This window comes from Terriglobus sp. ADX1, assembly GCF_036877645.1.
GTDB lineage: Bacteria > Acidobacteriota > Terriglobia > Terriglobales > Acidobacteriaceae > Terriglobus.
On sequence record NZ_JAEDXV010000009.1, the window covers coordinates 1 to 57,341 of the forward strand.

58 protein-coding genes (1 of these 58 running past the window's edge) are annotated in these 57,341 nt (G+C 57.6%); 36 read left to right on the forward strand and 22 right to left on the reverse strand.

Annotation, left to right across the window (positions count from 1 at the left end; translation table 11 throughout):
• Positions 1-1,157, forward strand: a 1,157-nt coding sequence (locus tag JAO32_RS07655; RefSeq protein ID WP_334239121.1) for a fibronectin type III domain-containing protein, incomplete at its 5' end; no start/stop codon positions are given.
• A 282-nt stretch (positions 1,158-1,439) separates the two neighbouring features.
• Here the strand turns inward: JAO32_RS07655 and JAO32_RS07660 are convergent.
• Both JAO32_RS07660 and JAO32_RS07665 read right to left on the reverse strand, forming a co-directional pair.
• Positions 1,440-2,672 (reverse strand): ABC transporter permease, encoded by a 1,233-nt coding sequence (locus tag JAO32_RS07660; RefSeq protein ID WP_334239123.1) that lies wholly within the window; start codon positions 2,670-2,672, stop codon positions 1,440-1,442.
• 272 nt (positions 2,673-2,944) lie between these two features.
• On the reverse strand, positions 2,945-3,910 hold the full coding sequence (locus JAO32_RS07665; protein ID WP_334239125.1) for an alpha/beta hydrolase: 966 nt from the start codon (positions 3,908-3,910) through the stop codon (positions 2,945-2,947).
• Positions 3,911-3,998: 88 nt separating this feature from the next.
• On the opposite strand from JAO32_RS07665, the gene JAO32_RS07670 reads away from it, so the two are divergent.
• The 4 genes from JAO32_RS07670 to JAO32_RS07685 all read left to right on the forward strand — a co-directional run bounded on the left by JAO32_RS07670 (position 3,999) and on the right by JAO32_RS07685 (position 10,749).
• A complete protein-coding gene (locus tag JAO32_RS07670) occupies positions 3,999-6,212 on the forward strand; it encodes a RecQ family ATP-dependent DNA helicase (protein WP_334239127.1) in 2,214 nt (737 codons plus the stop codon).
• 207 nt (positions 6,213-6,419) lie between these two features.
• Complete coding sequence (gene pdxS / locus JAO32_RS07675; protein WP_334239129.1) at positions 6,420-7,376, forward strand: pyridoxal 5'-phosphate synthase lyase subunit PdxS; 957 nt, start codon at positions 6,420-6,422, stop codon at positions 7,374-7,376.
• A gap of 572 nt (positions 7,377-7,948) precedes the next feature.
• Entirely contained in the window at positions 7,949-9,130 is a 1,182-nt protein-coding gene (locus JAO32_RS07680) for a TIGR03435 family protein (RefSeq protein WP_334239130.1), read from the forward strand.
• 26 nt (positions 9,131-9,156) lie between these two features.
• Positions 9,157-10,749: a glycoside hydrolase family 27 protein gene (locus tag JAO32_RS07685; protein WP_334239132.1), complete on the forward strand. Its 1,593-nt coding sequence runs from the start codon at positions 9,157-9,159 to the stop codon at positions 10,747-10,749.
• Between the two features lie 409 nt (positions 10,750-11,158).
• On the opposite strand, the gene JAO32_RS07690 is transcribed toward JAO32_RS07685, so the two are convergent.
• From JAO32_RS07690 to lnt, 6 genes are all read right to left on the reverse strand, one after another.
• Positions 11,159-13,279 carry a protein-disulfide reductase DsbD family protein gene (locus JAO32_RS07690; RefSeq protein ID WP_334239134.1) on the reverse strand — a complete coding sequence of 707 codons (2,121 nt, stop codon included), beginning with the start codon at positions 13,277-13,279 and terminating at the stop codon, positions 11,159-11,161.
• 28 nt (positions 13,280-13,307) lie between these two features.
• Positions 13,308-13,709, reverse strand: coding sequence for a CoA-binding protein (locus JAO32_RS07695; RefSeq protein ID WP_334239135.1), 402 nt, complete (start codon positions 13,707-13,709; stop codon positions 13,308-13,310).
• Complete coding sequence (locus JAO32_RS07700; protein WP_334239137.1) at positions 13,706-14,248, reverse strand: DinB family protein; 543 nt, start codon at positions 14,246-14,248, stop codon at positions 13,706-13,708. The genes JAO32_RS07695 and JAO32_RS07700 overlap by 4 nt, the downstream gene beginning before the upstream one ends.
• Before the next feature lie 34 nt (positions 14,249-14,282).
• The gene (locus JAO32_RS07705; RefSeq protein WP_334239139.1) at positions 14,283-14,738 is read right to left on the reverse strand and encodes an acetyltransferase; all 456 of its coding nucleotides are present in this window, start codon (positions 14,736-14,738) and stop codon (positions 14,283-14,285) included.
• Between the two features lie 4 nt (positions 14,739-14,742).
• A protein-coding gene (gene prfB / locus JAO32_RS07710) for a peptide chain release factor 2 (RefSeq protein ID WP_334239141.1) occupies positions 14,743-15,871 on the reverse strand; the annotation gives its coding sequence in 2 pieces (ribosomal slippage) (positions 14,743-15,801 and positions 15,803-15,871; 1,128 coding nt in all).
• A gap of 7 nt (positions 15,872-15,878) precedes the next feature.
• On the reverse strand, positions 15,879-17,420 hold the full coding sequence (gene lnt, locus JAO32_RS07715) for an apolipoprotein N-acyltransferase (RefSeq protein ID WP_334239142.1): 1,542 nt from the start codon (positions 17,418-17,420) through the stop codon (positions 15,879-15,881).
• Between the two features lie 71 nt (positions 17,421-17,491).
• On the opposite strand from lnt, the gene JAO32_RS07720 reads away from it, so the two are divergent.
• The 3 genes from JAO32_RS07720 to JAO32_RS07730 all read left to right on the forward strand — a co-directional run bounded on the left by JAO32_RS07720 (position 17,492) and on the right by JAO32_RS07730 (position 20,506).
• Positions 17,492-17,656, forward strand: coding sequence for a hypothetical protein (locus tag JAO32_RS07720; protein WP_334239144.1), 165 nt, complete (start codon positions 17,492-17,494; stop codon positions 17,654-17,656).
• Positions 17,657-17,767: 111 nt separating this feature from the next.
• Positions 17,768-20,131, forward strand: a complete 2,364-nt coding sequence (locus JAO32_RS07725) for an APC family permease (RefSeq protein ID WP_334239146.1) — start codon at positions 17,768-17,770, stop codon at positions 20,129-20,131.
• A 120-nt stretch (positions 20,132-20,251) separates the two neighbouring features.
• Positions 20,252-20,506: a hypothetical protein gene (locus JAO32_RS07730; protein WP_334239148.1), complete on the forward strand. Its 255-nt coding sequence runs from the start codon at positions 20,252-20,254 to the stop codon at positions 20,504-20,506.
• A gap of 57 nt (positions 20,507-20,563) precedes the next feature.
• Here JAO32_RS07730 and JAO32_RS07735 read toward each other — a convergent pair whose 3' ends face one another.
• Positions 20,564-21,082: a class I SAM-dependent methyltransferase gene (locus JAO32_RS07735; RefSeq protein WP_334239150.1), complete on the reverse strand. Its 519-nt coding sequence runs from the start codon at positions 21,080-21,082 to the stop codon at positions 20,564-20,566.
• A 164-nt stretch (positions 21,083-21,246) separates the two neighbouring features.
• On the reverse strand, positions 21,247-21,582 hold the full coding sequence (locus JAO32_RS07740; protein ID WP_334239152.1) for a bactofilin family protein: 336 nt from the start codon (positions 21,580-21,582) through the stop codon (positions 21,247-21,249).
• Positions 21,583-21,716: 134 nt separating this feature from the next.
• Here JAO32_RS07740 and JAO32_RS07745 point away from each other — a divergent pair, with 134 nt between their 5' ends.
• Positions 21,717-22,577, forward strand: coding sequence for a hypothetical protein (locus JAO32_RS07745; protein WP_334239154.1), 861 nt, complete (start codon positions 21,717-21,719; stop codon positions 22,575-22,577).
• Here the strand turns inward: JAO32_RS07745 and menC are convergent.
• From menC to mazG, 3 genes are read right to left on the reverse strand one after another with little or no spacing between them, the layout of a single operon-like run.
• A complete protein-coding gene (gene menC / locus JAO32_RS07750) occupies positions 22,567-23,676 on the reverse strand; it encodes an o-succinylbenzoate synthase (protein ID WP_334239364.1) in 1,110 nt (369 codons plus the stop codon). The genes JAO32_RS07745 and menC overlap by 11 nt on opposite strands.
• Positions 23,677-23,685: 9 nt before the next feature.
• Positions 23,686-24,435 (reverse strand): GNAT family N-acetyltransferase, encoded by a 750-nt coding sequence (locus tag JAO32_RS07755; RefSeq protein WP_334239156.1) that lies wholly within the window; start codon positions 24,433-24,435, stop codon positions 23,686-23,688.
• Complete coding sequence (mazG, locus tag JAO32_RS07760; RefSeq protein ID WP_334239159.1) at positions 24,432-25,241, reverse strand: nucleoside triphosphate pyrophosphohydrolase; 810 nt, start codon at positions 25,239-25,241, stop codon at positions 24,432-24,434. The genes JAO32_RS07755 and mazG overlap by 4 nt, the downstream gene beginning before the upstream one ends.
• A 38-nt stretch (positions 25,242-25,279) precedes the next feature.
• Between mazG and JAO32_RS07765 the strand changes: the two genes are divergently transcribed.
• A complete protein-coding gene (locus JAO32_RS07765) occupies positions 25,280-25,486 on the forward strand; it encodes a DUF3311 domain-containing protein (protein ID WP_334239161.1) in 207 nt (68 codons plus the stop codon).
• Positions 25,487-25,498: 12 nt separating this feature from the next.
• Here JAO32_RS07765 and JAO32_RS07770 read toward each other — a convergent pair whose 3' ends face one another.
• Entirely contained in the window at positions 25,499-26,383 is an 885-nt protein-coding gene (locus JAO32_RS07770) for a TIGR03435 family protein (protein WP_334239163.1), read from the reverse strand.
• A gap of 51 nt (positions 26,384-26,434) precedes the next feature.
• On the reverse strand, positions 26,435-26,884 hold the full coding sequence (locus JAO32_RS07775) for a DinB family protein (protein ID WP_334239166.1): 450 nt from the start codon (positions 26,882-26,884) through the stop codon (positions 26,435-26,437).
• Between the two features lie 99 nt (positions 26,885-26,983).
• On the opposite strand from JAO32_RS07775, the gene ffh reads away from it, so the two are divergent.
• From ffh to JAO32_RS07795, 4 genes are all read left to right on the forward strand, one after another.
• On the forward strand, positions 26,984-28,378 hold the full coding sequence (ffh, locus tag JAO32_RS07780) for a signal recognition particle protein (RefSeq protein WP_334239168.1): 1,395 nt from the start codon (positions 26,984-26,986) through the stop codon (positions 28,376-28,378).
• 115 nt (positions 28,379-28,493) lie between these two features.
• The gene (locus JAO32_RS07785) at positions 28,494-29,009 is read left to right on the forward strand and encodes a VIT1/CCC1 transporter family protein (protein ID WP_334239170.1); all 516 of its coding nucleotides are present in this window, start codon (positions 28,494-28,496) and stop codon (positions 29,007-29,009) included.
• A 55-nt stretch (positions 29,010-29,064) separates the two neighbouring features.
• The gene (locus JAO32_RS07790; RefSeq protein ID WP_334239172.1) at positions 29,065-29,985 is read left to right on the forward strand and encodes a dienelactone hydrolase family protein; all 921 of its coding nucleotides are present in this window, start codon (positions 29,065-29,067) and stop codon (positions 29,983-29,985) included.
• 106 nt (positions 29,986-30,091) lie between these two features.
• On the forward strand, positions 30,092-30,544 hold the full coding sequence (locus tag JAO32_RS07795) for a VOC family protein (RefSeq protein ID WP_334239174.1): 453 nt from the start codon (positions 30,092-30,094) through the stop codon (positions 30,542-30,544).
• On the opposite strand, the gene JAO32_RS07800 is transcribed toward JAO32_RS07795, so the two are convergent.
• The gene (locus tag JAO32_RS07800; RefSeq protein ID WP_334239176.1) at positions 30,545-31,123 is read right to left on the reverse strand and encodes an HD domain-containing protein; all 579 of its coding nucleotides are present in this window, start codon (positions 31,121-31,123) and stop codon (positions 30,545-30,547) included.
• A 49-nt stretch (positions 31,124-31,172) separates the two neighbouring features.
• Here JAO32_RS07800 and JAO32_RS07805 point away from each other — a divergent pair, with 49 nt between their 5' ends.
• Positions 31,173-31,841 (forward strand): peroxiredoxin family protein, encoded by a 669-nt coding sequence (locus JAO32_RS07805; protein ID WP_334239177.1) that lies wholly within the window; start codon positions 31,173-31,175, stop codon positions 31,839-31,841.
• Between the two features lie 109 nt (positions 31,842-31,950).
• Here the strand turns inward: JAO32_RS07805 and JAO32_RS07810 are convergent, their stop codons facing one another.
• The gene (locus JAO32_RS07810; RefSeq protein ID WP_334239179.1) at positions 31,951-33,684 is read right to left on the reverse strand and encodes a bifunctional transaldolase/phosoglucose isomerase; all 1,734 of its coding nucleotides are present in this window, start codon (positions 33,682-33,684) and stop codon (positions 31,951-31,953) included.
• Positions 33,685-33,845: 161 nt separating this feature from the next.
• Here JAO32_RS07810 and JAO32_RS07815 point away from each other — a divergent pair, with 161 nt between their 5' ends.
• The 3 genes from JAO32_RS07815 (at position 33,846) to JAO32_RS07825 (ending at position 37,281) form a co-directional block, all read left to right on the forward strand.
• Positions 33,846-34,709, forward strand: coding sequence for an IclR family transcriptional regulator domain-containing protein (locus JAO32_RS07815; protein ID WP_334239181.1), 864 nt, complete (start codon positions 33,846-33,848; stop codon positions 34,707-34,709).
• Positions 34,710-34,846: 137 nt separating this feature from the next.
• Positions 34,847-36,010: a glycosyltransferase family 2 protein gene (locus JAO32_RS07820; protein ID WP_334239183.1), complete on the forward strand. Its 1,164-nt coding sequence runs from the start codon at positions 34,847-34,849 to the stop codon at positions 36,008-36,010.
• Entirely contained in the window at positions 36,007-37,281 is a 1,275-nt protein-coding gene (locus JAO32_RS07825; RefSeq protein ID WP_334239185.1) for a hypothetical protein, read from the forward strand. Before JAO32_RS07820 ends, JAO32_RS07825 begins: the two co-directional genes overlap by 4 nt.
• A 13-nt stretch (positions 37,282-37,294) precedes the next feature.
• Here the strand turns inward: JAO32_RS07825 and JAO32_RS07830 are convergent, their stop codons facing one another.
• The 3 genes from JAO32_RS07830 to JAO32_RS07840 all read right to left on the reverse strand — a co-directional run bounded on the left by JAO32_RS07830 (position 37,295) and on the right by JAO32_RS07840 (position 39,109).
• Entirely contained in the window at positions 37,295-38,065 is a 771-nt protein-coding gene (locus tag JAO32_RS07830) for a thiazole synthase (protein WP_334239187.1), read from the reverse strand.
• Between the two features lie 79 nt (positions 38,066-38,144).
• Positions 38,145-38,630, reverse strand: a complete 486-nt coding sequence (locus JAO32_RS07835; RefSeq protein WP_334239189.1) for an RrF2 family transcriptional regulator — start codon at positions 38,628-38,630, stop codon at positions 38,145-38,147.
• A complete protein-coding gene (locus tag JAO32_RS07840) occupies positions 38,630-39,109 on the reverse strand; it encodes a carboxymuconolactone decarboxylase family protein (protein WP_334239191.1) in 480 nt (159 codons plus the stop codon). Before JAO32_RS07840 ends, JAO32_RS07835 begins: the two co-directional genes overlap by 1 nt.
• Before the next feature lie 484 nt (positions 39,110-39,593).
• Here JAO32_RS07840 and JAO32_RS07845 point away from each other — a divergent pair, with 484 nt between their 5' ends.
• The 4 genes from JAO32_RS07845 to JAO32_RS07860 all read left to right on the forward strand — a co-directional run bounded on the left by JAO32_RS07845 (position 39,594) and on the right by JAO32_RS07860 (position 41,804).
• On the forward strand, positions 39,594-39,815 hold the full coding sequence (locus JAO32_RS07845; RefSeq protein ID WP_334239193.1) for a DUF3185 domain-containing protein: 222 nt from the start codon (positions 39,594-39,596) through the stop codon (positions 39,813-39,815).
• 222 nt (positions 39,816-40,037) lie between these two features.
• A complete protein-coding gene (locus tag JAO32_RS07850; RefSeq protein ID WP_334239195.1) occupies positions 40,038-41,063 on the forward strand; it encodes a prepilin peptidase in 1,026 nt (341 codons plus the stop codon).
• A gap of 91 nt (positions 41,064-41,154) precedes the next feature.
• Positions 41,155-41,577: a hypothetical protein gene (locus JAO32_RS07855; RefSeq protein WP_334239197.1), complete on the forward strand. Its 423-nt coding sequence runs from the start codon at positions 41,155-41,157 to the stop codon at positions 41,575-41,577.
• Positions 41,577-41,804 (forward strand): helix-turn-helix transcriptional regulator, encoded by a 228-nt coding sequence (locus JAO32_RS07860; protein WP_334239199.1) that lies wholly within the window; start codon positions 41,577-41,579, stop codon positions 41,802-41,804. The genes JAO32_RS07855 and JAO32_RS07860 overlap by 1 nt, the downstream gene beginning before the upstream one ends.
• Here the strand turns inward: JAO32_RS07860 and JAO32_RS07865 are convergent.
• Positions 41,801-42,154: a glyoxalase gene (locus JAO32_RS07865; protein WP_334239200.1), complete on the reverse strand. Its 354-nt coding sequence runs from the start codon at positions 42,152-42,154 to the stop codon at positions 41,801-41,803. The genes JAO32_RS07860 and JAO32_RS07865 overlap by 4 nt on opposite strands.
• A 107-nt stretch (positions 42,155-42,261) precedes the next feature.
• On the opposite strand from JAO32_RS07865, the gene JAO32_RS07870 reads away from it, so the two are divergent.
• From JAO32_RS07870 to JAO32_RS07885, 4 genes are all read left to right on the forward strand, one after another.
• Positions 42,262-42,672, forward strand: coding sequence for an NADH-quinone oxidoreductase subunit A (locus tag JAO32_RS07870; protein ID WP_334239202.1), 411 nt, complete (start codon positions 42,262-42,264; stop codon positions 42,670-42,672).
• Positions 42,673-43,155, forward strand: a complete 483-nt coding sequence (locus JAO32_RS07875; RefSeq protein ID WP_334239204.1) for an NADH-quinone oxidoreductase subunit C — start codon at positions 42,673-42,675, stop codon at positions 43,153-43,155. It begins immediately after the preceding gene.
• 70 nt (positions 43,156-43,225) lie between these two features.
• Complete coding sequence (gene nuoD / locus JAO32_RS07880; RefSeq protein WP_334239206.1) at positions 43,226-44,479, forward strand: NADH dehydrogenase (quinone) subunit D; 1,254 nt, start codon at positions 43,226-43,228, stop codon at positions 44,477-44,479.
• Between the two features lie 165 nt (positions 44,480-44,644).
• Positions 44,645-45,070: a ribonuclease E inhibitor RraB gene (locus JAO32_RS07885; protein WP_334239208.1), complete on the forward strand. Its 426-nt coding sequence runs from the start codon at positions 44,645-44,647 to the stop codon at positions 45,068-45,070.
• A gap of 4 nt (positions 45,071-45,074) precedes the next feature.
• Here JAO32_RS07885 and JAO32_RS07890 read toward each other — a convergent pair whose 3' ends face one another.
• Positions 45,075-45,428 (reverse strand): VOC family protein, encoded by a 354-nt coding sequence (locus JAO32_RS07890; protein WP_334239210.1) that lies wholly within the window; start codon positions 45,426-45,428, stop codon positions 45,075-45,077.
• A gap of 154 nt (positions 45,429-45,582) precedes the next feature.
• On the opposite strand from JAO32_RS07890, the gene JAO32_RS07895 reads away from it, so the two are divergent.
• The 10 genes from JAO32_RS07895 to JAO32_RS07940 all read left to right on the forward strand — a co-directional run.
• Entirely contained in the window at positions 45,583-45,900 is a 318-nt protein-coding gene (locus tag JAO32_RS07895) for a transcriptional regulator (RefSeq protein ID WP_334239211.1), read from the forward strand.
• Positions 45,897-46,406, forward strand: coding sequence for an NADH-quinone oxidoreductase subunit NuoE family protein (locus JAO32_RS07900; protein ID WP_047487812.1), 510 nt, complete (start codon positions 45,897-45,899; stop codon positions 46,404-46,406). Before JAO32_RS07895 ends, JAO32_RS07900 begins: the two co-directional genes overlap by 4 nt.
• A 1-nt stretch (position 46,407) precedes the next feature.
• Positions 46,408-47,730, forward strand: coding sequence for an NADH-quinone oxidoreductase subunit NuoF (gene nuoF, locus JAO32_RS07905; RefSeq protein ID WP_334239215.1), 1,323 nt, complete (start codon positions 46,408-46,410; stop codon positions 47,728-47,730).
• A 13-nt stretch (positions 47,731-47,743) separates the two neighbouring features.
• Positions 47,744-50,110 carry a molybdopterin-dependent oxidoreductase gene (locus JAO32_RS07910; protein ID WP_334239217.1) on the forward strand — a complete coding sequence of 789 codons (2,367 nt, stop codon included), beginning with the start codon at positions 47,744-47,746 and terminating at the stop codon, positions 50,108-50,110.
• A 21-nt stretch (positions 50,111-50,131) separates the two neighbouring features.
• Entirely contained in the window at positions 50,132-51,184 is a 1,053-nt protein-coding gene (nuoH, locus tag JAO32_RS07915) for an NADH-quinone oxidoreductase subunit NuoH (protein WP_334239218.1), read from the forward strand.
• 100 nt (positions 51,185-51,284) lie between these two features.
• The gene (locus tag JAO32_RS07920; protein ID WP_334239219.1) at positions 51,285-51,791 is read left to right on the forward strand and encodes an NADH-quinone oxidoreductase subunit J family protein; all 507 of its coding nucleotides are present in this window, start codon (positions 51,285-51,287) and stop codon (positions 51,789-51,791) included.
• 4 nt (positions 51,792-51,795) lie between these two features.
• Positions 51,796-52,098: an NADH-quinone oxidoreductase subunit NuoK gene (gene nuoK, locus JAO32_RS07925; RefSeq protein WP_047487821.1), complete on the forward strand. Its 303-nt coding sequence runs from the start codon at positions 51,796-51,798 to the stop codon at positions 52,096-52,098.
• Positions 52,099-52,119: 21 nt separating this feature from the next.
• A complete protein-coding gene (nuoL, locus tag JAO32_RS07930) occupies positions 52,120-54,168 on the forward strand; it encodes an NADH-quinone oxidoreductase subunit L (RefSeq protein ID WP_334239223.1) in 2,049 nt (682 codons plus the stop codon).
• Between the two features lie 18 nt (positions 54,169-54,186).
• Positions 54,187-55,812 carry a complex I subunit 4 family protein gene (locus tag JAO32_RS07935; RefSeq protein ID WP_334239225.1) on the forward strand — a complete coding sequence of 542 codons (1,626 nt, stop codon included), beginning with the start codon at positions 54,187-54,189 and terminating at the stop codon, positions 55,810-55,812.
• Between the two features lies 1 nt (position 55,813).
• Positions 55,814-57,341: the 5' portion of an NADH-quinone oxidoreductase subunit N gene (locus tag JAO32_RS07940; protein WP_334239227.1), read on the forward strand. Its footprint extends 23 nt past the window's final position; only the first 1,528 of its 1,551 coding nucleotides appear in the window; its start codon is at positions 55,814-55,816; its stop codon lies beyond the right edge, outside the window.

The following is a 57,341-nucleotide window of genomic DNA, read 5'->3' on the forward strand; positions in this document are numbered from 1 at the left end:
GCCGCGTCTATCGCATCGACACAGCGCAGGCCAACACTTACACAGACATCGCGCACACCGAAGCCAGCCAGGTAACGGCCATCGCGCAAACGCCCTCCGGTCTCGCTCTTGCCACCGCTAACAGCGGCAAAATCCTGCAAGTGTCTGACATCGTCGCGGCCAACGCAACCTTCGTCTCCGACGTCTTCGACGCCTCTACCACCACCCGCTTCGGACGCGTTGAAACCGAAGGCAGCACCTCCGGCATTGACCTCTTCGTCCGTTCCGGCAACGTTGAAAACGCACACGACTCACTCGCGCATCTCTGGTCTGACTGGACACCCATCAAACCAAACCAGACACCACTTCCCATCCCCGCTGCGCGCTACGTGCAATGGAAGGCCGTCTTCCACCCCGGCACCCAACTCCGTTCCCTCACCGTGAATTACCTCCAGCGCAACCTGCCGCCGCAGGTCGACGACATCGCAGTGCAGCCCGGCGCACGCATCCCCAACGCGACCGCCGCAGCGCCATCCGGCGGTGGCACTATCGCAGTCGGCTTCCGCGCCGCACCTTCTGCCGCACCCGCACTCACCATTGCTGAGACCGGCGCGCCGCCCATCATCGCCACGCGCGATCGCAACGCCGTCACCGCACGCTGGCTCGCGCACGACCCCAACAACGACCCGCTGACCTACACACTCGAATACCGCGACGTCCGCGAAACGAACTGGCACACGCTGAAGACCGAGATCCGCGAACGCGCCTACAGCTTCGACTCGTCGTTACTACCCGACGGTAACTACGAACTCCGCGTCACAGCCTCAGACGCCGCCGCCCACACCACAGCCGACGCTCTCACCGGCCAGCGCATCTCCGACACCTTCACGCTCGACACCACACCACCCGTTCCCGGCCCGCTGACAGCCACGCTGCAGGACGGCAAGCTCCACGCCACACTCGAAGCCGCAGACGCCACCAGCCCCATCGCACGCGCGGAGTACTCCCTCGACGCAGGCGAATGGCAATACCTGGAACCCACCAGCGGCCTCAGCGACAGCCTCACCGAACGCTACGACCTAACTCTCCCCGTCACAGGTGCAGGCGAACACACCATAGCCATCCGCCTCGCCGACCGGGCCGGAAACGCCACCAGCATCAAAGCCATCGCCAAATAATCTGAACCTTGAAATCCAGCGAAGCTCGTACGAACGCAGTTCGTCATCCTGAACGAAGCGAAGCGTAGCTGAAGGACCTGCAGTCCTCTATCCCTCTATAACGCATCAGGAAAAGGAAAAACGCCTCGGCAACAAGAGCATTGACAGCGTTCTGGCAACGAACCAAGCCGCTTCGCAAAGCGAAGCCATACGCACGAAGTGCGTCTTCTTTCGGAAGAGCAGGGCTTCAGCCTTGTCGTAACAATCCGTATGGAGAGGGGGCTTTAGCCCCTGAGGCAATCCCTACTCATACCGCAGCGCTTCAGCAGGCAAAATCTTCGCCGCGGACCCGCTCGGATACAACGTAGCCAACAACGAAACCGCCAACGAAACCGTAGCCACCAGCACACCATCAATCAATCGCGGCGCAAACGGCAGGTAGTCAATCGAGTACACCTCCGCCGAAAGCTGGATGAAGTGATAGTGCCCACCGACCCACGACAGCGAATACCCCAGCGCTAACCCAATCACCGTACCGGTCAACGAAATCAGCAAGCCCTGCGCCAGGAATATTCTTCGCACCTGCTCCGGCTTCACACCAAAGCTCATCAACACGGCAATGTCGCGCGTCTTCTCCATCACCAGCATCGTGAGTGCGATCAGAATATTCAGCGCCGCCACACACACAATCAACGCAATCACAATGAACGTAACAATGCGTTCCAGCGACAACGCGCGGAATAACTCGCGATTCTGATCAATCCAGTTCGTCGCCTGAAAGCCCTGTCCCGCAGCCTCTTCAATCGTCTTGCCAATCTCTTTCGCGCGGTACATATCGTCCACCTTGAACGAAATGACAGAGATCAAATCCGGCTCACTGAACAAACGCTGCGCATCCAGCAGTCGTGTAAACGCATAGCTGGAGTCGTACTGATAAAACCCGGAATGAAAGATACCGACCAACTGAAATCGCTGGTACTTCGGCACAATCCCCAACGGCGTCAGTTCGCCCTGAGGACTCGTCACCAGCACGGTGTCGCCCACACCCGCGCCAATGTTCTCTGCTAAATCCGAACCAAAAACAATCGGCGGCAACGCCATGGGCCCATTGCTCGCCAGCGCTGCAGCGCTTCCGGTCTTCACCGACTGCAACAAGTCACTGACCGTCTTTTCTTCTGCAGGGACAACGCCTTTAATCAATCCACCACCGGACCGAGGCCCACGCGAAATCAGCACCTGCCCATACAGTCCAGGAGCAGCCGCCGTCACATGCGGTGCCTGACGCAACCGTTCCAGCAGCGGACGCCAGTCGCGGATACCATCCCCCGCCACCCGCATCAGGTCCACATGCGCGGTCGATCCCAACAGACGCGACTGCAAATCCCGCCGCATCCCATTCGTGATCGCCAACGCAATAATCAGCGACGCCACACCCGCAGCCACACCAGCCACAGAGATCGCCGTAATCACACCAATCACGGCCTGCCGCCGCTTGGCGCGCAAGTAACGGGCGGCAATAAAAAGCTCAAAGCGCATCGTCTAAGACTATCCAAAGAGAAGGCTGTCATTCTGAGCAAAGCGAAGAATCCCAACGATTCTCCAGCAACGACATACTCAACCCCTTCCAGCCACAAACTCAACCCAGCTTCGCGAAAGCGAAGCTCATACGGTTGAAGACCGTCATCCTGAGCAAAACGAAGTGAAGTCGAAGGACCTGCATCCCTGTCCCTCACTACAACGCCGCGGGAAGCCACTAAAGAGAACAGGGACCTTTTCAGGTCCCTGCAAACATAGAGCAAGCGCGCGGCCTACTGCGCCCAGCCATTCTCCTTCATCCACTTCAGCAACAAATCCGGCCAGACACTCAGCTCTGGATTCGTGGGAGCCAGCCCGGCTCCATGCGCCCCGTGACGAAAGATATGCATCTCAACCGGCACTTTCGCTTTCACCAGCGCCGAATAGAAAAGAATCGAGTTCGCAATCGGCACGGTCTTGTCGTCGGTCGTGCTGAACAGGAACGTCGGAGGCGTCTGCGCCGTCACCTGCAACTCGCTCGACATCAGCGTCACCGTCGCCGGATCAGGATTGTCGCCCAGCAGATACTTCTTCGACCCCGCATGCATCACCGTCGGATCCCACGAAATCACCGGATACGCCAGCACCAGAAAATCCGGGCGACTCGACACGCGATCAACCGGGTCAGTTGCCGATGCATTGCCCGCATCAAAGTGCGTTCCAGCTGACGACGTCAGATGCCCGCCCGCCGAGAATCCCCACATGCCAATGTGCGACGTATCCACGCCCCACTCCGAAGCATGGGAACGCGCAAACCGCATCGCCCGCTGCGCATCGCCCAGTTCAATCGGATGGTGGTACTTAGGCCCCAGCCGATAGCGCAACAGAACCGCCGCCACACCGTGATCGTTCAACCACTGGCAGATGTCGTAGCCCTCATGCTTCATGGCCAGATGAACATAGCCGCCACCCGGCGCCACCACCACCAACGAATGCGTGGGATTCTCCTTCGGCAAAAACACGCTTACTGCGGGAATGTCGATAACCTCATTCCCTTGCTGTCCCGGAGCACCATCCGGCCAAAGCGGCGTCCACGTATGGCCCTCAGGCAACGGCAGCAAAGTCTTGCCCGGATCAGGCGGAAACGACGTCGTAAATCCCGGAGGCACTGCATTCTGAGCAGGAGCAGCAACCGGCGCAGCCGTCTGCGCCACACCCACTGCGGAAACAAGGGCAAGCATCACAGCAACAATTCGCATCAAGTTTTCCTTTGCGCACCAAGCCTAACCCAACCAACCCGCATTCTGAAAACAGGGAGAAGATTGTGCGAAAATAGCACCACTCCTGATGCAGTCGCCTACCCCATCGCCGGACCTCGAATCGCTCCTCCATAGCGTGTTCGGATTCCGCGAATTCCGAGCCAGCCAGCGCGCCGTCTGCGAAGCCGCCACCAGGGGCCGCGACGTTCTTCTGGTCATGCCCACCGGCGCGGGTAAAAGTCTCTGCTATCAGCTTCCGGCCATCGCACGCGGTGGCACGGCACTCGTCATCTCGCCGCTCATCGCGCTCATGGACGATCAGGCGCACAAGCTCACTTCGCTCGGCCTCAACGTTGGACGCATCCACTCCGGCCTCGACCGCGAAGCCAGCCGCCAGGTCTGCCGCGACTACCTTGATGGCAAACTGCAGTTCCTCTTCATCGCACCTGAGCGATTCCGCGTTCCCGGCTTCGGCCCCATGCTCGCCAAGCGCAAACCCTCGCTCATTGCCATCGACGAAGCGCACTGCATCTCGCAATGGGGTCATGACTTCCGCCCGGATTACCGCAACCTCGCCGCGCATCTCGATGCTCTGCGCCCGGCCCCCATCATCGCTCTGACAGCAACGGCGACACCCCAGGTTCAGAAAGACATCGTCGCCGAACTCGCGCTGAGCAACGCCGCAGAATTTATTCAGGGCTTCCGTCGCACCAACCTCGCCGTGGAAGTCGTGGAAGTTTCCAAGCCGCGTCGCACCGAGATGGCGCGCAAACTCCTGGCAGAGTCCGCAAGCCGTCCCGCCATCATCTACGCGCCCTCGCGCAAAGACGCGGAAACCCTCGCCACCGAACTCAACACTGACTTCCCCACCGCTACCTATCACGCAGGGCTCGAACCCGCCACGCGCGACAAGGTGCAACGCGGCTTCCTCGACGGCAAACTCGAAGTCGTCGTCGCCACCATCGCCTTCGGCATGGGCATCGACAAAGCTGACGTACGCACCGTGCTCCACATGGCCATGCCCTCCACGGTTGAGAGCTTCTATCAGGAGATCGGCCGCGCCGGACGCGATGGCAAACCCGCGCGCTCCGTGCTGATGTACAGCTTCGCCGACCGCCGCATGCACGACTTCTTCCTCGAGCGCGATTACCCGCCCACCGACACGCTCTCGCGCATCGCCACCGCACTCCAGACCGAGCCCATCCACGCCGACGACCTCCGCATCAAGCTCCGTCTCGACCTCGACGTCTTCGGTCCCGCACTCGACAAACTTCTCGCCCAGGGCGCAGCGCAGATCGACATGGGCGGCAACGTCACCCGCGCAGACAATCCATCGCCCGCATGGATGGCTCGTTACAACACGCAGGTCAGCTTCCGCCGCGGCCAGATCGACGCCATGATGCGTTTCGCCTCTGCCGCCGAATGCCGCATGTCCGCGCTCATCCGCCACTTCGGCGATATGTCCGACAATCGCGCCTGCGGCCTCTGCGACTTCTGCTCACCCGAACGCGCATCCTCGCAAAGCTTTCGCGATCCATCCACGTCCGAACTGCGCGAGATGCACCGCATCCTCCGCGAACTCGCTGCCTCACCGCACGGCAAATCCACCGGCAAGCTACACACTGAGCTTTACCCACGAGGCGACCTCGACCGCAAAGAACTCGACGTTCTGCTCGATGCCATGGGCCGCGCGGGCTACATCACGTTGGAAGCCGCAACCTTCATGAGCCCCGAAGGCAAGGAGATCTCCTACCGTCGCGCACTCATCACACACGAAGGCCGCGAAGCCAACGACGGTGAACCCATCATCGGCATCCAGATGCGCGATGTGACAGAGACATCCGCTCTGCCGTCCAAACGCTCGCGCAGCCAATCAAGAGGATCAGCATCCGGCAGCCGCTCCAAATCACAAAAGAGCGAGCAGGAGAACACACCCCTCACCGCCGATCAAAAGATCGCTGACGCAGCACTTCGCGGCTGGCGCGCCGACGAAGCAAAGAAGCTGAAGAAGCCCGCCTTCGTCATCTTCGGCGATCGCACCCTCCGCCAGATCGTGCTCGACAATCCCCGCACCGTCGAAGACCTCGAAGACGTATCCGGCATCGGCGCAGCCAAAGCCGCACGCTGGGGCGATGCCATCATCGCCGCCCTCCACGGCGAACTCCCGCTACACACCACCGAACAACCTGCGCCAACATCGAAAGACGAATCCTCTTCTGCGCCAACAGAAAAGAAACCGGACACCACTCGCAATTTCAAGCCAACTCCAATGCGTCCATCCACGCTCTCTTACATGCGATAAACGGGCATCGAGCATAGCGAAGCTCATACGTTCGAAGACCGTCATCCTGAGCGAAGTCGAAGGGCCTGCATTCTTCTCCCGCACTACAATTCGTCCGGGAAAGCAAACCTCATTCACACACACGAAATAAAGCGGCATATCGCTGCTAAAATGAACCTATCTCCGTCTTAACATCCGGAACATTCGTCATTAAAGGAGCATTTCGCCATGGCTGACCTGTCCTCTTCCAACGGCAACTACGCGCCGCACGGCCTTCGTCTCAAGACCGGTCTGGCGGAAATGCTCAAGGGCGGCGTCATCATGGACGTCATGAACGTTGAGCAGGCTCGCATCGCTGAAGAAGCGGGCGCCGTCTCCGTCATGGCGCTTGAGCGCGTCCCCGCCATGATCCGCGCTGAAGGTGGCGTAGCTCGCATGGCCAACACCAAGCTCATCAAGGAAATCATCGGCTCTGTCTCGATCCCCGTGATGGCCAAGGCCCGTATCGGCCACTTCGTTGAAGCGCAGATCCTGCAGGAACTCGGTGTCGACTTCATTGACGAGTCGGAAGTCCTCACCCCTGCCGACGACACCTTCCACATCGACAAGCATGCCTTCACCACGCCCTTCGTCTGCGGCGCACGTAACCTCGGTGAAGCGCTTCGTCGCATCGCCGAAGGCGCAGCCATGATCCGCACCAAGGGCGAACCGGGCACCGGCGACGTCATCCATGCCGTGCAGCACATGCGCACCATGACCCGCGAGATCAAGCAGCTCACCGTCATGAGCGACGACGAGCTCTACCACGCTGCCAAGATTCACGGCGCACCGTACGAACTCGTCCGCATGGTCAAGGAACTCGGCAAGCTGCCTGTCCCTAACTTCTCCGCAGGCGGCATCGCCACACCGGCAGACGCCGCGCTCATGATGCAGCTTGGCGCAGAGACGGTCTTCGTCGGCTCCGGCATCTTCATGAAGGAACGCGCCACCCCGCTCGACGTGGAGAACAACCCAAAGGAGCGCGAAGAAGCCGTCAGCCGCGCCACCGCCATCGTGCAGGCCGCCCGCCACTTCGACGACGCCAAGATCCTCGCCGAAGTCAGCGAGCAGGTTCTCGGCAGCATGAAGGGCCTGGCCGCCCTTGCCATCGAAGAGAAAGAACTGATGCAGACCCGCGGCTGGTAGCCGCATAACCTACCAAAAAGTGGATAACGGAAGCCGCGAGAGATCGCGGCTTCCGCTTTTTGTGCCCCAAACTGCCCTCAAACTCCTCCAGAACCCCTTCTGGAACGCCAAACCACGCCACTTCTACTAAAAAATGTATATTTCTTGGTCTCAAAGCAGAAATATGCAACTTCTCATAGATTTTTGCGTCATAATCAGTGTGAGGGCAAGAGAGCCCGAAAGTTCGCGGACGGTTGAGTCAACATCCCGCCGCTACAAGTTGCGTCACTGGCCTCCCCCCTATCGGCGATCTTCGTCGGTAGGGGCTTTTTTTGTTTGGTGCAAACAGTTCTGAATGACTTCCCCAGCGGAGCTCTTACGGTAGAAGACCGTCATCCTGAGCGAAACGAAGTGAAGCCGAAGGACCTGCATTCCTAACCCCTCTCTAGAATGCCAAGCGGTGAGCCGTCAAAGGTATCCAGCTTCAGAAATACCAACAACTTGCCTATCCTCCCTATTTCATTGCCGTCCAATCAGAACACCGTTAGTATGTTCCTGATTTTCCTGTCCTAATCCAGTATCGCGAGGTCTGCATGCGCCTACCCGTATCCGCACCATGTCGTTCCGTGGTTCTCGCCTTCGTTTCATTGCTGCCCATCGCCGCAGTGACGATTCCTGCAGCCGCATTCCAAGCGGCAACACAGGTCAAGCTTGATGGCACCTGGCAGGGCGCGGTACGTCAGCCTGACGGCAAGGACAATCGTTGGGTCGTGAAAATTGAAAAGGTCGGCGATGGGTGGAAAGGCACCATGTGGTTCATCGACCAGAAGTCGCCTGCCATTCCAATCGAAAAGGTCGACTTCAACGATGGGACACTGCGCCTCAACATCGAACGTGTTTTCATCACCTACGAAGGCAAGATCTCGCCCGACGGCAATACCATCGCTGGCACGCGCACGCAGGGCGACAACAAAGCGCCACTGATCTTCGTGCGCGCAACAACAGAGACAGCGTGGGCCATCCCTGAACCTCCGCCGCCGCAGCCCAAGATGGATCCCAACGCAAATCCATCGTTTGAAGTTGCGACGATCAAGCCGCAAGCACCCGACGAGAAGGGCTTCGCATTTCTGCTCAACCGCGGAAACTTCATCGGCAAGGGACTCACCCTTGAAAAGATGATGACCATTTCCTTGAGCCTGAACGCTGCCCAGATCGTGGGCCTTCCCGAATGGGCCACACAGGACAAATACGACATCGACGCCAAGCCGGACACTCCGGGACAGCCGAGCCTGAAGCAGTTCATGAGCGAGGTGGCAAAGCTCATGACAGAGCGCTACGGGCTGAAGTACCACGTTGAAAAACGCACTATGACCGCCTATTCCCTGACGGTTGCCAAGGGCGGCATCAAGATGAAGCCATCGCCTACCGGATCAGGCGACATTCCCGGATTTGGTTTGCCACCGGGACGGCTCTTCATCAACAACGCAACCATGCAGGAACTCTCCGCTTTTCTGCAGTCCGACATGTTTGACCATCCCGTGGTCGACCAGACAAATCTCGGTGCCACACGCTACAACGGCACCCTGAAGTACCAGATGGACGACAACCAACTCCTCAAGGCCGGTCTGAAGGCGCAACCGCAATCGGACAGCGGCGATACACCGCCGCCACTCATCACGGCTCTCGCGCAGGACTTTGGACTGAAGCTGGAATCCGGCAAGATCCCGGTGGATGTGCTCGTCGTGGACAGCGTCACAAAACCGACGCCGAACTAACCCCTCCTCATAAACAAATCTCCCTTGTGAAACTCGCAATCAAAAACGGCTTTCACAAGGGAGAGCCACGTGTAGATAAGGTGCGGTGGTATGTTGCTGTGATGCGTCTTTCATGGCTCTTTCTTGCGTCCGCAACTGCTTGCTTTGCCGCTGCTCCGATGGGCTGGAATTCATGGAATAGTTTCGCCAACATCGTGAACTCTCAGATCGTTCAACAGCAGGCCCAGGCTCTGGCCACGAACGGTATGAAAGAAGCTGGCTACGACTATGTCGTTATCGACGAGGGGTGGTGGCTGGGAAAACGAGATGCCGCAGGCAATATCGTTGTAGAACCCAGGCAGTGGCCTGCCCTCAAGCCCGGCCAGAAAGACGGCGACATGGCCAACATCGCCGCATACATCCATAGCCTTGGACTGAAGGCCGGAATCTACACCGATGCCGGTCTGGATGGCTGCAGCATGTATCCCGACTCAGGCCCGAAGTATTTCAATACCGGCAGCGAAGGCCACTACGACCAGGATTTCCTGCAGTTCTCCAGGTGGGGATTCGATTACGTCAAGGTTGACTGGTGTGGCGGCGCAAAAAACAAGCGTTCCGGTGCCATCCAGTATGCGCAGATCGCCCATGCCATTCAGAAGGCCGAGAAGACAACCGGGCGCAAGCTGTACTTCTCCATCTGCGAGTGGGGCAGCCAGAATCCCTGGTTCTGGGCACCGGGCGTCGGAGAGATCGACAGCACAATATGGCGCACAGGAGGCGACATCATTCCTCCGGTCGTGGAGAGCCTGCACGACGCGCAACATGACAAACGCATCATCAGCGCGAAGAATGTGCTCGATTCCTTTGACACGGGGCAACATCCGGAAGCGCAACATACCGGCTACTACAACGATCTTGACATGATGGTCATGGGAATGCGCGGCATGACCGAAGCCTTGGATCGCACGCATCTGGGGCTATGGGCAATATCCAGCGCACCGCTGATGATTGGCTCTGACCTCACGCGACTTTCGCCAACAACTCTGTCGCTCCTTAAGAACAAGGAGATGCTCCAAATCCATAACGACCCATACGGCCTGCAGCCCATCCTCATCGCGGAACCAACACCGGGAATGCAGATTTGGGCAAAGCCAATGGCCACAGCAGGCATGCGTGCACTCGCCCTGCTGAACCGAGCCGGAACCTCCGCGAGTGTCACTCTCGATTGGAAGAAGCTTGGGCTGACAGGCTCTCCGAAGTCGGTGAAAGAAGTATGGAACGGACAAACGCTCTCTACCACCAGCACAACGATATCCGTGCCCGCGCATGATCTTGCATTGCTCGTAGTGGATGGCGAAGACAAATCGCCCGCGGAATATACAGCCAAACAGTCGGACATCACCGGAATCCAGGCGGCGTCTCGACCAGAGTTTGCGCAATTGCACTACGCAAACACATCCGGCCACATTGCCATCGTGCGAATGAAGAGCACATCGGGACTTTCGACAGCTCTTGCTCTTCCACCAACGGCGGGATCAAAGGACGGCACGGTTGGCCTCATCGTACCGAAAGGAACCCCCGACCTCTCATTTGAAGGGCAACCGGTGGCAATCCAAAAGCTGGACGTATACGCCTGGTGATGGCTCCAACGACCCTTGATTGATCGTCAAGAATCCCAATGGGCTTCCCTCTAGGACACCTGTCGAGCCCTTCCGGCCAGCAAGAATCCGCGTGGCCACGAAAACAAAAGAGATCATTTCGACGCCGCCTGCCCCACGGCGTCGAAGGCGCCAGGAAGGCACGAAGGACTTGTCAAGCCCCTAAATCACTCAACCCTAACAAACCAAAAGAAATACAGTTGGCAGGTTATTTCCGCGAAACCACTAAAATAGAACCAGACAGAAAAAGGGCCGCTCTATGCGCGGCCCTAACTCTTTTAGAAAGACGATTTTGCCTCTAACCTCAATGGGAAGACGATTTTAGCGACACTGGCGATCTAAACCCAATAGAAAGACGATTTTAGAAAAACAGGGGGAGGGGGGTACCCTCCTACCGTTTCAGATCTTTGGCCAGCGCATCCAGCACAACACTTTTGCTTAGAACCTCTGGCAAAACATCTGCAGGAGAAGACGGGTTTGCCGGATAAACAATGTACGTCGGGACACCGTCGCGACCTGCAGCCTGCAACGCTGCGGTGATCTTCGCATCGTACTGCGTCCAATCCGCCTTCATCGCCACCACGTTCGGCTGCGACAACTGCTTCTCTACCTCGCTGGACTTCAGCACCACACGCTCATTCACCTGGCACGAAAGGCACCACGCAGCCGTAAAGTCCACAAACACAGCCTTGCCCTGCGAACGTGCCTGAGCCACAGCATCTGCATCGAAGGTCTGCCAGGTGACCGCACTCTTGCTCTCGCGCGCAGCATACATCGGCAACGCAATCGCCAGGATGCAAAGTACCGCCGCAACAGCCGTGCTCCACTTACGCACCGGCCAGCGACCAAGTGTCCACGCAGCAATCACCACCAGCAGCAACCCGCCAAGCAGCATCGCCATAGCGAAGATACCGTTCGTAGCCGACAGCCGACCGTAGATGTAAACCAGCCAGATCACTGTGATGAACAGCGGCAACGCAGTGATCTGCTTCAGCAGATCCATCCACGCACCAGGCTTCGGCAGCAGTCGCACCCAGGCTGGATTGAGGGTCAGCAGCATATAAGGGGCCGCCAGCCCCAACGCCAGCGAGGTGAACACAAGGAACGTCACCGGAGCTGACTGCGCTAGGGCAAAGCCAATCGCTGCGCCAAGGAAGGGCCCCACGCAGGGCGTGGCCACAACCGTAGCCAGAACACCGGTGAAGAAGCTGCCGGTGTAACCGCTCTTATGCGTCAGCGAATCACCCGCGCTCGTCAGCGACAGACCGAAGTCGAACATGCCTGCAAGCGACAGGGCGAAGAAGAACAGGAAGCTAGTCAACACCACCACAAACCCGGGCGACTGCAACTGGAATCCCCAGCCAAGCTGCCGTCCTTCGGCGCGGAGTGCCAACAGGGCCGCAACCACCAGCCAGAACGACGCCACAATGCCCAGCGTGTAAGCCACACCATGCGACCGCACATGCTGCTTCTCCGCCGACGATGTCTGCAATAGGGACAACGCCTTCAGGAACAGCACTGGGAACACGCACGGCATCAGGTTCAGCAGAACACCACCAACGAATGCTAGCGCGGCAAAGCTGAGTGCACTCGCGGTATTCAGCGGCCCTGTGCTGCTGCTCGCAGTCTGTACCGGTGGCGGGCCGGGCACAATGGGCACATCAATGGTGTAGCTCTCCTCGGTGGCAAGCTTCAGCACGCCGGATAGTTGCTTCGGCGGAGTCTTGGCATTGGGAGAACGCTTGAAGTGGATCTGCGCGCCATTGTCCAGAATGTCAGTCTGTACCTGCGCCAGATCGGCAATCACATCCTGTTCTGCCGGGAAGAACTCAGCATCTGTCTCGCGCGTACCAGTGATCGCCGTCAGGACAATGTTGTCTCCGGAGCTGGTAGCAGAGATGCGGAAGCGTTCCGGCAGCGGCTTCGGCATGCCCTTCAGCGCCGCGCCCAGTTCGCCCACCTTCTCACCATCATGGCTGACAGCTGTTCCCGCAGGCACGACCTTCAGATCCAGCCCCAGGTTGGCCTTGCCAGGAATGCAGACCTGCTTGCACACAAGCCAGCTGATCTCGGCGCCCAGATGCACGTTGCCAGTCTTGTCGGCCTTGGGCTTCTTCCCTGCTTCCACTGTCACGGGATAAGCCACCGAATCCTGGTAGCCATAGTCCACGGTGGTATCCAGCGGCAGGCGATCAGGCGCTGTGAACTGTAGTGACCCGGCAGTGATGCCATCCGGAACGGTCCACTTCACCTTAGGAGGAAACCCGGCGAACCCGGCATTCTTCCAGTACACATGCCACCCCTCCTCCATGGAGAAGACGAACGCCACCGTCTGCGTACCACCGGCGGCAATCTGCGGCCCGGCAGAGATCATCTCCACCGTCAGGTGTTGTGCCTTGGCAGGCCCCGGCCCCCCATTGCCCACCACAGTCCCAATCTGCGCACAGAGACAACCCGGCAAAAGGGTTAGCAGGAAGGCGGCAAGAAGGCGGAAGGTACGGGATGAGAGCATTTCATTCATTGTAGTGGTGCGGCGCAACTTAGCGCGTATGCATCCGATGCTCCACCATCATGCAACGATCCATCACGACATGGATGCCGGCGGCCTCTGCCTTGGCCGCTGCCTCTTCATTCCGGATCCCCTGCTGTACCCACAGATTTTTCAGTCCCAGCGCAATCATTTCGTCGACGATCGCTGGAATCGCTCGGGGCAAACGGAAGACGTTCACGACATCCGGCTTTTCTGGAAGGTCACTCAGAGAGGCATAACTCGTTTCGCCGAGTACAGATGGGATAGCTGGATTTACCGGCAGAATCTTCTTCCCTGCCTGCTGCATGTACGCGGAGACGAAGTGGCTCGGCTTCTCTGGATCATCGGATAGCCCGACGACGGCAATCGTCTTCGCAGCCAGCATACCCTTGATATCTTCCGGTGAATTCACGCGTGACCTTTCTTCGGCTTCCATGCTCCCAGAAGCCGACGTGCCATCACCAGTTCACCCGTGTGATATGCCTCATGATCGGCAATCAGCAATGCTTCGCGCAGCAGGTTCTGATTACCATCGCCCCACGGAAATGGCTTGGTAAGATCGCCCTCCGCCAGCAGCCTCTCGAAAGCAGCACGGTCCTTCTTGAGTGCCTTAACGCTCTCACCCCAGGCATCTTCATTTGGCGGTACAGGCGACTTCGGCCAGTAATCATCCGGCCATTTCAGTTCCTTGTAACTACCATCAGCATTGTTGCTGAACTCGAGGATGTCCTTCTGCGCAAGGCGGATGTGTTCCAGCAATTGCCAGGGTGAGTATGGCAATCCCTCCGGCACTTTCCCTTGCACATCGAAGGGCACGCCAGATACTGCATCATCCAGCTTCGCGTGTGCCTGCCCACCGTCCAGGAGCGCCTTCAGTTGTTTCTTCAGTTCGGATTCCAGCGTGGAGTTAGCCATGCAGCATTGGATGCCAGCTATTTCAATGAGAAACATCTTTCTAACGTGAAATAGCTGGTCGTCACAGCTCTCAGGATGCAGAACGCAAATGTATCAGAGGATAAGCGCGCCCCTGTCCATCGCATTCCGAACGCCCAATCGGCACGAAGCCAAGATGCTCATAGAAGCCAACAGCCTGCAGGTTCTGCTCATTCACATCCGTGAAGATCGTGGTGTGCGACGAGAGTGCGTGCTGCACCAAGGCACGGCCCACACCTGCTCCACGACTTATTGGGTCGACGAACAGTGCTTCGATGCGATCTTCGTCCAGCAGCATCCATCCCAGCGGCCGATCCTGCTCATCCACAGCAAGCCAAAGCGGCACGGTTGGCAGGAACGAAACAACTTCAGCTTCAATCGCAATACGATCTTCCTGCGACAGGAAATGATGCGTCGCATCGACGGCATTGCGCCATATCTCAAGAACACGATCGACATCGTTCGATGTCGATCGTCTTATCTTTCGTGTTGGAAGCTGGAAAGCCATCTGATTATTCGATATCGTCAACAATCGCGGCTGGTACTCCGCCTTCACGACGCATCTTCAGATAACCACGGATGAACGGCTGCAGATCACCATCTAGTACGCGGTCCACATCGCCAACTTCCACGCGTGTGCGCAGATCCTTAGCCATGCGATATGGCTGCAATACATAGGAACGAATCTGCGATCCGAAGTTGATGTCTAACTTGGAGTCTTCCAGCTTCTTGCTTGCCGCACGCTTCTTCTCAAGCTCAAATTCATACAAGCGAGAGCGAAGCATCTTCATCGCCTTCTCTTTGTTCTTGTGCTGCGAACGCTCGTTCTGACAACCCGCAACAATACCTGTAGGAAGATGCGTAATACGGACCGCAGAGTCGGTCGTATTCACATGCTGCCCGCCTTTACCGCCGGACCGGTAGGTATCAATGCGAAGCTCATCCGGTTTGATGTCGATCACAATCGAGTCATCAATTTCCGGGGACACGAAGACAGATGAAAACGAAGTATGACGACGCTTCGCCGAATCAAACGGCGAGATACGCACCAGCCGATGTACACCTGTCTCTCCGCTCAAAAGACCGAAGGCATTTTCACCGCTGATCGTAAACGTTGCAGACTTAATGCCCGCTTCATCACCATCCTGAATTTCGTTGATCTCCGTCTTGAAGCCGTTGCGTTCCGCCCATCGCAGATACATGCGCATCAACATTTCCGCCCAGTCCTGGCTCTCCGTTCCACCAGCGCCCGGATGCACGGTAACGATGGCGTTCAGCGGATCGCTTTCCTGCGACAGCATCGTCTTAGCGTCGAGGTCTTCAACAAAGCGGTCAATCTCTTCAATCGACTTGGCCAGATCGGCCTCAACATCTTCGCCCTCGCGGGCAAGGTCGAAGTAAGCCTCCACATCCTCACTCCGACGCGATAATTCCGCATCGTCGGCAAGTAATGTTTCAAGGCGCTTCCGTTCGCGCATCAGCGGCTGAGAACGTGCAGCATCAGCCCAGATGGCAGGGTCTGCAATCTGCGATTCAACGGCTTCCAGTTGCTGTTTGAGTTTGGGCGAGTCAAAGATACTCCCGCAGATCGCGCACGCGCGCACGAACCGGGGAGTATTGGTATTCAAGATCGGTCAACATATCTTCTTCAGTCTATCGCGATGTTCTGTCGAGTCACTGCGTAGAGCAGGAGCACCACAGAAATTCCGGCACATATAAATGCAAAGACGTCGCCAAACCGCGTGTAGAAAGTAAGATCATGAAGATAGTCAAAGTGCATGGCAGCCGCTCCGCGCTGGTGGCGTTCCATCCGCTCCACTACACGACCGTTTGGGTCAATCGACGCTGTAATGCCGTTATTGGTATCGCGTAGTATCCAGCGATGATTCTCGATCGCACGCATCCGTGCCATGTTGATGTGCTGAAAGGGTGCGCTGGTATCGCCATACCAACCATCGTCAGAAAGATTCGTCAGCACCTCAGCGCCGTTCGCCACAAACTGCCGCACTTCGTCACTGAAGATGGATTCGTAGCAAAGAAAGACACCGTAACGATGGCCATCTGCGCTGAGTGGCACACGGCTGCTGCCACGATCGAAGGTGCCCACTGCCTGCGTTAACCCGCTGGCGAAAGAAAGCAGGCTGGCATACGGTGTGAACTCACCAAATGGCACCAGATGGATTTTGTCGTAGCGCGTAACGTAACCCTGCGACGGGAGAAACAAGCCTGCCGAGTTATAGACGTGATAGCCACGGCGCTCGTTCGGCGCAGCCTCCACGCCGATAGCTCCTGCAATCAACGGTGCATGCACCGCTTCAGTAAGTTGGGTTGCCACCGCAGTAAAGTCTGGTCGATTGGTATAGAAAGGCGAAGGAGATTCCGGCCACAAGACAATGCGCGAGGGAGAGTCGTCGAGCGAAGCTGCCTGTACCGAGAGTCCAGCAAAGTTTCTTGCCAAGGTTCCAGCATCTTCCGTCTCTTCCTGTCCTACTGAAAGATTTGGCTGCATCAGGACTGCCTTTTGCGAACCCGCTTGACGCTGAGGCGCCATCCACCCGCCAACATTCTGCACACCTGCAGCTAATACCGCGCCACATAATGCAGCGATCGTGGGAATACGTTTACGAGGTATCACAACGGCCGCAGCAATCGCTGTGTTTACGACCATCAACACGAAGCTAATGCCGTAAACACCAGTCAATGGTGCAATACGAGTCAGAGCATAGCTATCTACTTGCGAGTAACCCAGCAGGTTCCACGGAAAGCTGGTGATGCGCGCCCGTGCCAGCTCTACACCTATCCACAAAAACGGTGCTGTGATCAGTGCTATGGCAACGCCTGCTCTCCGCGCGACGGCCAACAAACCAGCAAACAGCGCGTGATAGAGCCCTAAATAAAGGCAGAACAACACCATCACCAGCGCGGCGACTGGAGAGGGTAACCCTCCGTACAGGTGCATGGTGGAGTAGACCCAGTAACAGGTCCCCAGGTACCAAAGCACGCCATTGATATAGCCGACTGCAGCACATTTCCATGCACTCCATGAGCGTCCTTCCACCAATAAAAGCCACAGCAGCGGCACCAGCGCGAGCCACGAGAGTGCAGCCCGCCAGACCGGCAACGGCCCGGCAACAGGAAAGATCACCACCTGCAGAAAACTGGTAAGAAGAAGCGCAGCAAAAGCGCGCATAGAGAGGAATCGCATCGCGTGGAGTCTAGCACCCCTCGCCAATCCGCGTGTTGCGATTACAATGAAGATCAATGCTGGATCTGATCATCCGCGGACTGTCCCATGTGCTCATCCCCATGTTCCTCATCGGCATGGGCGGATCTGCCATTGTTGTGGCTATCACCCTGGTCAAAGACATGCACGATTTCTTCGCTGACAACGGCGAGCAGACCAGCGCCTCAGACAATCTGCACTAACTCCTCACGACATCATTGACTGATATCCCAGCCAGCAGTAGACTCACCGCTGGGCGCTTTTTCGCGTGTGCAGGTTTCTCCAGCACACAAAGTGGACAGGCCCGGTACAAGATGGCGTCGAAACGCACTTACACACCACCCGTTCCGAATCGTGTTCGCCTCGTGGTCGCGTCCTCCGTGATGCTGACCTTCATTTCCTTTTGGCGAGCGGCCGCCATCGTTCTCAACGATCTTGGATCTTCCGCTTTTTACGCAGGTGGTATTGCGGAAGAAGCCGTAGGAAAATCGGCTCCCTGGCTCATTCTGGGCACCATGTTCTTCTCCTATGCGGTGCGCGCGGTCTACGTGGAAAGCTGTTCCATGTACACACGTGGCGGCGTCTATCGCATTGTGAAGGAAGCCCTGGGAGGTACCTTCGCCAAGGTCAGCGTCTCTGCGCTGATGTTCGATTACGTGCTTACTGGGCCCATCTCAGGCGTATCGGCCGGACAATATATCGTTGGCCTCCTCAATGGCCTGCTTGCCCAGGCCGCAGCTTCTCCCCGGTATCACCACTGGGCTGTGAATGCCGCAGGTGTTCCACACCAGTTCAATGTGAACCACACCTCGGCGTTTATCGCCGCGCTGATCACCATCTTCTTCTGGTGGCAGAACATCAAGGGTATTGAGGAGTCCAGCGAAAAAGCTCTCAGCATTATGAAGATCACCACTGTCATGGTGGTTGTTCTCATCGGTTGGGGCCTTTTCAGCGTCGGACACATTGGAGCGACACTTCCTCCGCTTCCGCTTCCTCGAAATCTGACTTTCAGCCCGGATTCTCTCGGGTTCCTCAAGCACACGCAGTTCGCCAAGAATCTGGGACTCTTCGGCATTCTGATGGCCTTTGGCCACTCCGTCCTCGCCATGTCGGGCGAGGAGTCGCTGGCGCAGGTCAATCGAGAGATTGAACATCCCAAGCTGAAGAACCTGAAGCGTGCTGCGCTCGTCATTGCCATCTACAGCACCGTCTTCACCGGCCTCGGTTCCCTGCTGGCCGTCATGCTGATCCCGGATAGCGTGCGAGTCAGCGTGTATCGCGACAATCTGATTGCCGGTATGGCCATGTACATGGTCGGTCCCCTGGCACTCCGCGTCGCCTTCCGCATCTTCGTCGTAATTGTCGGCTTCCTGATTCTGGGCGGTGCCGTGAACACGGCCATCGTGGGCTCCACGGGCGTCCTGATGCGCGTGGCAGAAGATGGCGTCCTGGCAGATTGGTTCCGCAAACCGCAAAAGCGCTTTGGTACCAGTTACCGCATTGTGAACATGGTGGCGCTGATTCAGCTTTTCGTCATCGTGGTAACGCGCGGCGACGTCATCATGATCGGCGAAGCATACGCCTTTGGTGTTATCTGGAGCTTCACGTTTAACGCTCTAGCCATGCTCGTCCTGCGCTGGAAATACAAGGGCGAACGTGGTGCAAAGGTTCCCCTTAACCTTCGCATTGGTAAAACCGAACTGCCAATTGGCCTGTTCTGTGTCTTCTTGGTGTTGTTCACCACTGCGATCGTGAACTTATTTACAAAATCGGTAGCTACGGTTAGTGGCATTATTTTCGCCATCGGATTTTTCGTCATCTTCTCTTTGTCTGAGCGGGATAACAAGCGCCGCCACAAGCAGACAGAGAGACAGATGAAGGAGCACTTCCAGTTAGAGCACTCTGAAGAAGTCGGTCGTGATGACCTGGCCATTCGCCCGGGCGGCGTCCTGGTTACTATGCGCGATGCTGCTACTCCGCACGCTCTAAAGTGGGCTCTGGCGCGTACGGATACCGACGAACAGGACATCGTCGTCCTTGCTGCGCGCATGATGGGTGCAGGTGGGCCGGAGTATGTTGACGCCTCAGAGCAGCTCTTCAGCGAACACGAACAGATGTTGTTTACCAAAGCTGTCTCTGTTGCAGAAAGCTTTGGCAAACATATCGGTCTGGTGGTTGTTCCGGCAGGAGATATCTTTGCCGCAATTGTTCGCACAGCAAATTCATTAGATGTGGCCGCAGTTGTTTCGGGACTTTCCACTAAATTAACGGCGCAGGAGCAGGCATATCATGTGGGTCAGGCATGGGAAGCCTTGCCAGAACCCAAGCGCCAGTTCACCTTCTATGTTGTGCCGCCTACGGGTGAAGCAGAGAGCTTCCATATTGGTCCTCACGCACCAACCATTCCCGCTAGTGATGTTCAGCTTGTACATCGTCTCTGGCTGAATATGCGGCGCGATCCGCACATGGATGACCTGCACCACTCGGACATTGTGTCCTTTGCATTGACCCGTCTCGCAGCGTCTTATGCCAATGACCGCACTGGAACCTCACAGCAATTACGTACAGCTATTGATGACGGTAGCCAGCGGCGTGGTCTGGGAGCCGTATCGCGCTTTGAAGATACGGATGAAAATCCGGGTTACTCGCTTACTGCGTCCCGTACAGATAGTTTTTAATTCGGCAACAATCTGATTACCGATATCTTCGTTTTGAGTTACTCCTATGAGTATCCAAACCAGCGATCTATGATCTAAACTTTTTTCAATGAGCATCTATGCTCTGAGGGAGGTAATTTCTTGGAAGTAAATCGTATTCTTGCAGAGATTGATGCACAGATTGCCAAGCTGCAGCAGGCCCGTGCATTGCTTGCCGGTGGCAGCAGTGCTGCCCCGGCGGTAGTAAAGAAGGCTGTGGGGCGTCCTCGCAAGAACACTGCGACACCCGCTTCCAAGGCAACTCCGAAGAAGCGCACCTTAAGCGCGGAAGCACGCAAGCGTATTGCAGACGCGCAGAAGAAGCGTTGGGCAGAAACCCGCAAGTCTCAGAAGTAAGAAGAGAACTTTCGATCAGTAATAAGGGGAAGCCAGTGGCTTCCCCTTATTGTTTTGCTATCGAGTCACAATCACTTCTCGCAGATTATCCTTTGCGAGAAAGAATTTATAACTCGCGAATTCATGAAAAAGCTGCTCGATCTGTCGATTGGTCATCGTATTCCGGACCTCAGCTTCTGCAGCAAATTGTGTGTCGACCTGACCATCATCTCGTAGATGGTAACGTTGCAAGCCACTCTCAGGCTTTACATGGAAGAACGCTAGTAATTGCCCTCCAGGCTGCATCACCTCGTGAATACGGCGGACAACCGCCGTCCGCAATTCTGAGGGGAAGTAATCTGCGGTATCCCAGAACAATACGGTGTCGAAAAGTCTTTCCCCAAAATCAAGATTTTCGCGGATGAAGTCCTCCGTCGGAAAAGGTGCATCCGCTTCGGACCGAATCCATTTGGGATCGGCGACATCTTCCACCAGGTTCGCCATATATACGCTGTGTCCCATGGCCGTCAGGAAATTAATATTCGTAGACGAAGTAGGACCAATATCCAGGATGCGCAGGCCTTCCTGTTCGCGCAATGACTTCTGGAGCTGGGTCCATCCGCTGGATGGCCGAGGGATGCGAGCACTTGCCTTCGTTCCCGATCCACGTGCTTCGCCACCACCAAATAGACGCACATCCACCTCCGCTGCTACGACCGGCGCATTTTGTCCGGCTTATTGTCTGTCCGAAACCATCGAAACTACTCTTTGGTGCCGCTAAGTGACACTTTGCCCTGAATTGCAGAACCTTCTTCAATCGAGAGCCGTGCTGCATTGACATCGCCGGTAAGCGAAGCTCCTTTGCGCAGTTCCACACGTCCCGTTGCGGTCACATTGCCATTTACCTGGCCCAGAAAAATCGCATCGTGTACATGCAATTCGGCCTCTACTTCAGCATCTGGGCCTACTGTTAGACGACTTTCCTTCAGCGTAACGCTGCCCTGCAAGCGGCCATGCACAATGACATCTTCTGCGCCTGAAATTTCGCCGCGCACCTGAATAGATTTCCCTAAAACCGTCGATCCCTCTACTGCCATCGTCCGTACTCTCCTCTTGACCTCCCGGTGAGTCTAATCAAGTGCAGGCTGCACGGCAACGCGAGATTCTGTCCGCATCTGCAAAGTCACCTAGTAGGCTAGGAAAGCATCCTACGGCAGAGTTAGACGTCGACATGTTGAGAATCGTTCGGAATCAGTGTTTTGTGTGGCTGGCCATCGCCAGCTTTCTCACCAGCAGTACGGCACGGGGGCAGGAGTCTCTTACCCCGTCCTCTATCTCCGCCATCCTTCAGCAGGCGGTCCAATTTCAATTAGATGACTTTCATCATCGCGGATGGGGATTGCAATACCGCGTTCATCGCACTGATCCCAAAGAAGACAGCATTCGCGAAGTCATTGAAACAGAGGACGGTAATATATCCCGCACCCTTACTTTTAAAGGGCGTCCATTAACGGCAGAAGAAGAAAGCGGCGAATTGGCTCGTCTTCGTGCCCTTACACCAGAAGAGGTTCGTAAGCGCCGCCAAAAGTCCGAGAGCAGCGATAAGTACGGCATTGAGCTAATGAAAACGCTGCCAAAGGCCATGATTTTTACGGCTGTAGCTGGACAGCCACAGCTTCCGAATCATGCGCGAACGCAAGTCGTTCTGGATTTCGCACCCAATCCGGAATTTCATCCCGGGTCCACAACGCAGTCATTGCTGATGGGCATCGCTGGACGCATCTGGATCGACGCAGAAACACATCATCTAACACGCATCGAAATTCGCATCATTCAAAACCTGAATCTCATGTTCGGCATCCTTGCTCGTGTCTACCAGGGCGGAACCCTGTCTTATGAACAGAAGCCGGTTAGCCTTACGCATGACGCGTACACGGAAATCAAGATGGACGTAAAGCTCCGTGAGCTGATGGTGCATGTCGCTCCGTACCAACAGACACTGTCCGTGACAGACATACGGTTTCTTCCGACGGCACCGTCTGTGCACGATGCCGTCAATACGCTGTTGGCTGTTCCACCGATTAAGCCGTAATGCGCTTCTGCCGAGCAGTAAGCCCTTCCACACGATCTGTTCGCACTTCATAGCCACGGCCCGCAGCTTGAGGAACAACAATCTCTCCCTTGCCGCTGACGGTAACTTCCGGTTCGATGATGTCTTCCGTCCAGTAACGAGCAGAGGCGGAGACATCACCCGGCAGTGAGAAATTGGGCAGGCTGCTCAACGCAATATTCTGAGCACGACCAATGCCGCTTTCCAACATGCCACCGCACCAAACCGGAACGCCATGCTTCTGCGCTACATCATGCACGGCAATTGCTTCCGTAAATCCGCCCACACGGCCGACCTTGATATTGATGATCCGTCCGCTACCAAGTTCCAGTGCGGCCTGCGCATCCCGCGCATTGCGAATACATTCATCCAGGCAGATTGCAGTCTGAATGCGCTTTTGTAACTGCGCATGGAAATAAAAGTCGTCATACCAGAGCGGCTGCTCAATCATCAGCAATTTGTATTGATCCCATGATGCAATGTGATCCGCATCGCTCAACTTATAAGCAGAATTGGCATCGCAGCTCAGCAGAATGTCTGGCCAGCGCTCACGCACAGCAGCAAACATTTCCGAGTCATATCCTGGCTGACACTTCAACTTGATGCGTTGATATCCCGCAGCCACTTCCTTCGCAACACGATCCAACTGCTTCGGGATATCCATCTCCATGCCAATGGAAACACCGCAAGCAATCTTTTCTCGCGTGCCACCTAGCAGCTTTGCCAGCGAAATCCCCTGAACCTGCGCTTCCAGATCCCAAACAGCATTCTCAAGCGCAGCCTTCGCCATACGGTGCCCACGCACCTGCAAAAGCAAAGAAGGAACATCACGTCCCGCAGCAATATCCTTACCCACAAGCCGTGGCGCCAGTTCATGCTCCGTGATGAACCATGCCGTGTCGATCATTTCGTCTGAGAAGAATGGGTGCTCACCCGCAACGCATTCGCCCCACGCAGTAAGACCTTCACTCTGCAATTCGATCAGAAGAATGCGACGATCCGTCGTCAGGCCAAAGCTGGTACGGAACGGATGCACGAGCGGCATCTTGATTTCGCGCAGAACAATCGCATCAATCTTCATCATCTTCTCCTAATACTTTGAAAATTCAGCAGGCGCGAACCCGAGCAAAAAAGAACCTGTGCCATCTTCCGCGCGGTCATATCCAATCACTGAAAGCCCGTCGGCAAAATGCCGCTGCAATGCTTCCCGCACGCGCGCTTGTGTCTCTGCGGCATGCTTATCGCCATCCGCCTTCCATGCATAGATCTGTGCAGGCACAGGTACGGTAGCCTCCACTTTTTCCTGCATCGGTTCACGCGCCATCACACGCTTCGCATGATCGGAATCGATCCACCACTCCGCATACAAACGATCCGTCGGCAACCCACCTTGCAACGGCGATGACGATGCTCCATAGAAATCCGGAATATATCTGCGACTAATCGCACCCAAACGAGACAAGTTAAAAAAACTGTTCTTTATTTCCAGCGGATCATAAGTCCACTCGATAAGTTTGATGCCCTGTTCCAACGCGATCTCGCGCTGCCGCAGCTTCATGGCGCGTCCCAGACCGCTGTTCCGATATTCCGGTAGCACTGCCAGCATCTGCGAATGGATATATCCCGTACCGTTGCGCTGTGCGGGCAGACCCAGGTTGAAACCGACCAGGGTACCGCCATCCCAGGCCCCCAGCACGTGTCCCCCCAACTTATTGGCAAGAAAAAAGACCCGACGCGGCAATAACTCACCTGCGGAATACTGCCACGTCTTCTGCTGTAAATGTACGCAAGCATCAAACTCTTGCAGCGTATGTAACTGCTCTACGCGAAGCTCACTCACAAACTCTTCTCCTTGAGCTTTGCCTTGTTCCAAAGCGCATCCTTTTCATCCAGTGGCAGCGCGGCAAATCCATCACCTGCCATCTGTTCCATCGCACGAAATCTCCGGCGAAACTTGGTATTGGCTTTTTTCAGTGCCTGTTCTGGATCGACATGCAAATGCCGAGAAAGATTAGTCAGCACAAAATACAAATCGCCAACTTCTTCTTCAAGTAACTCAGCATTTGGCGAGGCAGTCATCTCTTCCCTGACCTCAGTGATTTCTTCCTGCACCTTATCCAGTAGACCGCTCGCATCCGGCCAATCAAAACCAACCTTCGCGGCCTTCGAGCCAAGTTTGCGGGCTTCAACCAGAGCAGGTACAAAGCGCGGAACTTCGCCCAGCAAGCCTTCATCCTTTGCAGGTTTACCTTCGCGTTCCTTCTGCTTCACCGCGTCCCAGGTCTCAATCACGTCGCCTGCTGTCTCGGCAATGACGTCGCCAAAGATATGCGGATGCCGCCGGACCAGCTTCGCGCTCAATCCACGCACCACATCGTCAATGTTGAAATGCCCCTCGTCTTCAGCCATCTGCGCGTAGAACAACACCTGTAACAGCAGGTCGCCAAGCTCGTCGAGTAACTCACCCCAGGCACGCCGATCAATCGCGTCAAAAACCTCGTAGGTCTCTTCCAACGTGTGCGGCTTGATGGAATCGAAGGTCTGTTCGCGGTCCCACGGACATCCGCCTGGACCGCGCAACCGCGCCATGATCGCTGCGGCTTCACGGAATGCATCTCCAGCTTTCGCTGACGTGCTTTCACTCATATCTTCATCGTATCAACGCATTGCGCTATGCTTGGCGCATGCAGGAACCAGTCGAAAACGAAAAGCGGAACCGCGGATGGCTGTGGCTTCTGCTGCTACCCGTCGTCGCGCTCATCTTTCCCAGTCTCTACAATCGCGAAACGCCAACGCTCTTCGGCTTCCCCTTTTTCTACTGGTACCAATTGCTGTGGGTGTTCATCGCAACGGCCATCCTCGGCCTCGTCTACAAGCTGGTGAAGGACTAACTTCCATCCCGCCTAGTTCTCAGATGGCCTCTCGATATGGTCAACGACCAGAATCTCAACGTGCCCCTTCGTTGGAACCAGTTTTAAGCCAAGCTCTTTTACAACCTCAGAAGCGGACAAACCAGAAGTATTGCTGGATGGCCCTTGGCCAGGCGAATCCATCGAGGGCATTTTCAGGGAAATATCGTACTTGCCGGTAAGTCCTGTCGCATCCTGCACGGGGCGCCCCATGATGTTGGATAACACTCCTGCAACAGCGCTAAGAGGCACTCCATAAAAGTGCATAACGCCCCGACTATCGCTGGGGATAAACTCACCGCCCCCGGCAATGGGCCCTCCAATAGGGTGCTTGGATCCCGGAACAGATTCCGTAAATTGGGGCCCTTCTTTCGACAGAGTTAAAGAATAGACCGCCATTTCTCTCGACTCGCGGTGGACAGCAAGCTTGCAGCGGTCCGCCAACATAGCGCGGAGCATGGAGTGGAGCATATCTGCCTGCATCGCAGGGTTTCGCCATCTTTGCAGGTCGCTCTCCCCGATCCGAGCGTCAATCACATACAAGTCGTCCATGGCCCAATTAGGAACCCCCTGGACTTGCTTCAAGGTATAGAAAGACGCGTTTCCTGCAGGTGGGGTGTAAGCATGCAGAATCGCGGCAAATAAAGACTCATCATTCAACCGCCATCCGTCTGCCCTGACTTCCATGTCCGGCTGGTCCTCTCTTCGTTGCGAGTTTGGACTCACGGGCCGAATCGAGACCACATCAAAAGAAGGCGTCGGTGAGGACTCTTGAGCAGAACCGACGTTAATGCCGAATACTATCGGGAATGAAGCGAGGAGAACGCAAAGACGGACAGAGTTCACGATTAGTCCACCCCTCTCGGAATGCAATCGCATGTCCGGAATTTCACAGAAAGCCTACATCTTCGGGCTGTTGGTTTCGTTGCATCAACTCACCTGCGCATCCTTTAGCGCCGCAGCTACCTTCGCTGTAGTAATCAACTGCCCCACATGCCGCTGCGTATGCTCGGCAATGTGAATCAGTAGCCCCGCCAGCGTCGTAGGCAAGCCAGCCCGCCCCACTCCACGCGGCTCGTCTAGCTGATTCTGTGAGAACTGCATCGCAAACGGGCGCACCTTCGCAATCGCTTCCACCACCTGCCGACGAAGTTCGTCCCCACTGGTCCCGGCAACATGTTCGGACTTCAGCGCCAGCATCTGCTCCTCCGACAACCCACGGCCATCCGCATAGGTCAGCAAGCGGTCGATACTCCGCGCAATATGCCGCATCTGAAATCCGACAGAAGGCAGCCCAAGTGGTTCCAACTCCAGCGTCTCGTCGTCCAGATCGCGTGTCCACCGCAGCACATCCTCTTCTGCGAGTTCCAAAGCGTGCAAAACGCCCCTTCGCACCGGCTCAATGTCCGTTAAAGTTCCTCGCAGCCACGGTTCCACCATTTGCACCATTCCCCTTGTTAAACTTAAAGGCGACAAGCCATGTTTGAGAATCTTCAGGAAAAACTGCAGCGCGCCTTTAAGAACCTCCGCGGTCAGGGCACCATCACGGAAGAGAACATCTCCGAAGCCCTGCGCGAAATCCGCCTCGCACTGCTCGAATCCGACGTCAATTTGAACGTCGTCAAAGCCACCATCGACCACATCCGCGAAAAGGCTGTTGGTACGCAGGTGGCCACCGCGCTTTCGCCCACCGAGCAGGTCATCAAGATCGTCAACGACGAATTGATCGAGATCCTCGGTAAGGACACCGCGCGCTTCAAGTTCTCCTCGCAGCCGCCCACCGTCATTTTGATGGCAGGTCTGCAGGGTTCCGGTAAGACAACATCGACCGGCAAGCTGGCCACGTGGCTTAAGAAGGGCGGCCACCGTCCCATGCTGGTCTCGGTCGACGTCTACCGTCCCGCCGCACGCGAGCAGCTCGCCATCGTCGCCAAGGCTGTTGGCGCGCAGATCTACACCGGTAAGGTCGCCGACGAAGAAGCTGGCACCCCGCTCGTCCTGCGCCTCGCCAAGGAAGCCCTGCGCGAAGCCCGCAACTTCGGCAATGACATCCTCCTCGTCGATACGGCTGGCCGTCTCGGCATCGACGAAGCGCTGATGGACGAAATGAAGCAGCTCAAGGCTGCCCTCAATCCCAGCGAAATCCTCTTCGTTGCCGACGCCATGACCGGTCAGGACGCCGTCAACTCTGCTGACGCCTTCCACAAGCAGCTCGGCATCACCGGCGTCATCCTAAGCAAAATGGATGGCGACGCACGCGGCGGTGCGGCGCTTTCCATCCGCAACGTTACCGGCGCACCGGTCAAATTCCTCGGCACCGGCGAAAAGCCGGATCAGTTTGAAGCCTTCCACCCGGACCGCATCGTCTCGCGCATCATGGGCATGGGCGACATCGCCACGCTGCTCGAACGCGCAGAAGAAAAGCTCGATCGTGGCAAGGCGGAAGACTTTGCAAAGAAGGCTCTCAGCGGCGACGGCTTCACACTGGAAGACTTCCGCGACCAGCTTCGCCAGATCAAGAAGCTCGGTAGCATGCAGTCCATCCTGAAGATGATGCCAAGCGTAGGCCCCTTCCAGGGTCTGCAGCAGGCTGCGGAGCATGTGGACGATTCGCAGCTCGCGCGCACCGAAGCCATCATCAACTCGATGACGAAGACAGAGCGCATCGACCACGAGATCATCAATGGCTCGCGCCGTCGTCGCATCGCAGAAGGCAGCGGTACATCGGTTCAGGAAGTGAATCAATTGCTCAAGCAGTACGGTCAAATGCGCAAGATGTTCAAAGGCCTCGGCAGTGGTGGCGGCAAGATGCAGCGCCGCCTCATGAGCCAGATGGGACAAATGGGACGCATGGGCGGCGGTTTCGGTCGCTAAGCACGCAGCAAATCAATTACGTAAAAGCCCCTGTCGACAGGGGCTTTTTCAGTCTGGCTCACAGACTCAATCAGTCGCCATTTTCAGCAACTGTATCTTCGTTCAACATAGAAGAATGCCATCGACCGAAAGCACGCTCAGCAGTATTCAAGACCTCATTGCAGACGAACAAAGCTTCCTGCTGCGTATCGTTCAGCCCGGTCTTGTTGGTCTGATGGATGGCTCTGTCTCCACGCTCGCGCCCATCTTCGCGACAGCCTTCGCAACGCATAATTCCCACACCGCATTTCTAATCGGTGCTGCAGCGGCTGTAGGCGCTGGCATCTCCATGGCGTTCTCTGAGGCGTTATCTGACGACGGCAAACTCACAGGCCGCGGCAGCCCCATCCTGCGAGGCATAGTGACCGGCGTCATGACCTTCATTGGTGGCTTCCTGCACACGTTGCCCTTTCTTATCGGTAGCGTGCATCGCGCCCTCATCCTCGCGTATTTTGTTGTGGGCGTCGAACTGCTGGTCATCTCCTGGATCCGCTATCGGTTCATGAAAACCAGCTTTGCCATCAGTTGCATTCAGGTCATCGTGGGTGGCGGATTGGTGTTTCTTTCCGGCATCCTCATCGGTCAATCCTGATCTAACGAAAGATTTCCCCTGACGAGTCACCACAGGCCGCCTTATACTTCGGCGCATGAGACTTCGCGCCCTTGTACTCTCCGCCTCCCTGCTCTTCAGCGCCACTGCCGCTATCCATGCGCAGGACTGGGCGGTGAAGCGCCTCGATGCCTCCCCGCGTCACCACGAATACGTCAAGCTCCAGGCCAACGGCAAGCCGCTTGATGCCTTCGTCGTATACCCCGAAGTGAAAACGAAGGCCACCGCCATCGTCCTCATCCCGGAAATCTTTGGCCTCAGCGGTTGGGCCAAGAGCATGGCCGATGATCTTGCCGCAGCAGGCTACATCGTCATCGCGCCGGACGTCCTCACCGGCATGGGCCCCAATGGCGGTGGCACAGACAGCTTCCCCTCGCAGGATCAGGTCACGAAAGCCGTCAGCGGACTCGATAACGCAGTCGTCATGGCCGACCTCGACGCCGCAGCTGACTACGTCACGAAACTTCCCGCGGCCAATGGCAAGCTGGCCTCTGTTGGTTTCTGCTGGGGTGGCGGAAAGAGCTTCGCCTTCGCCACACACCGCAAGGACCTGAACGCTGCCTTCGTCTTCTACGGTCCGCCACCCGCCACTGCTGACATGGCTGCCATCAACGCTCCTGTCTACGGCTTCTACGGTGGCAACGATGCACGCATCGACGCCACCATTCCCGCAACCATTGAAGCGATGAAAGCTGCGGGCAAGAAGTATGAGCCGGTAACTTATGACGGCGCAGGCCACGGCTTCATGCGCGCCGGTGTCGATCCCAACAACACTGTGGAAGGTAACAAGACAGCGCGCGAGCAGGGCTTCGCACGACTTACCGCAGAACTGGCGAAGCTGAACACTGCACCAGCAAAGAAGCGCTCTTCACTGCGTACTCCTGCCCCGGCAAAGCGTGTCGCAACAGCCAAGGCAACCACGACACAATGCCACGACATGGATATGGCTGGAATGTAAGTCGCAAGAAAACGCATGCACCGCACGCCAAAGGGGACGAACCAATATCGTCCCCTTTGCTACAGAGATATGTGTACAATGTCCACATTAAGGAGACGACCTGTTCATGGGCATCACAACCACGCACAAGATCACACCATTCCTCTGGTTCAACGGCAACGCGGAAGAAGCTGTCGATTTTTACATCTCCGTCTTCCCCGACGCAGAGAAAACAGGTGGTCTCCCGGGCCCTGGTGGTAAGCCTCTCACCATTTCCTTCCGGCTGGAAGACCTCCATTTCACGGCACTCAACAGCGACACCGAATTTCGTTTCACGAAAGCCATCTCCTTCGTGGTCATGTGTAAAGACCAGGAAGAGATCGACTATTACTGGAACAAATTAACCGCCAATGGCGGACAGGAAGTTGCCTGTGGATGGCTGGAAGACAAGTTCGGTCTGGCGTGGCAGATCGTCCCTGAAAACATCTTCGATCTGGTGAAGACACCCAAAGGGATGCAGGCCATGATGGGCATGAAGAAATTCATCATCGCTGACCTGGAAGCTGCAGCAAAAGGATAACTACGCTCCGAAGAAGCCGCGTTCTTTCGCCTCGGCAAGACGCGGCTCCATATACTCCCACAGCGCCGGGCATCCTTCTTCAATCTGGCCGCGAATACGCTTCACCACACGGTCATAGCTGATGCCGTTTTCCTTCCAGCTCTGACCGTCATTATTCAGGTTCAGCAACGCAGGCATAGCGCGGTCAATTGCATTGGCAAACCGTGCCTCTGCCGTCTGTCCCGTTTCAAACTCCTGCCACAACGCTTCCAGCTCCGCAGCCTTATCTGCGGGAAGAAAGCCAAAGATGCGCCGAACCGCAGTCAATTCATCGCGCTTGCGTTCTACCCATCCGCCTTCCACAAACGCCATCGTGTCACCGGTATCGATCTCGCCGATGTCATGCACCAGCAGCATGCGGATCACGTGATTCATGTTCACCGGTTCGGCGGCGTATGTCTCCAGCGAGTACGCAAACAGACAAAGCTGCCAGCTATGTTCCGCGGAGTTTTCATACCGCTCCAACGTCAGCGGCTTTACCTTCCGCGTTACCGTCTTCAGCTTTTCAACTTCCAGAATGAACTCAATTGCCTGATGCATATCTCCAGCTTAGTTGAAGCAAAACACCGAAACATCAGACAATAACGATATGGCCGCTTTGCAGGATAAGCTCGACGAAATTACCCAGAACACGCGCAAGCTGGTGCAGGCTGACCGCCTTGCCATCAGCGAGCAGGCCATTGCCGAACTCTTCAGCACCGGCATTGAAGATCGCATCCTCCCCGTAGGAGCCCAGGCACCATCGTTTTCGCTACTGGACGCCGTGTCGAACAAGACGGTTCGCTCCAGCGATCTTCTCGCCCTCGGCCCGCTCGTCATCAACTTCTTCCGTGGCCGCTGGGACCCTTATTGCGTTACAGAACTCGAAGTCTGGCGTGACCTCTACCCGCAACTGCGCGAACGCGGTGCCCTGCTTGTCGGCATCTCACCGCAGACACTGCGCCAAAGCGACTTCACCGTGCAGCAGCACAGCATCCCTTACCCGCTGCTTCAGGATGCGAACAGCGTACTCGCAGAGCAATTCGGAATTGCCTACGTCGTGTCGATGACATTGCAACGATACTACCGCTCCATTCTGGTGAACATCCCGTTCATCAACAGCGGCAAAAACATCATGGCCGGACCGGATGACAGTGTATGGAAGCTGCCGCTACCTGCCACTTTCGTCATCGGCCAGGACGGCACCATTCGTTTCGCTCAAGCCCACGCAGACTTCCGCGTTCGCCCCGAACCAGAAGAGGTTCTCGCAGCACTCTAAGGTGCGCCGTCATTCTGAGCGGAACGAAGAATCCCAACCGCCTTCAGCAAAAGAAAAGGCCGGAAGCTTTCTCACGAAAACTTCCGGCTTTTTGCATGTTGTAAGCGAATTACGAGAGTGCTTCCGTGATCGCCAGCCCAAGCTGATTCAATCCCTTCGACACATCCGCGCCCAGGTGCACGCGCAGAGCGCGACGTCCGCGCTGCTGCAGCACAGCCAGATCGCCTGCGGCCTGTGCATCAATCACCACGCCAAACGTGTACTTCGCATTCGGAATCGCCACGTCCACCGCGTGATCCGCAGTGATTTGCAGGAACACACCGGTGTTCGGTCCGCCCTTGTAGTCCTGACCGGTCGAGTGCAGGAAGCGAGGTCCAAAGCCGAGGCACGTTGCCACTGTCTTGTCGTCACGTACCTTCATGCGGAAGCTTTGGATCAGGTCCTCGTGCTCTTGCGTCATCTGGATGTAAGCCAGCGTTGCAAAGTAATCGTGCTGCTTGATCTGCGCCAGATGCGCCTTCAGATAATCCGTCAGCGTCTTGCCAGAAGCTGTGGTTGAAAGCGTCAGACCATAGCTCTCATCTGCAAACAGCTTGACGCCGTCCACATCCAGAATCGGCTCATGTTCAGCCAGCTTGCCCGTCGCTGCATACTCGTCGGTCAGCTTGCGTGTTTCGATCTTCGCGGCTTCCACGTCCGGCTGGTTGAAGGTGTTAATGCCCATCACCGAACCTGCAACCGAAACCGCAATCTCCCACAGGTAGAAGATCGCCGGCAGCTCGTACACATCATCGATCGTGAAGCGAACAACAGGGTGACCAGCAGCAGCCAGTGCATCCACCTTGGCGTCAAGAGCGGTGTTGTCTGCCGTGCTCAAGCGAATGTACGCAAACACGCGATCGTTGCCATAAACACTCGGCGCGCCAATCGTCTCGCGATCCACCGGCGTAATGCCCTTGCCCAGCTTGCCAGTCGATTCTGCAATCAACTGCTCCAGCCACGCACCCAGATCAAAAATCTCCGGCGACGTGAAGAACGTCAGCTTGTCCCGGCCTGCGTTGTGCGCATCGCCCAGGACGATGCCCAGCAGGACGCCTGGGTTCTTGGTGATCTCAGCAGTGTGCGCCGCATCCACGCCGCGCTTGGCCTGCTGCAGGAACTTCGGCACATCCAGGCCAGCCACGGCGGCAGGCACAATGCCAAAGTTCGACAGCGCCGAGAAACGGCCGCCGATGGTCTTATCGCCATAGAAAATGTGACGGAAGCCGTCAGCCTTTGCCACCTGCTCCATCTTGCTGCCCGGATCGGTGATGGCGATGAAGTGCTTGCCTGCCTCAGCAGCGCCAACTTCCTTCTGCATTTCGCTGAAGAAGTAATCCTTCAGGATGTTCGGTTCCAGCGTCGAACCCGACTTCGAAGCCACAATGCAAACCGTCTTCTTCAGGTTCACAGCATCACGAGCGGCCTTCACCTGTGCGGGATCGGTCGAATCAACAATGTGCAGCTTCGGAAAGCCAGCCTGATGGCCATAGGTCAGCGACAAAACCTCCGGGCACAGCGACGATCCGCCCATGCCCAGCAGAAGCGCGTGCTCAAAACCAGCGGTCTTAACGTCGTCACGCAGCGCGGCAAACGATTGCAGATCGCCCAGCTGGCGCTCCACAATATCCAGCCAGCCCAGCCAGATCGACTCATCGTCAGAGCCCTGTCCGCTGGTCCACAGCGAAGCGTCCTTGGCAAAAAGACGGCCCAGTTTGTTGCCGCTCTGCCAATCGGCAGCGGTAGAAGCAACGGTGCTTTGCAGCGCGGAAGGAAGCGAAACCTGAAGTTCGAGCGAGCTCATAGTGTTTCCATTCTAGAGCGTGTTCCGTGTCTCGAACGTGTCGATGTTTTCGGCCAGCGGACATGCAGGAATTGCAGCGAATCGAGACACGGCGTTACACTGGAAGTGCGTTTATCGTTCGTCTGCGCGTTATTCGAACGGGATCCGTAACGAGGTGCCTAGTGTCTGACTCTGCTGTTCTTGATTCGCCTGCCGTCCTCCCCAGCACACCTGCCGTTCCCGCGCCACCTGAAAAGGTCTCTCCCGCGAAGGCTCTTGAGATCTACCAGGGCGATGCCAACTTCATGACATCGTTGGCACGCGGTCTCACAGTGCTGGAGACATTCACGCAGCAAATGCCGCAGATGACCATCTCTCAGCTTGCGAACAAGACCGGCCTCAGCCGTGCCGCAGTTCGCCGCTGCCTCTACACGCTCAACAAACTCGGTTACGTAGGTTCTGAAGATGGCCAGCGTTATTCGCTGCGCCCCAAGATGCTGTCGCTCAGCCACACCTACACCGTCAGCAACACCCTCTCTTCCGCGGCGCAGCCCATCCTTGAACGCATGAGCGAAAAGCTGAACGAGAGCTTCTCCGTCGCCACACTCGACGGCGACGAAATCGTTTACATCGCTCGCACGCAGGTGCAGCGCCTTATGAGTGTCGACCTCCACATCGGCAGCCGTCTGCCTGCTTATTGCACCAGCATGGGCCGCGTTCTCATCGCATCGCAGCCACCTGATGAAGTCGAGCGCTATCTGTCCCGCGTTGTCCTGAAGCCGTTCACGCCTCGTACGGTCAACACGGTCGAGAAACTCCGCATGCTTCTGCGGAACGTCCGCCGCAATGGTTACGCTGTTTGCGACCAGGAATACGAAGTCGGCCTCCGCTCCATGGCCGTCCCGGTGTACGCTCCCAGCGGCAAGGTAATCGCCACCATCAACCTCAGCGGCCATGCCCCGCGCATGCCCATGATGGAGATGCAGGCCAAGTTCTTGCCCTATTTGCGCGCCGCCGCGAACGAATTAAGCGTTTTTCTCCGTTAATTAGCTCGTTTCGGCACAAATTACCCAACCCCAGGAAGATTCCTCCGCTCCCGGGGTGTAATCCAATTTGCGCCACACCCGTCTCCCTAGAACAGCAGCCTGAATCCAACTCTGTTGGATCGCAGGGGCTGTATCCGGTGGAGGCGTTTTTGACACCTGAACTCTGTGTCGTCGTACCGACCTTTAACGAACGGGAGAACGTTCCTCTCCTGATCCGGGAGCTGTCTGTGTCTCTCGAAGGTTGGAATTGGGAGGTCGTGTTCGTTGACGACGACTCGGTCGACGGCACTGCGGACGTTGTCTCCGCCCACGCAAAAACAAACCCTCGTGTTCGCCTTATTCATCGCATCGGTCGCCGAGGACTCTCCTCTGCCTGCATGGAAGGCATGTTGTCCTCGCAAGCGCCGTTGCTGGCTGTGATGGACGCCGATCTCCAGCACGACTCCAGCATCCTTCCTCGCATGGTCCAATGCCTGCAACAGGGATCGCACGACGTGGTCGTGGGCACTCGCAACTCGGATGGCGGCAGCATGGGCGAGTTCTGCAAAACACGCGTGCTTCTCAGCCGCGCCGGGCAACGCCTTAGCCAGACCATCTGCCGCTGCAAACTCACTGACCCCATGAGCGGCTTCTTCCTGATCCGTCGCAGCTTCCTCATGGAAGTCGTGCGCGATGTCCGCGGCGAAGGCTTCAAAATCCTGGTGGACATGCTCAGTTCAGCCCGTCGCCCCGTCAGTCTCACTGAAGTCGGCTACACCTTCCGTGCCCGTACCCACGGCGAAAGCAAGCTGGACGCTGCTGTAGCTATCGAATATCTCTTCCTGGTACTGAACAAGATGCTGGGCGACGTTATTCCCGTGCATCTCACGTTGTTCATGCTGGTAGGCTGCATCGGACTCGTCCTGCACCTGCTGACGCTGCTCTACTTGGTGGATGTACAACATGTGCACTTCCTGACAGCACAGATCATCGCCACCTTCCTGGCAATGACAGAAAACTTCGTCCTGAACAATCGAATCACCTTCCGCGACAGACGCCTCAAAGGCAAACACCTTCTGCCGGGAATCCTGCGATTCGCAGTTACCTGTTCCTTCGGCGCATGGGCAAACTTCATCTTTACCCGCGCTCTCTGGCAATCGGGAGTGGAATGGCTGGTAGCCGGCTTCGCAGGGATCATGATCGCGTCTGTCTGGAATCTGTCGGTGAGTAGCTTCGTAACATGGCCCGTTCGTCGCCATTCTTCCGACACGCGGCCAGCCTATGATCCTGCCTTGGCGGGCAATATTGAGGTCACGCATTGAGTCTTTTCGCACGACGGTTCTGGAGTCTCTGGAAACGAATCCCCCTCGGCGTACGCATCCTGTGGCTTGCGGCTGCCCTTGCTTTGCCGATCTGGGCATCGCTCGACGACACTGCCTGGGACATGCAGGTGTACAACCACGCTCTCATCAGCCTTGATCGTGGCCATGATCCATATCAGGACGCAACAGACATCCAGAAACAGCACCACCAGCAACTCGCAGCAAACGGACAGCTATCCAACGACGAGACGCCCCCCTACAGCTACGTCTACGCCCCCATCACACTGCCACTGCTTAAGGCCGTAGGAGATCTGCCGCGAACGTTGCTCATTACCCTCTACTGGTTGGTTTATTTCGCCGGCGCGCTTGGCGCCATTGCTGTATGCGCCACCTTCGCGCAGACAGCAGAGATACCCGGCGTACTCTATCTCGCGGGCATTGCCCTCTTCTTCCCAGGTCTGCTCGCCAATGGCGTCATCCTCAGCGGCAATATCGCCTACATCCTGTACGGAGCCATCTTCGCTACAGCGCTGTTCGGTTGGCGACGCAATCAGTGGATCCCCTTTTACGCGGTGATTCTTTTCGCCACCTGCGTAAAAGCCCCAATGTTGTCGCTGGTCCTGATAGCACCACTCTCCAGCAAGAAAAACTGGCTTCCCACCTTTGGCGTCATCACGGCAGGAATCGGCCTATACGCTTTGCAGCCAGTGTTTATGCCTGCACTCTTCCGCCATTACCTTGAAGCGGTAGAGCTTCAGTTCAGCTTCAACCACGACTTCGGTTGCAGCCCCGCAGGCCTCTTCAGCAGCTTCCTCTATAAACGAGGCATCCCTTACGCTCCCGGTTGCTACTTCTTTTTCGCCGCTTATGCGCTACCCATCTTCGGCGCACTCCTCTACGGTGCACGTCTGTACGACCGCGGTCGCATCACGCTTCAGCAGTGGGGTCCGGTGCTTCTCGTCGGCGTGCTCTTGTTGAATCCACGCATTATGGAATACGACGCCGCAGCCATCACACTCCCTCTGGCGCTTATCGGATGGCGCGTCGCACGTAGTACTAGCCGACCTGGCCTCATCTACAGCCTGAAAGTCCTGGCCTTCCTAGTCCTGAACGCCTTGGCTATCTATAGCTGGCTCATCCGAAAGGCCATCGATGGCCCGCTGATCCTGCTGACCTTCGCAGCCGGTTACTGGCTCATGGTCAAAGAAGCAAAGCCAGTGCCCGAGGTTCAGCCCCTTGAGGCCCATCCCCGCGCACTGGCTTCTGCCTGATACTCGCTGATAGCTACCGCGAAACGCCTTCCAGCGGCGAACTTGCCGAAGCATACAGCCGCCTTGGCATACGACCAGCCAAATAAGCCTGGCGCCCGGCCAGCACTGCATTGCCCATCGCCTCAGCCATCAATACCGGCTCACGAGCCTCAGCAATCGCTGTGTTCATCAGCACCGCGTCAAAGCCCATCTCCATGGCGACGGCCGCATCGCTAGCGGTACCCACACCTGCGTCAACAATCAGCGGAACCTCCGTGATCATCTCGCGCAGGATGCGCAGATTGGCCGTGTTCTGCAAACCCAGCCCCGATCCGATGGGTGCTCCCAACGGCATCACAGCGGCCGCACCGACATCAATCAAACGCTTCGCAAACACAATGTCATCAGAGGTATACGGAAGAACCGTAAAGCCCTCCTTCACCAGAACCTCAGTCGCTAACAGCGTTCCTGCAACGTCTGGATACAGGGTCTTCTTGTCACCAATAACCTCAATCTTCACCCAGTCCGAGATGCCAACCTCGCGCCCCAGCCGAGCCGCACGAATCGCTTCCTCGCCGGTGTAGCAACCCGCCGTATTCGGCAGCAGGAAGTACCGTTGCGGATCGATAAAATCCAGCAGCGACTCCTTCGACCGGTCAAGATTCACACGGCGCACCGCCACCGTGACCATCTCCGCGCCCGACGCCTCAATGGCATCCCGCGTCTCCGGTCCATCCTTGTACTTTCCTGTTCCAACAATCAGTCGCGACTGAAATGCCTTGCCTGCAATGACGAGAGGTTCCATGCCTTCCATTCTATGAGCGGTTCACACGCTTATGCAGTGTTCTGCGTCACCAGAAACGGTTAAAAGGCGTCTTTCAGGTTCAACTACGCTCCGCCAGCCACTCCGCATTCTTGGCCAGTTGATCGGCAGGTACGTCCTGCAGCAGATTCACCAGCAAATCCGACATCCGTACACTCGCCAGCTTCTCCCGCCACGCCCGGTCCGCATCCCACATCACCCTCGCAATGCCGCAAGGCTTCGTGTCGCAATACCCCGGCTCGCGGCAGGGATTATTCCCACGAATCTCCGTGCACACAAACGTGGAAGCCTTGCCTTCCACCGCCTCCACCACATCCAGAAACGTAATCTTTTCCGGCGCACGCTTCAGGCGATAGCCGCCATGGGGACCAAGCGTTCCTTCCACCAGCCCCGCCAGCGACAACGCCTGAAGCGCCTTAGCTAGATACTCCTTTGGAACCCCGTGGAACTCCGCCAGCACTTTCGCAGGCAGAAATTTGCCCTCCGGCAAGCCCGCCAGGATTGCACAACAGTGCAAGGCCCATTCCACGTGATTCCGAAGTTGCATTAACTCAGTCCTGCTGCCGTCAGGCCGTATGCCTCATCCTGCGATCCCGGCACCGCCTGAAACGCAACAGAAACGCGGTTCCAGCCGTTGATCACCATCAAAACAAAGGTCAGATCCGTCAATTCCTTCTCCGAAAGTTCCTTGCGAACGGCGTCGAATACAGCGTCGCTCACACCATGATCGCTCAGCTTCGTCACAGCCTCGGTCCACTCCAGAGCCGCGCGCTCCTTCGGTGTAAACAGGTTGCTCTCGCGCCAGATGCTCACATGGTAAAGCCTCAATTCGCGCTCCCCGGCAATCTTGGCTTGCTTCACATGCATGTCCAGGCAGAACGCGCAGCCATTCAACTGCGACGCACGAATCTCCACCAACGACTTCAGTTTCTCGTCAATGCTGCTCTTCTTCAGAGCCATGCTCATTTCCAGATATTTGCGAAACAACTCAGGTGACTGGTGTGCGTAGTCAATGCGAAGGGACATGGTCAAGCCTCACTTTGTATATGCGGATATTTTATATCCGTAATTAAGATGCAGGCTCTGAACTCGTGATGCAAGAAGAAACACAAAAAAGAAATGACCCGTGCCGGAATAGGCAGCGGGCCATTTCTTTTATTGCGGTGAACTGTTGAGATTGACCTGAGGCGTCCACTCGTTCGGAGGGCCTCGGCGGAGTCAGCCGTGCAAATCCCCATATTGGCGGATGTTATGCATTGTTCGGCGAGATTGCCAGGTCTGGAGCGGAACGCTCTAGGCCTCAGTCACCTCACGTGTTGAACCACATAAACTACTTCCACATTTCATAGGCTGGATCATCCTCCTTTCCCGTGTAAGCGTGAGACTACGCCTGCCGAAAACCGTTAGCAAGGGCGGATGAACGCCGGAATCCGCCAGCCCAAGGCATCCCCGCCACGTTGTGCCACGTCTCAGAAACCCGTTGCTGAATTCAGAAAAGTTGAGGGTGTCCATGAAGGGTCTCACCATTGTTGGAGTTGTATTGGTTCTCGCCGGCATTATTACGTTGGTCACGGGCGGATTTTCTTTCAAGGAAAAGAAGCAGGACGCTAAGCTTGGCCCCATCCAGGTCAGCCACACGGAAGAGCATTCCTTCCCCATCGGCCCTGTCGTCTCTGGCGTTCTTATCGTTGCGGGACTAGGCCTGGCAGTAGCAGGCGCACGCAGCAAGTAATCGCACCACAGGCAAACAGAACCCCGGCCGCACATGCAGCCGGGGTTCTTCTTTTGTCAGCCAGGGCTTCACCTTCAGCCATGTTTGAAGTATTGGATCGCCCGCTCGTGCTTCTCGGCGGCCGCACGCGAAGAAAACGTACCCAGATTCCTGCGTTTGCCCGTCTTTTCATCCACCTTGCGGGAGTAAATACGAAATTCACCGGATTTGAGTTTGCGAATCATGCAGCATCAGACGCATCTCGTCCTTACCAGCGAAGCCTTGCATGGGAACGCCGTATCGCGCCCATATTCGAACGGCTCAACAACACCCACACCTATACTGAAATCCGTGGCGTCTCATTGGCTCATTCCCGCGCTTGCAGGCATCATCGGCCTCGCGCTTGGTAGTTTTCTCAACGTCTGCATCGTCCGCCTGCCTGCAGATGAATCCGTCATCTCGCCGCGATCGCGCTGCCCGCACTGCCATGCGCAGCTTCGCTGGTACGACAACATCCCGCTATTCAGCTATCTGCTTCTCCGTGGCCGCTGCCGCGATTGCCACGAGCGCATCTCCTGGCGCTACCCCGCAGTAGAACTAGCCGTAGCACTCTGGTTCGTCGTCAGTTTCTGGCCCTTCACGCAACCGCTGCCGGGCGACTTCGATCCCATCATGCAGCTCACCCTCCGCTGCTTCGCCACCGCCTGCATCGGCTGGTTTCTCATCGGCCTCGCCGTCACCGACTGGCGTGAACACATCCTGCCCAGCGACCTTACCTACGGCGGCATCTTCGTTGGACTCGCCATCACCTGTATGCAGGCGTTCTTCCTCGACTCGCAGCAGGACGACGTCGTCCTCAAACATAAAATCAACATCAACAGCGCCAACGCAGGCCGCAGCACCGGCAACGTGTTCCTCACCGGGCCGGAGTTCCACATCTTCAGCCACATCTTCGCAGCGGCAGCCGCATTCCTCCTGCTCTACGCGATCCGCGCCGTCTACAAAGCTCTACGCAAGCGCGACGGCATGGGCCTCGGCGACGCCAAGCTCCTCGCCATGATCGCCGCCTTCCTCGGCTTCGCACCAACAGCGATCGCATTGGCACTGGGCATCTTCCTGGCCACGCTCTACGCGGTCCTCCTGCTCATTCGAGGCAAAGCCAACGCCGCCACCCGACTTCCCTTTGGCAGTTTCCTGGCAGTTGCGGGCATGTTCGCGGCCCTATACGGCCAGCGAATCGCCGATTCCTACTTGGCGCTCTTTCGCTAGAAACAAGCAATGTAAAAAATATTTGACACACCCGCCCGATCGGCCTATGGTTTTCGCATGTCAAATATGTTTGACATGCGGAGGTGAAATCATGGCGAATCTCTCCTACGAGGAGCGTTCTCTTTACGGCGTCCTAGTCGTCAACCTGGCGGTTTATCTTCCCTACCTATTCCTTAGCCGCTATAGCAACTCGCTTACACGGATTGCAGGCGCAATGGTGCTCCTGATGGCGCTTCAGATTTTGAGTCAGGCCGTCATCGCCGTGGCCACGCGTAACAGACTTCAGGACGAGCGCGACAAGCAGATCCGCCTCTACGGATACCGCGCCGGATACATTGCCTTCACCGGACTCGTGGGAACGGGGCTGTCGCTCCTATGGTTATGGGCGGCCTACGGTCATCTGGATCCGATGCGTCTTGCGATTCAGTTCCTGAGTGTGCTCTTCGGCACGATCGTACTAGCGGATATCGCGCGCGTGGTGACGCAGCTTATCGCGCACCGGAGACCCGTCTAATGGGCGGCATCCGCAACCGCATCCGTGAACTGCGTGGCGACCACAGCATGACGCAGCAGGAGCTGGCCGATCAGATCGGTGTCACGCGCCAGACAGTGATCGCCATTGAGCTTGATAAGTATTCGCCCTCACTGGAGGTCGCCTTCCGCATCGCAACCATCTTTGCCGTGCCGCTGGAACAGGTCTTTCAGTACCAGCCAGCGTCATCCAACAAGAAAGGCAGCTAAACCGAGCGGAGCCGTATCGGCCAACCGATCCGGACCAGCGTCTCATCCGGATCCGAGAGCGAAAACTCGTACATACCCCACGGCTTCTCTTCCGGACGCTTGCCCTTCTCCAGAATCTCCGCGCTAAACACGGCGGCCAGTTCATCGACCTTTTCCGTGTACAGGTAGAGCCCAAACGGATTCTTCCCAGGAATCAACCAGCCCGGCACAGACGGCTGCAGATGGATTTCGCCGCCCAGCCCATCGGAGAGCATCAGATACTCTTCATCGCCAGAGGCATTCGTAAAACCCAATCGCGCATAAAACGCGCGGCTCCGCGCCACATCCGTGCTCGGAAGAATCGCTGTCAAAGTGTGCCTGCGCTCCGTCATAACCCGAGTATGTTCCCCTCCCATTTGCTTCGCAACGTGTTGCGACTAGAATCAGAACTGGAACTAAAGAAAATTCAGAGGATGGCATGAACACGTCACATCCCTATATATGGAATTACCTTCCGCTGGCCTTCCAGCTACTGGTCGCCGTCGGACTGGCTGGCGGCATGGTCGGCGGCTCGTATTTCATCGGCAAGAAGCGTGCCAGCAAGGTCAAGGCCGGTGCCTACGAGTGCGGTATGGAGCCCGTCGGCGACGCACGCGGACGCTTCTCCGTGCGCTTTTACATGGTTGCCATGCTCTTCATCCTCTTCGACGTGGAAGCCGTCTTCATGCTTCCCTGGGCGACCATCTATCGCCAACTCCCCAGCATCACCGGATCGCGCTTCTTCGGCTTCTGGGAGATGATCGTGTACCTCGGCTTCGTGGCCGTGGGCCTGTTTTACGTTTGGAAGAAGGGCGTCCTTGACTGGAGCCAGGACAAGGCGGACCTCTAAATGGCAGAAGCTCTGTTGACTCTCGAAGCCGTGCGTGAACACATGGCGGACAACGCCGCGGTCGTGGCGCTGGCTGACCTTGCCGTAAAGGCAAAGTTTGACCGCAACGAACTCACCATCTACGTGGTTTCGCAGAACATCGTCGCGGCCGCCATTGCTGTGCAGAAGGCTGGCTACAACTTCCTCGAAGACGTCACGGCAGTCGACTGGTACCCCAGCGAGCCTCGCTTCCAGGTCACGTACCACATCGTCAGCCACCGGCTGAAGCAGCGCGTCCGTCTGGCGGCCCTACTGGACGGTGAAGATCCGGTCATCGACTCCATCACCTCCGTCTGGCCCAGCGCAAATTTCTACGAGCGCGAGGTGTGGGATCTCTTCGGCATCCGCTTCGTCGGCCACCCGAACCTGACCCGCATCATGATGCCCACCGACTGGAAGGGCCATCCGCTGCGCAAGGACTACCCCGTTGAGGGCTACCGCTAAACCTTTGCGTACTTGGCGCGTACGTCGCGCTCTTTGCGTACTGCTTTCGTAACGATTGAGGACAAGCAAGATGGCACCAGTAGCCGCTCCTGACATGATCAACCCCGGTGTGGACGACGTCGTCTCAGACGCACGCCGCCACAACCAGGATCCTTCGCACGACCACACCATGGTCCTCAACATGGGACCGCAGCACCCGTCCACCCACGGTGTGCTCCGTCTCGTGCTTGAGATTGACGGCGAAACCGTCGTCTCTCTCGCTCCTGACATCGGTTACCTGCACACCGGCATCGAGAAGACCACTGAGGCCAAGTTCTACCAGCAGGTCGTTCCTCTCACGGACCGTATCGACTATCTCTGCCCCATGACCAACAACCTGGCATACGTGCTGGCGGTTGAAAAGCTTCTGGGCCTTGAGATTCCTGAGCGGGCAGAGACCATCCGTATCCTGCTGAACGAACTCACCCGCATCCAGTCGCATCTGGTCTGGCTCGGCACGCACGCCATGGACATCGGCGCGCTCACTGTCTTCCTCTACTGCTTCCGCGAGCGTGAAGAACTCCTCCGCCTCTTTGAAGCCGTAGCAGGCCAGCGCATGATGACCAGCTACTTCCGCATTGGTGGCCTCTCTATGGAACCGCCCATCGACTGGTTCGCCCGCGTGCAGAAGTTCCTCAACATCATGCCGTCGAAGATCGCCGAGTACGAAGGCCTTCTCAGCGGCAACCCTATCTGGATCAACCGCCTCAAGGGCGTCGGCTACCTCTCGCCTGAGGACGCAATCGCTCTCGGCGTCACCGGTCCGCCGCTCCGCGCTTCGGGCGTGGATTGGGACCTGCGCCGCGACATGCCCTATTCCGGCTACGAGAAGTACCAGTTCAAGGTACCCATCCGCACCGAAGGCGACGTCTGGGCTCGCTACGTCATCCGCATCGAGGAGATGTACGAGTCGGTAAAGATCTGCCAGCAGGCACTCGATCGCATGCCGGAAGGCCCCATCGTGGCCGACGCGCCGAAGATCATCCTGCCCAACCGCGAGCAGATGAAGACGCAGATGGAATCGCTCATCCACCACTTCAAGATCGTCACCGAGGGCTTCGCAGTCCCCGCCGGCGAAGTCTTCCAGGCAGTGGAATCGCCCCGCGGCGTCATGGGTTACTACGTCGTCTCCGATGGCACAGCCAAGCCTCTTCGCGTCCACATGCGTAACCCCAGCTACGCCACTCTGCAGGCACTCGAAACCATGTGCAAAGGCAAGCTGCTCGGCGACGTCGTGGCTGTCATCGGCTCCATCGACATCGTTCTCGGTGAAATCGACCGCTAAGACAAACGAACTAAAAGCAAAGCCCCGTGCCTTACTTCTAAGGAGCGGGGCTTTTGTTATTCCGGCGAAAAGACGACGCGTGAAAAGGCTCAAAATCACGCGTCAATCAAAGAAACGCCGCATCTCCCTCTTGCATCTCAATCAGCAAATACGAGGGAAACTGACATGGTCACCGATCTGCGCGAGAAGGAAAACCTTGATCAGCAGTTAGCAAACAACAGCGTCCGCATCAAGGAATTGATTGACCAGCAATACAACGTGGAAGTCACACGTTCGCTGGTGCTCTGTTTCTCGTGCCCTGGAGAGGAATGCGCCCAGGCCCTCAGCAAGGCGCTCTTCGCGAAGGGCACGCGCATTCTTACACGTGACCCAAAGCAGAAAGCCAATGGCCGCTGGAGTATCCGCGTCGGCGTAAAGCGCAGTCTGCGCGATGCCGTCCGCGAGGAGTTCGTCGCCGACATGGTCCATACCGCCGCAAGCATGAACGGCAGTTACGACGGCTGGAACCTCCTCACAGACGAAACCGCAGAAGAGACGCAGAAGCAACCCAGCACATCCACCGTTCCGCAGCGCCGCCAGGTTGCCGCCTAGCGCTTTAAGAGTGCTGTTTGTCCGGCTGCATCACGGCAAGTTCATTTCCTGCAGGATCCGTAAAGTGAAACCGGCGTCCGCCCGGATACTGGAAAATCGGCTGCGTAATCGTTCCTCCAGCCGCCTTCACCTGCTCCGCTACTGCTTCAATCGAATCGGTTTCGATCATTGCCAGCGGAGCCTTTGACCGGCCCTCATCGCTGCCGTTGTAACCAGCCTCCAGGCCCGATCCATGCACCGTTGCATAGTCCGCGCCCCAGTCCTGATGTGTCCATCCAAAGACGTTTCCGTAAAACGACTTCAGCGAAGCCACATCTGTCGCGGGCAATTCAATGTACGAAAACTGATTCTTAGCCATGGGTTGACCTCCGTGCTCCCCGAGCACACTCTCGCAGGCCAGCCCCCATCCACACCACGGCGAGAAGGTTTCGCAGTGCAGGTAGAAGCGGCAGGAATGCCGCCTCGCGAGGAACAACCACATCGTAGCGCCACAGATGCGATAGCGTGAAGAGGTGAGCGACATCTCCGAACACATCACCGCACAGCTTCATCGCGAACTCTGGACTTCCTGGGCTTCCCTGCTGCGTTCTTACTCTGCCGTACACTCGCTCGGTCGCGAGCATCACGCCGTAGTCGAAGTTTCCGATGCGACCATTCTGGTCCGCTATGGATTGCGCTGGATGCAGTTCACGCATGACGAATACCGCACCAGTGAAGGCGATTTGCAGCCCTTCAAACTCACAGAAAATGGGCGTGCCGTCCTTGGTGACAACGAAGATGAGATGGACCTGTTCGCAGAACGACTTGCATCGGCGATAATTACCGTGTGAGCACCGTAACCGACAGCATCTTTTCGCCGGCCACGGCCGCGCGCTTCGACAAACTTGTCACTCTGTACCCCGTCAAGCGTTCGGCTCTTGTTCCCATGCTGCTTTATGCGCAGGACGAGGTCGGCTATGTCTCCGACGCCGTCGTCGCTGAGATTGCGCAGCGACTCGACCTTCTTGAGTTGGACGTTCGCGGCGTGCTGTCGTACTACTCCATGCTTCGCACCAAGCCCGCAGGCAAGTACAACGTACAGGTGTGCACCAACATCTCCTGCATGCTCGTCGGCGGTTACGACATTCTCGATCACTGCAAAGCCAAGCTCGGCATCGGCCACAAGGAAGTCACCGCAGATGGTCTCTTCTCGCTTGAAGAAGTTGAGTGCATTGGCGCCTGTTGCTGGGCTCCGGCCATGCAGGTCAACTACGACTTCCATGAAAACCTCACGCCCGCAAAGGTCGACGTCATCCTCGAAGACTACGCAGCAGGCCGCGGAAAGGACGTGAAGTAACATGCCCGTTCTCGTCTCACACCCCGATGAAGTCAAAGTCCTCTCCCGCCGTTTCGGCCAGGGCGCGGCAGACATCGACAAGTACCTCGAGCTCGATGGCTACAAGGCCGTGCAGAAGGCTATTGAAAGCGGTTCGGAATGGGTCATCAATGAAATGAAGGCCAGCGGCCTTCGCGGTCGCGGTGGCGCAGGTTTCCCCACCGGCATGAAGTGGTCGTTCGTCCCCAAGGTCAGCGAGAAGCCAAAGTATGTTCTCGTCAACGGCGACGAATCCGAACCCGGCACCTGCAAAGATCACGTCATCTTCCTGCATGACCCGCATGCCGTAATCGAAGGCACCATGATCGCGGGCCTCGCCATCGGCGCGAAGATGGGCTTCATCTATCTGCGCGGCGAATATCGCTATCTGCTCAAGATCGTTGAAAAGGCCGTTGCCGACGCATACGCCAAGGGTTTCCTCGGCAAGAACATCTTCGGCAAGGAAGGCGTGGACTTCGACATCGTCACGCAGTCCGGCGCGGGCGCATACGAAGTCGGTGAAGAGTCGGCTCTGATGGAATCGCTGGAAGGCAAGCGTGGCGTTCCGCGCATCAAGCCTCCGTTCCCTGCTGTCGTCGGCCTCTATGGTGGTCCCACCGTCATCAACAATGCAGAGACGATTGCCTCCGCACCGCACATCCTGCTGATGGGCGGCGAGGCATATGCCAAGCTCGGTTCCGAGCGCAATGGTGGCACACGCCTCTTCGGCATCAGCGGTATGGTCGAGCGCCCAGGCGTGTACGAACTGCCCATGGGCTACAACCTGAAGAAGGCTATCTACGAAGTGGCAGGCGGCGTGAAGGGCGGACGTAAGCTGAAGGCCGTAGTTCCTGGCGGGTCTTCCTGCCCGGTCCTGCTGCCCGAGGAAATCGACGTTGGCCTGGACTTCGACCAGATGGGCAAAGCCGGCACCATGCTCGGCTCGGGTGGCATCGTCGTCCTCGACGAAACCGTATCCATCGTGGAGTTCGCGCTGCGAACCATCAAGTTCTACCAGCATGAATCCTGCGGCTGGTGCATTCCCTGCCGTGAAGGCACGGACTGGCTGAAGAAGACCCTCACGCGCTTCTACAACGGAGCGGGCAACGCGAAGGACATTAACAACATTCAGTACCTCGCCGAAAACATGATGGGCCGTACCTTCTGCCCGCTCGGCGACGCAGCAGCCATGCCTACGCTCGGCTTCATCAAGAAGTTCCGCGGCGAGTTTGAAGAGTATCTGAAGGGCCAGCGCACCGAAAAGGCCTTCATCACCACCGATGAACTCATCGGCGCGGCGCACTAAGTTCGAGGACGGAATGCCAGACGTAACCTTTACCGTAGACGGCCAGCAGCTCACCGCACCCGCGGGCACGCTGCTCATCGACGCCTGCAAGGCCGCGGGCATCCAGATCCCGGCCTTCTGCTACTACCCCGGCCTGTCACTTCAGGCGGCCTGCCGTATGTGCGTTGTCCGCATTGAGAAGGTCCCCAAGCTCGCCACCGCCTGCACCACCACTGTGGCTGAAGGCATGGTCGTTGCAACGGAGACGCCGGAGATTGCGCAGGCCCGCAAGGCCACGCTGCAACTCCTGCTCGGCAATCACCCGCTCGACTGCCCCGTCTGCGACGCAGGCGGTCAGTGCGAACTGCAGGACATGACCTTCAAGTACGGCGCGGCAGAATCCTTCTACACCGAGCCGAAGAACCACCGCGAAGAGCAGAAGTGGTCGCCCACGGTTTACTTTGATCGTCCGCGCTGCATCCTCTGCTATCGCTGCGTCCGCATGTGCGGCGAAGGCATGGACGTCTACGCTCTCGGCATCCAGAATCGCGGCTCCTCCGCTGTCATTGCGCCGAACATTCCTGCATCCCAGACGGAAGATGGCCTGGCCAAGCTCGACTGCGAAGAGTGCGGCATGTGCATTGACGTCTGCCCCGTAGGCGCCCTCACCTCCGACACCTACCGTTACAAGACGCGCCCGTGGGAGATGAACCACGTAGCCACCATCTGCACGCACTGCGGCGATGGCTGCAAGACCACCCTCGGCGTCCGCTCCACCACGGACGGCAGCGAAATCATGCGTGGCGACAACCGCGACAAGTCCGGCCTCAACGGCGACTTCCTCTGCAACAAGGGTCGCTACGGCTTCGACTTCGCCAATTCGCCCCAGCGCATTACAGAGCCGATGCTCCGTCAGCCCAACGGCGAATTCAAAACCGTCACCTGGGATGAGGCACTCGCCTTCACCGGCAAGCGCCTTCGCGAAATCCGTGACGCTGGCAAGCAGACCGCCGTCATTGGCGGCAACCGCCTCACCAACGAAGAGGCGTACCTGCTGCAGAAGTTCGCACGCACGGTCCTTGGCACCAACAACATCGATCACCATCGCACGGCCGACTACGTCACGCTGGCCGCGGCACTCGCAGGCCATCGCGACCGCTTTGCCTCGCAGCATGACAATGAGAACGCTCCGGCGATCCTCCTCGTCGGCGGCGATCCAACCAACGAAGCTCCCCTGACCGCATGGAACCTGCGCACCAACGTTCGCCTGAACAACGCCAAGCTGTTCATCGTGAACCACCGCGCCATCAAGCTCCGTCGCCAGGCAAAGAACTTCGCCCAGATCGACGAACTCGGCTACGGCGCAGCCGTCGAAGCGCTTGCAAACGGCACCGGCGATGCAGCACTCAACGCCATCACTGAAGCCGTCAAGGCTCAGCAGTCCCTCGTCATCCTCATCGGCGACGAGCTGCGCGGCGAAGCCCTCAAGCGCCTCATCGACTTCGGCCTCACGCTGCCCAACACGAAGTTTGCGCTCCTCGGCGACTACGTGAATGCGCACGGTGCTGCCGACATGGGCCTCCTGCCCGACATGCTGCCGGGCTACCAGCCGGTACAGGGTCACCACGACTTCGCTAACGAGTACGGCGAGCGTTTCAACAGCACACCTGGCCTCGACCTCGTCGGCATCTTCGACGCAGCCAACGCGGGCAATCTCGGCGCGCTGTACATCGTCAATGCAAACCCGGTCAGCCGTTATTCCATCGAAGAGTCCTATCTTGCGAACACCTTCACAGTTGTCCACGAGATGTTCTTTACGGAAACGGCAAAGCTGGCAGACGTCATCCTGCCCTGCGCCAACCTTTACGAGAAGTCCGGTTCCGTAACCAACAGCTACGGTGATCTGCAACTCGTACAGAAGGCCAGTGACCGCGCCGGTGTCCGCACCGACCTGGAACTGATCGTCCGCGTTGCTGACGCGATGGGCGCCAACATTCGAGAACTCGTTCCCTTCGGCAAGAAGTCTTCTGGACTCCGCGCTGACCTGGGCCAGACGCGCGGTGCACAGGCTGGCGAGGCCGACCGTCACGCCGTATGGCTCACCAGCAACAACCTTGAGCCGAAGCTGTCGCCGTTCGATCCCTTCGCGGTGCTCGACGAGATTCAGCGCCTCGTTCCGGGCTACGACCTGCTCCGTCTGCAGCTTCTCAGCGGCAACGACCAGCACCTGTCGCCAGCCGCTCCGGCAGATCTCATCCAGATCGCACCGGCACGCCGCGACCTCGTCCTTCCCGCCGACGACACGCTCTTCACCTCCGGCACCCTGGGCCGCTACTCGCCCAAGCTGACCGAACTGGCCGACAAGTACGCAGTAGAACCCGCCGGCATCCCGGCTGACTGATAAGGACCTGAGACAGCCGCGATGCATCTGACTGACACGCAAATCTTCATCCTGCTCACGATCCTCAAGATTGTGGTGGTTCTGGTCATCACGCTCACCTCCGTGGCGTACACGGTGCTACTTGAGCGTAAGGTGATCGGCCTCATCCAGAATCGCTGGGGACCCAGCCGCGTCGGCCCATTCGGCCTCTTCCAGCCGCTGGCGGACGGTATCAAGCTCTTCCTCAAGGAAGACCTGATGCCCTTTGCAGTGGAGCGCCCGCTGTTTGTGCTCGCTCCGCTCATCGCGCTTTCCTGCGCGCTGGTCTCCATTGCTGTCGTTCCCTTCGGCAACGTGTTCGAGTACCACGGCGTCGACCTCTTCCAGATCTCCGACATCAACATCGGCCTTCTGGTGATCCTCGGCATCACCTCCATCGGCGTCTACGGCATTGCGCTCTCCGGCTGGTCGTCGAACAACAAGTACTCGCTGCTCGGCTCACTGCGTGCGTCTGCCCAGGTCATCAGCTACGAACTCGCGCTCGGCCTCTCGCTCGTAGGCGTGGTCATGCGCTCCGGCTCGCTCCGCCTACGCGACATCGTCGATACCCAGGCCACCCACGGTTTTCTCAGTTGGAACATCTGGCCGCAGCTTCTCGGCTTCTTCGTGTACCTGATGGCGGCTTACGCGGAAACCAACCGTGCACCGTTCGATCTTCCGGAAGCCGAATCGGAACTCGTCGCCGGATACCACACCGAGTATTCGTCCATGAAGTTCGCCATGTTCTTCATGGCGGAATACGCGAATATGATCACGGTGTCCTGCGTGGCCACGCTGCTCTTCTTCGGCGGCGCATCCTCCCCGCTCGGCCATTTCCTGCCGGATAACTTCGGTGGACCGATCCTCATGCACATCTTCCCGGTGCTCTGGTTCGTCTTCAAAGTCTTCTGCTTCCTGTTCCTCTACATCTGGGTGCGCTCCACGCTGCCACGCTTCCGTTATGACCAGCTCATGAGCTTCGGTTGGAAGTGGCTGCTGCCGCTCTCCATGCTCAACATCGTAGGTACAGCACTGGTGCTGGCCTTCAAGGGGTAAATCCGCTGCAGGGCCTCGGTTACAATCAACACGGAACCGATACCCCAGCAAACAGCCTTTTAACCGCTTCTTGCAACAGATCGAAGGACTTGCCGGAACGATGCAACTCGCGCTTTTCATCATCTTTGCGGTGCTCTGTGTGGCCGGTGCGCTGAACTTTCTGTTTCAGCGTCACCCCATCAACTCCGCGCTCTCGCTCATCGTCGTCATGATGTCGCTCGCCGTCATCTACTGGACGCTGGGTGCTGAGTTCCTTGCGGCCGCTCAGGTCATCGTCTACTCCGGCGCCATCATGGTGCTGTTCACCTTCGTCATCATGCTGCTCAACGCAGGTGAAGAAGACCGAACGCACGGCTCCAAAGCCGCCTACTTCGCGGGTATCCCCGGAGCCATCGGCGTTGTCGCGCTCCTCGGCTACACCTTCTTTCATGAGAAGGCCATCCTGGGTTCCGTCAATCTTGGTGGCCATCTGAACAACGGCTTGAACAACATGGTTGAGATCAGCAAGACGCTGTTCACTGACCTGTTGCTACCCTTCGAAGTCACATCGATCCTCATCCTCGTCGCCATTCTTGGCGCTGTGGTTCTCGCACGGAAGGAGCACTAAACACATGGTGCCCATCTACGCCTATCTGGTTCTTGCCGCGGTGCTCTTCACCATCGGCATTGCTTCGTTCCTCATCAAGCGCAACATCATCACCGTCTTCATGTCGATTGAGCTTATGCTCAACGCCGTGAACCTGACGTTCGTTGCGTTCTCGCACGTGCATCACGCCGTGCACGGACAGATTTTCGTCTTCTTCGTCATGGTGGTTGCCGCCGCCGAAGCTGCCGTGGGTCTTGCCATCATCATCGCTATCTTCCGTACGCGCCAGACGCTGGACGTGGACCGCATCAACCTGCTCAAGAACTAAGCGGAGACGAGATACATACCGATGCCCGCACATCTGCTCTGGCTATTCCCGCTGCTTCCCTTCACCGGCTTCCTGCTGAACGGCACCATTGGCCGTAAGCTCCCCAAAGCCGGCGTCGCAGCCATCGCTCTTTTATTCACCGCCATCCCGGCTCTGCTGTGGGCGTGGCTCTGGTTCTTCATGCGCTCGCATGACGTACTCCAGATCACCGCTGCCTCGCGTCCCTGGATTGAGACCGCCGCATTCAGCGTGCGCTTCGCCCTCACGGTCGACCACCTCACGCTCATCATGCTCGGCGTTATCACCTGCGTCGGCTTCCTCATCCACATCTACTCCACCGGCTACATGGCAGACGACGAGGGTTACTGGCGCTTCTTCGCTTACCTGAACCTCTTCATGTTCTTCATGCTGACGCTGGTTCTGGCAGAAAGCTTCCTGCTCCTCTTTGTGGGATGGGAGGGCGTGGGTCTCGCTTCCTATCTGCTGATCGGCTTCTACTGGAAGAAGCCCTCTGCCAACAACGCAGGACGTAAGGCGTTCGTCGTCAACCGCGTTGGCGATTTCGGCTTCCTCCTTGCAATGTTTCTGCTCATCAACCACTTCGGTACGCTGAGCTTCACGCAGGTCTTCGCCGCAATCCAGCACCACCCCGAACTGCACGGTGGCTTCCTCACCGCAATCGCGCTGCTGTTGCTCGTCGGTGCCGCCGGTAAGTCCGCACAGATTCCTCTGTACGTCTGGCTACCGGACGCGATGGAAGGCCCTACACCGGTCTCCGCTCTGATCCACGCCGCAACCATGGTCACCGCAGGCGTTTACCTCGTAGCTCGCTCGCACGTGTTGTTTGACCGTTCGCCCTTCGCACTCGGTGTAGTCGCCATCATCGGCGCAGCAACGGCACTCTTCGCCGCAACGATCGGTGCAGTTCAGCACGACATCAAGCGTGTCCTCGCTTACTCCACCATCTCGCAGCTTGGCTACATGTTCCTCGGCTGCGGCGTAGCGGCGTATGGCGCAGCAGTCTTCCACCTGATGACGCACGCCTTCTTCAAGGCGCTGCTCTTCCTCGCTGCGGGTTCGGTCATCCACGCCCTCTCCGGCGAGCAGGACATGCGCGTCATGGGCGGTCTGCGCAAGCGCATCCCCGTCACCTTCTGGACCATGACGATGGGCGTTATCGCCATCGCAGGCATCTGGCCCTTCGCTGGCTTCTTCTCCAAGGACGAGATCCTCTGGCAGACCTTCTCCCACACGGAGAACCCGCTGCACTACCTGCTATGGGCCGTCGGCCTCATCACCGCAGGCCTTACCTCGTTCTACATGTTCCGTCTCTGGTTCAAGACCTTCTTCGGAGCAGAGCGCTTTGACGAGCACAACCTCGGCGACGCTCACGGTCATGCTTCTCACTCAAATGAAAACGAGCACGACGATAGCCAGACCGGACACGGCCACCACGGGGTACACGAATCGCCCTGGGTCATGCTCGGACCGCTCGCCATCCTCGCTGTGCTCTCAATCATCGGTGGATGGGTTGGCGTTCCGGCAGCACAACACGGCCATGACGAAATCGGTGCCTTCCTCGCTCCGGTCTTCGCTCCTGCAGTGGAAGGCGCACACGCTGCCGCAGAAGAAACCGCATCACGCGGTATGGAACTCGGCCTCGCCGCTGTCTCCCTGCTGACCGCACTCGTTGGTTTCCTCGCTGCGTACGTCTTCTACTACAAGAAGCCCGGCACGCTCGGCGCCAAGGCCACCAACAACCCGCTCTACACGCTGGCATCCAACAAGTACTACGTGGACGAGATCTACCACTACGTCATCGTCACACCCATCCTCGTCTTCTCGCGCCTCATCCTCGGCGCTCTGGTGGACGGCGGCCTGGTGAGCGGCAGTGGAGCACTCGCAGCATTCCTCACACGCCAGGCTGGCAACGGCACACGCCGCATGCAGTCCGGCAACATCCGTTCTTACGCTGGATGGCTCGCTGCCGGAGCCGCAGCCGTCATCCTGCTGATGACCTACACCGCATTGACCGAGCACGCCACCAAAGCGGCGTTGCACCTCAAGTAAGGAGACGCGCGAGGACCTATGACAATAAACGACCTCATCCTGACGCTGATTCTCCTCACGCCGCTGGCCGGAGTCGCAATCCTTGCGCTTCTGCCGCAGCGCGGTAAATCGCACCAGTGGGTAGCACTCATCATCACGCTGCTCACCTTCGTTTTCACCCTGCATCTGCCCGTTAACTTCCATCAGGCGCAGACGGTGATCACGCCGGGCAGCCGCGTTCTGAACTTCGCCTTCGAGTTCGATCGCATCTGGATTCCTTCGCCGATCATCCATTACCACGTCGGCGTCGACGGCCTCTCCATGTGGCTCGTCGTCCTCAGCGGCCTTCTTGCACCCCTCGGCGTACTCGCTTCGTGGCGCACGATCGCCCACCGCCAGAAGCTCTTTTACTCGCTGTTCCTGCTGCAGCAGGTCGCCATCTTCGGCGTCTTCATGTCGCTCGACCTCTTCCTGTTCTATGCATTCTTTGAACTGGCCCTGGTCCCCATGACGCTGCTAATCGCCATCTACGGCCGCAGCAACAATCGCCAGAAGGCCGCGATGAAGTACTTCCTCTACAACTTCATCCCCTCGGCAATCCTTCTCGTGGGCGTCATCTGGCTCTATGCCAAGACCGGCACCTTCCAGATTCCGCATCTCCTCACGCTTGCAGCAAACCACGGCATCCATGGCACGTCCGCTGGCCTCTGGCTGGCTTCCCTCGCCTTCCTGGTCGCCTTCGCCGTAAAGATTCCGGTCTTCCCGCTGCACGGCTGGCTGTCGGACGCCATCAGCGAAGCACCGACCGCCGCCGTTATGATCCTCGCCGGCAAGATCGGCCTCTACTCCGTACTGCGCTTCTCCTTTGGCATCTTCCCGGAACAGTCGCACCGCATCGCTCCGCTGATGATCGCGCTCGGTGCCATCGGCATCGTCTACGGCGCCTGCGTTGCTCTCATCCAGGACGACCTCAAGCGCCTCGCCGCTTTCTCAACCCTGGGCCATCTGTCCTTCATCACGCTGGGCATCTTCACCTTCACGGTGAACGGCCTCGACGGCGGCATGTACCAGATCCTGAACCACGGCATCTCCGGAGGCGCCCTCTTCCTGCTGATGGGCTTCCTCTACGAACGCTACGGCACCTACGACATGCGTGAACTCGGCGGCATCGCTGGCAAGCTGCCGTGGATGGTCACACTGTTCGTTGTCACGGCGCTGTCAAACGTCGGCCTGCCCATGCTGAACAGCTTCGTCGGCGAATTCCTCATCCTCTCCGGCACTGCTGGCAACACGCTGACCTCGCACCCGTGGCTATGGACGACCATCGCCACCACCGGCGTCATCTTCGCTGCGGCGTACCTGCTTACGATGATCCAGCGCGTCTTCTACGCAAACCTCGGAGCTACCTCCGCTGAGAAGCCCGGATGGGACATCACGCCGCGTGAACACCTCGCCCTGTGGCCGCTGGTTGCCTTGTTCCTCTTCATGGGCCTCTCTTCGCCCACCTTCACACGTTCGCTCGATTCGCTCGGTGTCTACTACTCCGGCTACACGCCTGCACCTGCGGATTCCATCCGCAAAGTAGAAGCCGAGACGTACTCGCAGAGCCTACCTGCCAACACCACTGCCGTAGCTTCGGCCATTCGCACAGGAGACGCACGCTAAGATGCTCGAATCGCTCTCCAACAACGTTCTGGCCCTTCTGCCGGAGTATGTCCTCACCCTCTTCGGCGTGATCATCATGCTGGCAGAGCCGATGCTGCCTGCTGGCAAGTCCCGCCGTTCCCTCGGCTGGTTCGCCGTCCTCGGCACACTCATCACCACCGGCCTCACGCTCTGGCAGCTCCATCTGGGCATCATGAATGCCTTCAGCGACTCCATCCGCGTCGACGCCTACTCCGTCTTCTTCCAGGTCGTCATCTGCCTCGTGGTCTTCGTCTCACTGCTGTCCTCGCTGGACTTTCTTGACGGCAACAACAGCCATGCAGGCGAATACTACGCACTCTCCTGCTTCGCCGCCGTAGGCATGATGCTCATGTGCTGCTCCACGGAGCTGCTCATGGTCTTCATCGGACTTGAAATCTCGTCCATCTCCACCTACATCATGGCGGGCTACCGCAAGACAGAAGCCACCGCGACGGAAAGCTCGCTGAAGTACTTCCTGCTTGGCTCCTTCGCCACAGCCTTCTTCCTCTACGGCATCGCACTCACGTTCGGCGCTACTGGCTCCACGAACCTGAACGTCGTCGCCAAGGTCATCACCACCACCAACACGCCGGTCCTGGCCATCGTCGCCGTCGCCATGATCATCATCGGCATCGGCTTCAAGGTCTCCGCAGCTCCCTTCCACGTCTGGACACCGGACGTCTATCAGGGAGCACCGCCGCCGGTTGTTGGCATGATGTCCACCGCGCCCAAGGCCGCAGCGTTCGCCGTTCTGCTCCGCATCCTCTTCTCGGGTTACGCGATTCTCCAGCCGCGCTGGGCCATCCTCATGGCCGTCATCGCAACGCTGTCCATGTGCATCGGCAATCTCGGTGCGTTGCTCCAGCGTGACGTCAAGCGCATGCTGGCGTACTCCTCCATCGCGCACGCCGGATACCTCATCTGCGCATTCACTGCGCTGCCCACGGATGGCATTGCAGCAGCCGCGTTGTACTCCGCTGCTTACGCCGCGATGAACGTTGGTGCCTTCACCGTCATCACACTCATCTCCGGCTACAAGGAAACCGTCCGCACCGGCGAAGACTACACCGGCATGGCGCTCCGTCACCCCGTTCTCGGCGCGGCACTCAGCTTCTTCCTGCTGTCCATGATCGGCATTCCCTTCACCGGCGGCTTCTTCGCCAAGTTCTATGTCTTCACCGGCGTATTGCATGCGGGTCACGTGAAGCTGGCTATCATCGGCCTGGCGAACTCCGGCGTCGCTTGCTACTACTACCTGCGCCTGATCATCCGCCTGTACAGCACGCCGCAGCCCAACGAACCCACCTCCGGCAGCTTCACCTCCGCAGACCGCCCGGAGACGCTGTTCACGCAGGAAGACGGTCGCCGCTTCCCCGGCTACATCGCCCTGGCTGCTGCCGTCATCGCAACCCTTGTTCTCGGAGTATGGCCCGGCCGCTTCGTCGCCACGGCACGCACCGCAGCCATCGCAACAGCACCCGCAGGCGACGCAACACAGAACACCGTGA

Coding starts and splice junctions, on each gene's coding strand:
- JAO32_RS07660 (WP_334239123.1), bottom strand. CDS start 2,672: ATGCGCTTTGAGCTTTTTATTGCCGCCCGTTACTTGCGCGCCAAGCGG.
- JAO32_RS07665 (WP_334239125.1), bottom strand. CDS start 3,910: ATGCGAATTGTTGCTGTGATGCTTGCCCTTGTTTCCGCAGTGGGTGTG.
- JAO32_RS07670 (WP_334239127.1), top strand. CDS start 3,999: ATGCAGTCGCCTACCCCATCGCCGGACCTCGAATCGCTCCTCCATAGC.
- pdxS (WP_334239129.1), top strand. CDS start 6,420: ATGGCTGACCTGTCCTCTTCCAACGGCAACTACGCGCCGCACGGCCTT.
- JAO32_RS07680 (WP_334239130.1), top strand. CDS start 7,949: ATGCGCCTACCCGTATCCGCACCATGTCGTTCCGTGGTTCTCGCCTTC.
- JAO32_RS07690 (WP_334239134.1), bottom strand. CDS start 13,279: ATGCTCTCATCCCGTACCTTCCGCCTTCTTGCCGCCTTCCTGCTAACC.
- JAO32_RS07700 (WP_334239137.1), bottom strand. CDS start 14,248: ATGTTTCTCATTGAAATAGCTGGCATCCAATGCTGCATGGCTAACTCC.
- JAO32_RS07705 (WP_334239139.1), bottom strand. CDS start 14,738: ATGGCTTTCCAGCTTCCAACACGAAAGATAAGACGATCGACATCGAAC.
- lnt (WP_334239142.1), bottom strand. CDS start 17,420: ATGCGCGCTTTTGCTGCGCTTCTTCTTACCAGTTTTCTGCAGGTGGTG.
- JAO32_RS07720 (WP_334239144.1), top strand. CDS start 17,492: ATGCTGGATCTGATCATCCGCGGACTGTCCCATGTGCTCATCCCCATG.
- JAO32_RS07725 (WP_334239146.1), top strand. CDS start 17,768: ATGGCGTCGAAACGCACTTACACACCACCCGTTCCGAATCGTGTTCGC.
- JAO32_RS07740 (WP_334239152.1), bottom strand. CDS start 21,582: ATGGCAGTAGAGGGATCGACGGTTTTAGGGAAATCTATTCAGGTGCGC.
- JAO32_RS07745 (WP_334239154.1), top strand. CDS start 21,717: ATGTTGAGAATCGTTCGGAATCAGTGTTTTGTGTGGCTGGCCATCGCC.
- menC (WP_334239364.1), bottom strand. CDS start 23,676: ATGAAGATTGATGCGATTGTTCTGCGCGAAATCAAGATGCCGCTCGTG.
- mazG (WP_334239159.1), bottom strand. CDS start 25,241: ATGAGTGAAAGCACGTCAGCGAAAGCTGGAGATGCATTCCGTGAAGCC.
- JAO32_RS07765 (WP_334239161.1), top strand. CDS start 25,280: ATGCAGGAACCAGTCGAAAACGAAAAGCGGAACCGCGGATGGCTGTGG.
- JAO32_RS07770 (WP_334239163.1), bottom strand. CDS start 26,383: ATGCGATTGCATTCCGAGAGGGGTGGACTAATCGTGAACTCTGTCCGT.
- ffh (WP_334239168.1), top strand. CDS start 26,984: ATGTTTGAGAATCTTCAGGAAAAACTGCAGCGCGCCTTTAAGAACCTC.
- JAO32_RS07785 (WP_334239170.1), top strand. CDS start 28,494: ATGCCATCGACCGAAAGCACGCTCAGCAGTATTCAAGACCTCATTGCA.
- JAO32_RS07790 (WP_334239172.1), top strand. CDS start 29,065: ATGAGACTTCGCGCCCTTGTACTCTCCGCCTCCCTGCTCTTCAGCGCC.
- JAO32_RS07795 (WP_334239174.1), top strand. CDS start 30,092: ATGGGCATCACAACCACGCACAAGATCACACCATTCCTCTGGTTCAAC.
- JAO32_RS07800 (WP_334239176.1), bottom strand. CDS start 31,123: ATGCATCAGGCAATTGAGTTCATTCTGGAAGTTGAAAAGCTGAAGACG.
- JAO32_RS07805 (WP_334239177.1), top strand. CDS start 31,173: ATGGCCGCTTTGCAGGATAAGCTCGACGAAATTACCCAGAACACGCGC.
- JAO32_RS07810 (WP_334239179.1), bottom strand. CDS start 33,684: ATGAGCTCGCTCGAACTTCAGGTTTCGCTTCCTTCCGCGCTGCAAAGC.
- JAO32_RS07830 (WP_334239187.1), bottom strand. CDS start 38,065: ATGGAACCTCTCGTCATTGCAGGCAAGGCATTTCAGTCGCGACTGATT.
- JAO32_RS07835 (WP_334239189.1), bottom strand. CDS start 38,630: ATGCAACTTCGGAATCACGTGGAATGGGCCTTGCACTGTTGTGCAATC.
- JAO32_RS07840 (WP_334239191.1), bottom strand. CDS start 39,109: ATGTCCCTTCGCATTGACTACGCACACCAGTCACCTGAGTTGTTTCGC.
- JAO32_RS07845 (WP_334239193.1), top strand. CDS start 39,594: ATGAAGGGTCTCACCATTGTTGGAGTTGTATTGGTTCTCGCCGGCATT.
- JAO32_RS07850 (WP_334239195.1), top strand. CDS start 40,038: ATGCAGCATCAGACGCATCTCGTCCTTACCAGCGAAGCCTTGCATGGG.
- JAO32_RS07855 (WP_334239197.1), top strand. CDS start 41,155: ATGGCGAATCTCTCCTACGAGGAGCGTTCTCTTTACGGCGTCCTAGTC.
- JAO32_RS07860 (WP_334239199.1), top strand. CDS start 41,577: ATGGGCGGCATCCGCAACCGCATCCGTGAACTGCGTGGCGACCACAGC.
- JAO32_RS07870 (WP_334239202.1), top strand. CDS start 42,262: ATGAACACGTCACATCCCTATATATGGAATTACCTTCCGCTGGCCTTC.
- JAO32_RS07875 (WP_334239204.1), top strand. CDS start 42,673: ATGGCAGAAGCTCTGTTGACTCTCGAAGCCGTGCGTGAACACATGGCG.
- nuoD (WP_334239206.1), top strand. CDS start 43,226: ATGGCACCAGTAGCCGCTCCTGACATGATCAACCCCGGTGTGGACGAC.
- JAO32_RS07885 (WP_334239208.1), top strand. CDS start 44,645: ATGGTCACCGATCTGCGCGAGAAGGAAAACCTTGATCAGCAGTTAGCA.
- JAO32_RS07890 (WP_334239210.1), bottom strand. CDS start 45,428: ATGGCTAAGAATCAGTTTTCGTACATTGAATTGCCCGCGACAGATGTG.
- nuoF (WP_334239215.1), top strand. CDS start 46,408: ATGCCCGTTCTCGTCTCACACCCCGATGAAGTCAAAGTCCTCTCCCGC.
- JAO32_RS07910 (WP_334239217.1), top strand. CDS start 47,744: ATGCCAGACGTAACCTTTACCGTAGACGGCCAGCAGCTCACCGCACCC.
- nuoH (WP_334239218.1), top strand. CDS start 50,132: ATGCATCTGACTGACACGCAAATCTTCATCCTGCTCACGATCCTCAAG.
- JAO32_RS07920 (WP_334239219.1), top strand. CDS start 51,285: ATGCAACTCGCGCTTTTCATCATCTTTGCGGTGCTCTGTGTGGCCGGT.
- nuoK (WP_047487821.1), top strand. CDS start 51,796: ATGGTGCCCATCTACGCCTATCTGGTTCTTGCCGCGGTGCTCTTCACC.
- nuoL (WP_334239223.1), top strand. CDS start 52,120: ATGCCCGCACATCTGCTCTGGCTATTCCCGCTGCTTCCCTTCACCGGC.
- JAO32_RS07935 (WP_334239225.1), top strand. CDS start 54,187: ATGACAATAAACGACCTCATCCTGACGCTGATTCTCCTCACGCCGCTG.